General features: G+C 42.2%; 56 protein-coding genes and 1 tRNA gene (1 of these 57 running past the window's edge). 9 read left to right on the top strand and 48 right to left on the bottom strand.

Annotated features, from left to right (window positions below):
• Nucleotides 1-586 carry the 3' portion of a hypothetical protein gene (locus RB622_RS04455; protein WP_308045318.1) on the top strand. The gene continues 53 nt to the left of window position 1, outside the view, so only the last 586 of its 639 coding nucleotides appear in the window; its start codon lies beyond the left edge, outside the window; it ends in the stop codon at nt 584-586.
• Between the two features lie 80 nt (nt 587-666).
• Here RB622_RS04455 and RB622_RS04450 read toward each other — a convergent pair whose 3' ends face one another.
• The 8 genes from RB622_RS04450 to RB622_RS04415 all read right to left on the bottom strand — a co-directional run bounded on the left by RB622_RS04450 (nt 667) and on the right by RB622_RS04415 (nt 8,185).
• Nucleotides 667-1,155 (bottom strand): hypothetical protein, encoded by a 489-nt coding sequence (locus RB622_RS04450; protein WP_308045317.1) that lies wholly within the window; start codon nt 1,153-1,155, stop codon nt 667-669.
• A gap of 48 nt (nt 1,156-1,203) precedes the next feature.
• Complete coding sequence (gene ffh / locus RB622_RS04445; protein ID WP_308045316.1) at nt 1,204-2,526, bottom strand: signal recognition particle protein; 1,323 nt, start codon at nt 2,524-2,526, stop codon at nt 1,204-1,206.
• Nucleotides 2,527-2,660: 134 nt separating this feature from the next.
• Nucleotides 2,661-3,473: a mechanosensitive ion channel domain-containing protein gene (locus tag RB622_RS04440; protein ID WP_308045315.1), complete on the bottom strand. Its 813-nt coding sequence runs from the start codon at nt 3,471-3,473 to the stop codon at nt 2,661-2,663.
• A gap of 128 nt (nt 3,474-3,601) precedes the next feature.
• Nucleotides 3,602-5,938, bottom strand: a complete 2,337-nt coding sequence (locus RB622_RS04435) for a TonB-dependent receptor (protein ID WP_308045314.1) — start codon at nt 5,936-5,938, stop codon at nt 3,602-3,604.
• A 138-nt stretch (nt 5,939-6,076) separates the two neighbouring features.
• Complete coding sequence (locus RB622_RS04430; RefSeq protein WP_308045313.1) at nt 6,077-6,463, bottom strand: hypothetical protein; 387 nt, start codon at nt 6,461-6,463, stop codon at nt 6,077-6,079.
• Between the two features lie 95 nt (nt 6,464-6,558).
• Nucleotides 6,559-6,948, bottom strand: a complete 390-nt coding sequence (locus RB622_RS04425; RefSeq protein ID WP_308045312.1) for a hypothetical protein — start codon at nt 6,946-6,948, stop codon at nt 6,559-6,561.
• A gap of 107 nt (nt 6,949-7,055) precedes the next feature.
• Nucleotides 7,056-7,706, bottom strand: coding sequence for a hypothetical protein (locus tag RB622_RS04420; RefSeq protein ID WP_308045311.1), 651 nt, complete (start codon nt 7,704-7,706; stop codon nt 7,056-7,058).
• The gene (locus tag RB622_RS04415) at nt 7,703-8,185 is read right to left on the bottom strand and encodes a hypothetical protein (protein ID WP_308045310.1); all 483 of its coding nucleotides are present in this window, start codon (nt 8,183-8,185) and stop codon (nt 7,703-7,705) included. Before RB622_RS04415 ends, RB622_RS04420 begins: the two co-directional genes overlap by 4 nt.
• A gap of 304 nt (nt 8,186-8,489) precedes the next feature.
• Between RB622_RS04415 and RB622_RS04410 the strand changes: the two genes are divergently transcribed.
• Both RB622_RS04410 and RB622_RS04405 read left to right on the top strand, forming a co-directional pair.
• Nucleotides 8,490-9,170, top strand: a complete 681-nt coding sequence (locus tag RB622_RS04410; RefSeq protein WP_308045309.1) for a MotA/TolQ/ExbB proton channel family protein — start codon at nt 8,490-8,492, stop codon at nt 9,168-9,170.
• A gap of 36 nt (nt 9,171-9,206) precedes the next feature.
• A complete protein-coding gene (locus tag RB622_RS04405; protein ID WP_254413167.1) occupies nt 9,207-9,599 on the top strand; it encodes a biopolymer transporter ExbD in 393 nt (130 codons plus the stop codon).
• A gap of 147 nt (nt 9,600-9,746) precedes the next feature.
• Here the strand turns inward: RB622_RS04405 and RB622_RS04400 are convergent, their stop codons facing one another.
• The 13 genes from RB622_RS04400 to RB622_RS04340 all read right to left on the bottom strand — a co-directional run bounded on the left by RB622_RS04400 (nt 9,747) and on the right by RB622_RS04340 (nt 24,239).
• Nucleotides 9,747-10,769 (bottom strand): Gfo/Idh/MocA family oxidoreductase, encoded by a 1,023-nt coding sequence (locus RB622_RS04400; protein WP_308045307.1) that lies wholly within the window; start codon nt 10,767-10,769, stop codon nt 9,747-9,749.
• Nucleotides 10,770-10,918: 149 nt separating this feature from the next.
• On the bottom strand, nt 10,919-11,437 hold the full coding sequence (locus RB622_RS04395; protein ID WP_308045306.1) for an energy transducer TonB: 519 nt from the start codon (nt 11,435-11,437) through the stop codon (nt 10,919-10,921).
• 158 nt (nt 11,438-11,595) lie between these two features.
• Nucleotides 11,596-12,786 (bottom strand): carboxypeptidase-like regulatory domain-containing protein, encoded by a 1,191-nt coding sequence (locus tag RB622_RS04390; RefSeq protein ID WP_308045305.1) that lies wholly within the window; start codon nt 12,784-12,786, stop codon nt 11,596-11,598.
• A gap of 4 nt (nt 12,787-12,790) precedes the next feature.
• Complete coding sequence (locus tag RB622_RS04385; protein WP_308045304.1) at nt 12,791-14,725, bottom strand: TonB family protein; 1,935 nt, start codon at nt 14,723-14,725, stop codon at nt 12,791-12,793.
• Nucleotides 14,726-14,728: 3 nt separating this feature from the next.
• Nucleotides 14,729-16,294 carry a TonB family protein gene (locus tag RB622_RS04380; RefSeq protein ID WP_308045303.1) on the bottom strand — a complete coding sequence of 522 codons (1,566 nt, stop codon included), beginning with the start codon at nt 16,292-16,294 and terminating at the stop codon, nt 14,729-14,731.
• A 241-nt stretch (nt 16,295-16,535) separates the two neighbouring features.
• Nucleotides 16,536-16,907, bottom strand: coding sequence for a BlaI/MecI/CopY family transcriptional regulator (locus RB622_RS04375; RefSeq protein WP_254413172.1), 372 nt, complete (start codon nt 16,905-16,907; stop codon nt 16,536-16,538).
• Nucleotides 16,908-17,249: 342 nt separating this feature from the next.
• Nucleotides 17,250-17,870 (bottom strand): Uma2 family endonuclease, encoded by a 621-nt coding sequence (locus RB622_RS04370; RefSeq protein WP_308045302.1) that lies wholly within the window; start codon nt 17,868-17,870, stop codon nt 17,250-17,252.
• A 160-nt stretch (nt 17,871-18,030) separates the two neighbouring features.
• The gene (gene pyk, locus RB622_RS04365) at nt 18,031-19,470 is read right to left on the bottom strand and encodes a pyruvate kinase (RefSeq protein ID WP_308045301.1); all 1,440 of its coding nucleotides are present in this window, start codon (nt 19,468-19,470) and stop codon (nt 18,031-18,033) included.
• A 30-nt stretch (nt 19,471-19,500) separates the two neighbouring features.
• Nucleotides 19,501-21,996, bottom strand: coding sequence for a primosomal protein N' (priA, locus tag RB622_RS04360; RefSeq protein WP_308045300.1), 2,496 nt, complete (start codon nt 21,994-21,996; stop codon nt 19,501-19,503).
• 98 nt (nt 21,997-22,094) lie between these two features.
• On the bottom strand, nt 22,095-22,394 hold the full coding sequence (locus RB622_RS04355; RefSeq protein ID WP_308045299.1) for a type II toxin-antitoxin system RelE/ParE family toxin: 300 nt from the start codon (nt 22,392-22,394) through the stop codon (nt 22,095-22,097).
• Nucleotides 22,385-22,612, bottom strand: a complete 228-nt coding sequence (locus RB622_RS04350; RefSeq protein ID WP_308045297.1) for a hypothetical protein — start codon at nt 22,610-22,612, stop codon at nt 22,385-22,387. Before RB622_RS04350 ends, RB622_RS04355 begins: the two co-directional genes overlap by 10 nt.
• A 42-nt stretch (nt 22,613-22,654) precedes the next feature.
• Nucleotides 22,655-23,257 carry an aminotransferase class IV gene (locus tag RB622_RS04345; protein ID WP_308045296.1) on the bottom strand — a complete coding sequence of 201 codons (603 nt, stop codon included), beginning with the start codon at nt 23,255-23,257 and terminating at the stop codon, nt 22,655-22,657.
• A complete protein-coding gene (locus RB622_RS04340) occupies nt 23,235-24,239 on the bottom strand; it encodes an aminodeoxychorismate synthase component I (protein ID WP_308045295.1) in 1,005 nt (334 codons plus the stop codon). The genes RB622_RS04345 and RB622_RS04340 overlap by 23 nt, the downstream gene beginning before the upstream one ends.
• 209 nt (nt 24,240-24,448) lie before the next feature.
• Between RB622_RS04340 and RB622_RS04335 the strand changes: the two genes are divergently transcribed.
• Nucleotides 24,449-25,456 carry a YpdA family putative bacillithiol disulfide reductase gene (locus tag RB622_RS04335; protein WP_308045294.1) on the top strand — a complete coding sequence of 336 codons (1,008 nt, stop codon included), beginning with the start codon at nt 24,449-24,451 and terminating at the stop codon, nt 25,454-25,456.
• 123 nt (nt 25,457-25,579) lie between these two features.
• Here RB622_RS04335 and RB622_RS04330 read toward each other — a convergent pair whose 3' ends face one another.
• Nucleotides 25,580-26,734, bottom strand: a complete 1,155-nt coding sequence (locus RB622_RS04330) for a YCF48-related protein (RefSeq protein WP_308045293.1) — start codon at nt 26,732-26,734, stop codon at nt 25,580-25,582.
• Nucleotides 26,735-26,793: 59 nt separating this feature from the next.
• Here RB622_RS04330 and RB622_RS04325 point away from each other — a divergent pair, with 59 nt between their 5' ends.
• Complete coding sequence (locus RB622_RS04325; RefSeq protein ID WP_308045292.1) at nt 26,794-27,126, top strand: YtxH domain-containing protein; 333 nt, start codon at nt 26,794-26,796, stop codon at nt 27,124-27,126.
• 53 nt (nt 27,127-27,179) lie between these two features.
• Here RB622_RS04325 and RB622_RS04320 read toward each other — a convergent pair whose 3' ends face one another.
• The 25 genes from RB622_RS04320 to tgt all read right to left on the bottom strand — a co-directional run bounded on the left by RB622_RS04320 (nt 27,180) and on the right by tgt (nt 55,094).
• The gene (locus RB622_RS04320) at nt 27,180-27,725 is read right to left on the bottom strand and encodes a DUF4136 domain-containing protein (protein WP_308045291.1); all 546 of its coding nucleotides are present in this window, start codon (nt 27,723-27,725) and stop codon (nt 27,180-27,182) included.
• Nucleotides 27,726-27,809: 84 nt separating this feature from the next.
• On the bottom strand, nt 27,810-28,754 hold the full coding sequence (locus RB622_RS04315) for a putative sulfate exporter family transporter (protein ID WP_308045290.1): 945 nt from the start codon (nt 28,752-28,754) through the stop codon (nt 27,810-27,812).
• 86 nt (nt 28,755-28,840) lie between these two features.
• The gene (locus RB622_RS04310) at nt 28,841-29,728 is read right to left on the bottom strand and encodes a LysR family transcriptional regulator (protein ID WP_308045289.1); all 888 of its coding nucleotides are present in this window, start codon (nt 29,726-29,728) and stop codon (nt 28,841-28,843) included.
• A gap of 19 nt (nt 29,729-29,747) precedes the next feature.
• Nucleotides 29,748-31,736, bottom strand: a complete 1,989-nt coding sequence (gene dnaG, locus RB622_RS04305) for a DNA primase (protein ID WP_308045288.1) — start codon at nt 31,734-31,736, stop codon at nt 29,748-29,750.
• Nucleotides 31,737-31,776: 40 nt separating this feature from the next.
• Complete coding sequence (locus RB622_RS04300; RefSeq protein ID WP_308045287.1) at nt 31,777-32,535, bottom strand: TerC family protein; 759 nt, start codon at nt 32,533-32,535, stop codon at nt 31,777-31,779.
• A 314-nt stretch (nt 32,536-32,849) separates the two neighbouring features.
• Complete coding sequence (locus RB622_RS04295; RefSeq protein WP_308045286.1) at nt 32,850-33,623, bottom strand: O-antigen ligase family protein; 774 nt, start codon at nt 33,621-33,623, stop codon at nt 32,850-32,852.
• 470 nt (nt 33,624-34,093) lie between these two features.
• Entirely contained in the window at nt 34,094-35,218 is a 1,125-nt protein-coding gene (locus tag RB622_RS04290) for a hypothetical protein (protein WP_308045285.1), read from the bottom strand.
• Complete coding sequence (locus RB622_RS04285) at nt 35,215-36,348, bottom strand: glycosyltransferase family 4 protein (RefSeq protein ID WP_308045284.1); 1,134 nt, start codon at nt 36,346-36,348, stop codon at nt 35,215-35,217. Before RB622_RS04285 ends, RB622_RS04290 begins: the two co-directional genes overlap by 4 nt.
• 4 nt (nt 36,349-36,352) lie before the next feature.
• Nucleotides 36,353-37,408 (bottom strand): glycosyltransferase family 4 protein, encoded by a 1,056-nt coding sequence (locus RB622_RS04280; protein ID WP_308045283.1) that lies wholly within the window; start codon nt 37,406-37,408, stop codon nt 36,353-36,355.
• A 14-nt stretch (nt 37,409-37,422) separates the two neighbouring features.
• Entirely contained in the window at nt 37,423-38,346 is a 924-nt protein-coding gene (locus tag RB622_RS04275) for a hypothetical protein (RefSeq protein WP_308045282.1), read from the bottom strand.
• The gene (locus RB622_RS04270; RefSeq protein WP_308045281.1) at nt 38,343-39,644 is read right to left on the bottom strand and encodes a hypothetical protein; all 1,302 of its coding nucleotides are present in this window, start codon (nt 39,642-39,644) and stop codon (nt 38,343-38,345) included. Before RB622_RS04270 ends, RB622_RS04275 begins: the two co-directional genes overlap by 4 nt.
• Before the next feature lie 9 nt (nt 39,645-39,653).
• The gene (locus RB622_RS04265) at nt 39,654-40,604 is read right to left on the bottom strand and encodes a glycosyltransferase family 2 protein (RefSeq protein WP_308045280.1); all 951 of its coding nucleotides are present in this window, start codon (nt 40,602-40,604) and stop codon (nt 39,654-39,656) included.
• A gap of 74 nt (nt 40,605-40,678) precedes the next feature.
• The gene (locus RB622_RS04260) at nt 40,679-41,464 is read right to left on the bottom strand and encodes an ABC transporter ATP-binding protein (protein ID WP_308045279.1); all 786 of its coding nucleotides are present in this window, start codon (nt 41,462-41,464) and stop codon (nt 40,679-40,681) included.
• An 86-nt stretch (nt 41,465-41,550) separates the two neighbouring features.
• The gene (locus RB622_RS04255) at nt 41,551-42,408 is read right to left on the bottom strand and encodes an ABC transporter permease (protein WP_308045278.1); all 858 of its coding nucleotides are present in this window, start codon (nt 42,406-42,408) and stop codon (nt 41,551-41,553) included.
• A complete protein-coding gene (locus RB622_RS04250) occupies nt 42,401-43,630 on the bottom strand; it encodes a glycosyltransferase (RefSeq protein WP_308045277.1) in 1,230 nt (409 codons plus the stop codon). Before RB622_RS04250 ends, RB622_RS04255 begins: the two co-directional genes overlap by 8 nt.
• A gap of 29 nt (nt 43,631-43,659) precedes the next feature.
• A complete protein-coding gene (locus tag RB622_RS04245; protein WP_308045276.1) occupies nt 43,660-44,532 on the bottom strand; it encodes an SDR family oxidoreductase in 873 nt (290 codons plus the stop codon).
• On the bottom strand, nt 44,498-45,463 hold the full coding sequence (locus RB622_RS04240) for a Gfo/Idh/MocA family oxidoreductase (protein WP_308045275.1): 966 nt from the start codon (nt 45,461-45,463) through the stop codon (nt 44,498-44,500). Before RB622_RS04240 ends, RB622_RS04245 begins: the two co-directional genes overlap by 35 nt.
• Nucleotides 45,460-46,188 (bottom strand): acylneuraminate cytidylyltransferase family protein, encoded by a 729-nt coding sequence (locus tag RB622_RS04235; protein WP_308045274.1) that lies wholly within the window; start codon nt 46,186-46,188, stop codon nt 45,460-45,462. The genes RB622_RS04240 and RB622_RS04235 overlap by 4 nt, the downstream gene beginning before the upstream one ends.
• On the bottom strand, nt 46,185-47,066 hold the full coding sequence (locus RB622_RS04230) for an N-acetylneuraminate synthase family protein (protein WP_308045273.1): 882 nt from the start codon (nt 47,064-47,066) through the stop codon (nt 46,185-46,187). The genes RB622_RS04235 and RB622_RS04230 overlap by 4 nt, the downstream gene beginning before the upstream one ends.
• Nucleotides 47,067-47,087: 21 nt before the next feature.
• Nucleotides 47,088-49,511, bottom strand: a complete 2,424-nt coding sequence (locus RB622_RS04225) for a polysaccharide biosynthesis tyrosine autokinase (RefSeq protein ID WP_308045272.1) — start codon at nt 49,509-49,511, stop codon at nt 47,088-47,090.
• 6 nt (nt 49,512-49,517) lie between these two features.
• Complete coding sequence (locus RB622_RS04220) at nt 49,518-50,255, bottom strand: CpsB/CapC family capsule biosynthesis tyrosine phosphatase (RefSeq protein ID WP_308045271.1); 738 nt, start codon at nt 50,253-50,255, stop codon at nt 49,518-49,520.
• Nucleotides 50,255-51,013, bottom strand: coding sequence for a polysaccharide biosynthesis/export family protein (locus tag RB622_RS04215; RefSeq protein ID WP_308045270.1), 759 nt, complete (start codon nt 51,011-51,013; stop codon nt 50,255-50,257). Before RB622_RS04215 ends, RB622_RS04220 begins: the two co-directional genes overlap by 1 nt.
• 44 nt (nt 51,014-51,057) lie before the next feature.
• On the bottom strand, nt 51,058-52,164 hold the full coding sequence (gene glf, locus RB622_RS04210) for a UDP-galactopyranose mutase (RefSeq protein ID WP_308045269.1): 1,107 nt from the start codon (nt 52,162-52,164) through the stop codon (nt 51,058-51,060).
• 117 nt (nt 52,165-52,281) lie between these two features.
• Nucleotides 52,282-53,736, bottom strand: a complete 1,455-nt coding sequence (locus tag RB622_RS04205; protein WP_308045268.1) for an OmpA family protein — start codon at nt 53,734-53,736, stop codon at nt 52,282-52,284.
• 224 nt (nt 53,737-53,960) lie between these two features.
• The gene (gene tgt, locus RB622_RS04200) at nt 53,961-55,094 is read right to left on the bottom strand and encodes a tRNA guanosine(34) transglycosylase Tgt (protein ID WP_308045267.1); all 1,134 of its coding nucleotides are present in this window, start codon (nt 55,092-55,094) and stop codon (nt 53,961-53,963) included.
• A gap of 116 nt (nt 55,095-55,210) precedes the next feature.
• On the opposite strand from tgt, the gene RB622_RS04195 reads away from it, so the two are divergent.
• From RB622_RS04195 to RB622_RS04180, 4 genes are all read left to right on the top strand, one after another.
• Nucleotides 55,211-56,341, top strand: coding sequence for a glycosyltransferase (locus tag RB622_RS04195; RefSeq protein WP_308045266.1), 1,131 nt, complete (start codon nt 55,211-55,213; stop codon nt 56,339-56,341).
• Nucleotides 56,332-56,952 carry a 16S rRNA (guanine(527)-N(7))-methyltransferase RsmG gene (gene rsmG / locus RB622_RS04190; RefSeq protein ID WP_308045265.1) on the top strand — a complete coding sequence of 207 codons (621 nt, stop codon included), beginning with the start codon at nt 56,332-56,334 and terminating at the stop codon, nt 56,950-56,952. The genes RB622_RS04195 and rsmG overlap by 10 nt, the downstream gene beginning before the upstream one ends.
• A 38-nt stretch (nt 56,953-56,990) precedes the next feature.
• Entirely contained in the window at nt 56,991-57,272 is a 282-nt protein-coding gene (locus tag RB622_RS04185; protein WP_308045264.1) for a hypothetical protein, read from the top strand.
• Nucleotides 57,273-57,357: 85 nt separating this feature from the next.
• A tRNA-Asn gene (locus RB622_RS04180) sits at nt 57,358-57,431 on the top strand.
• Nucleotides 57,432-57,477: 46 nt separating this feature from the next.
• Here RB622_RS04180 and RB622_RS04175 read toward each other — a convergent pair.
• Nucleotides 57,478-57,671 (bottom strand): hypothetical protein (locus RB622_RS04175; RefSeq protein WP_308045263.1); only part of this gene is annotated, 194 nt, incomplete at its 5' end.

The raw sequence follows: 57,671 nt of genomic DNA, 5'->3' as shown, positions 1-57,671 counted from the left end.
GGCAATGGCGCAGGATTCAGAAGGCTTAAAAGGTACACCTTTCAAGTTGGTTCAATATACAGATGACAATTCGCCTTATCTGACAAAAGAATGGTTCCGGGGATTGGCCAGGGATAATGCGGGGAAGCCCTATGATGGTGTGCTGCTAAACTACGATCTGACAAAAGATGAAGTAGTTTATAAAACCGATTCCGGTGCTTACGTTCTTGGGCCGGAAATAACCGAGTTCAACATCCCCACGGGAACGGAGTTATTTACTTTTAAAAGTGGTTTTCCGGCTACTTCCGATGGTTTGACCAGCAAGAGTTTTTACCGGGTACTTTACGATGGGAACACCAAGTTGCTGAAACATTACAAAAAATCGGGCTCAACGGCTACACAGGAAAGTTTATACATTCTGAAAGGGGATAAACTTTCATCCATTCAGCTGAAAGACCGGAACAGTTTTTTGAAAATCCTTTCGGATGAAAAAAATAAGATGAATTATGTGATCAAAGAAGAAAATCTTGATTTTGACGGAGCCGATGACGTAGCCAAACTGCTCGCCGAATATGATGCTTACAAAGCAGGCCGGGGAGGAAACTAGAAAAATTACTGATACCAAAAGTAAAAAGCCTGAACGGGATTTATTTTCCATTCAGGCTTTTTACGTACTAAATTATATCGCTATTGGGCTGCGTCTTCTACCTTTTTCTTCTTTTTGGTAAAAACATAAACCACCCCAAAATGACTTTTCAATACACCGCTGTCAAACTTATCCTTTACATAGGGATTCAATTCCAACGCCAGCTGAATATTTCGGTTTTGCGGCAAAGGTTTGATCCGGACGCCAACATTGAAAGAATATCCATCGACAGTAATCAGATCAGCCTTTGAGTCGGCGATACGATACAGCGGATTCAACCGTACACCACCGCCAAAATACCATTGTGTAACTTCTCCTCTTTTGAAATTGATCATCGGAAGAATATCAACACTCAGGCTGCTGAAAAGCGAATTGGTCTGGAAGCGGCTGTCAACCCAGAAAACTTTTCTTGGGTTGGTACTTATCGTCAATAAATTGCTCCACGGATAATAACCTACGGATCCCTGCGCCATCAATCCTTCGCGGCCGCAAATTAAAAAAAACACAACGAGGATTATAAGTCGTTTCATGGATAAGTCTGATGTTGAAAATAGTATGCTTCACACAATGGAATGAAACTATCGGCGTAGTGCCTTGCTCATTTTTCCTGCGGCCTGCATCGTGTTCATTTTCTTCATCATCTTACGCATTTCATCAAATTGCTTAAGGAGGTTGTTAACCTGCAAAATTGACGTTCCACTTCCCGTAGCAATACGTTTTTTACGGCTTCCGTCAATCATATCCGGGTTTTCGCGCTCCTTCTTGGTCATCGACTGGATGATCGCCTCAATCGGTTTGAATGATTCGTTGTCAATGTTCACATCTTTCATGGCACTTCCCATACCCGGGATCATACCGATCAGATCTTTCACATTACCCATTTTTTTGATTTGCTGAAGCTGGCCCAAAAAGTCGTCAAAATCGAACTTGTTCTGACGCATTTTGGCATTAATTCTTTTCGCCTCATCTTCGTCAAACGCCTGTTGTGCACGTTCAACCAAAGAAATAACGTCACCCATTCCCAGAATCCTGCTCGCCATACGATCAGGGTAGAAGGAGTCAAGGGCTTCCATTTTTTCCCCTGTACTGATGTATTTGATCGGTTTGTCAACGATCTGGCGGATTGAAAGAGCAGCTCCACCACGGGCATCACCATCTAATTTAGTCAGTACGACGCCGTCAAAATTCAGGCGGTCGTTGAAGGTTTTTGCCGTATTCACAGCATCCTGACCCGTCATGGAATCCACAACGAATAGGATTTCAGAAGGTTTTACTGCGGATTTGATATCCTCAACCTCCTGCATCATCACCTCATCCACAGCCAAACGACCAGCTGTATCGACGATAACGATCTTTTTACCTACTTTTCTTGCATGTGCAACCGCGTTGGTAGCGATGGAAACGGCATTTTTATTTTCCGGTTCAGAATAAACTTCCACACCAACCTGTTCTCCAAGCACTTTCAGCTGGTCAATCGCAGCCGGACGGTAAACGTCGCAGGCTACCAGAAGAACCTGTCTGCCTTGTTTTTTCAATAAAGCAGAAAGTTTTCCGGAAAAAGTTGTTTTACCAGAACCTTGTAAACCGGCAATCAGAATAACGGCAGGGTCTCCCTTGATGTTGATTCCTTCGGCCTGGCCGCCCATCAGTTCAGTTAATTCTTCCTGAACGATTTTGACGAACATCTGCCCCGGTTCAACAGATATTAATATTTTACGGTCAAGTGCTTTTTCCCTGATCCGGTCTGTAATATCTTTTGCAATCTTGAAATTTACGTCGGCGTCAACCAACGCTTTACGAACCTCTTTTGTAGTAGCAGCAACGTTTATATCGGAAATGCGATCCTTCCCTTTTAAAGTACGAAAGGCATTGTTTAGCTTATCCTGTAAGTTTTCAAACATAAATGGGTATGGATGAGATCGGAACTTGAATTGAAATATTGCACAAAGGTATAAATAAAATAAGGAGTACAGGAAAGTTGATTCCCATACTCCTTATTTTTATTCAATTTTTAACGATGTATTTGATGAAAATATTATTGTTTCAGGGCAACACTTAGCTCAGCTGGCTTAGGCGCACCGATTCCGTCGAGCGCGTATTGTTTGCTGATGCCCTCATTTACGTAATAATAAGTGTCCCAGAAATTTTCACTCAGTGTCCAGACGCGTACGTCAAAGAAAATTGCATTTTCTGTTAATTTGGTAACCAGGATATCATGTTCGACGTCTTTTAAAGCGGTCGGACAAGCGTCAGTTACTTTTCGGATGGATGCGCGGATGGCGTCAACACCATTCTGGCTGCCGGCTGCAAACACCATATCCACACGGATTTTTCCCTTGCCTGAAATATTGGTAATCGGTGCGGTCGATAATGCGCCGTTTGGCAGAATAATTGTTTTATTATCGACTGTTACGAGAATTGTATTGAAAATCTGGATCGCTTCCACAACACCGGTGAACCCCTGCGCATTGATCAGGTCGCCGACACGGTAAGGTTTGAAAATAAGGATCAGTACACCACCCGCAAAATTTGCAAGACTGCCCTGCAAAGCAAAACCAACGGCCAAACTGGCAGCACCCAAAACGGCAACAAAAGAGGTGGTCTGGATACCTAAAATTCCGGCAATACTCAAAAGGAGCATGACGTTGAGCATAACACTCAGCAGGGAGTTAAGAAACGGTTGAACATCACGGTCCACGTGTCTTTTGTCCATTAATGTGCTAACCATCGAAGTGATTTTTCCGATGACTATTCTACCAATAATAAGTACGAGGATCGCCAGCAAAATTTTCCCGCCGTACTCTGATGCCGTCGCAATGATCTGTGCTTTGATAAGGTCGTAATTCATAATTTTGAGGTTAGTGAACGTATAATGAGTTGATTTTCTAAATTTAGACAAATAGTAGATTAATAAGTCACTGTTGTTCTCAAAAAATAAATATAGAGGTCAGCGTCCTTTGACAGACCTGTTGTCCGTTATCGTTTTCCATTGAAATTATATTGCACACCCATCACAAAAGTCCTCGGAGCGGCCGCGTTGTAAGTGGTCCGGTCGGTGGTATTATTGCCTCTGGTTGCGTTGGCTGCATACAAAACATCGGTCAGATTGAGAATATTGGTAAATAATTCGATGCCTTTCCACTGATAACCCACCCGGAAATTAAGGACATTATACCCGTCGGCACGGACTGTGTTGACCTGATTTTGAAAATAGTCGGCTACATGCTGCCATTCCACCGAGGTACGGAAATTCTTGAACCATGCAGGATAATAACTGAATTCGGAGTTCCAAAGCCAGCGTGGTGACGAAGGCATATCGTTTCCGTTTACATTTTTTACGGCATCAGCCTCACGGTTGCTCAAAATAAATTCTTCATAACGGTGCATGGCCGTTGTCCCGCCAAAACGGAAGAAAAATTCTTTTGTCGGTTTATAGGTAAGACCAAATTCCACACCGCGATGAAGCGTTTTTCCGGCAGATTGATAATCATAGGAATTGTCGGGCAAACGCACATTCAGTAATTCATTTCGCCCGTTCATCTGATAAAGTGCCAGATCGAGATAAACCTTGTTTTCCAGCATTGACATCCAGCCACCAATTTCTGCATTATTGAACTGAGCCGGCTGAAGGTTATAGTAAAATAGATCACCGTTTGGAAGTGGTGTCGTCCGTTTGCGGAAAATGGAAGTCAGGCCTGGAGGCGAGAATCCGCGGGAATAATTGGCATAAATACCCTTGCCTTTGCCCAGATCATAAGTTGCCCCGATTTTCGGTGTGAACTGGCTGTAAGATTTACTGCCGGAGGTATTGTCGAGGTAATTGGAATAATCAAAAGCCATACGGTCGTAGCGGATACCAGCTGAGATTCGCAATTTTGGTATCGGTTCGAAATCGTATTGCGCGTAAAGCGCTGAATTTTTGATATCCGCTTCATAGTCCGAATTCCTGATATCCGGACGTTCTTTTACGATGGTATACTTTTCAACCGATTTTTTGTCTGCCCGTAACTGTGCCGCCAGATCGATCTGATACGACCAGTAGGTGGAAGGAGAAAAATCCAGCACGGTCCCTGCAATCAGTTTGGAATTCAAAAAATTGAAACGCTGGCTATGCTGCGCGATTAATCCAATACTTTTAAAGTTGCTGGAATTGATCTCACCCCTGGCAGTCTCCTGTCCGGTTGTCCATTTGATACCATAACTCGGATTTTGTCCGTGCTCATTTTTTCTTGCAAAAGCGGTAATAAATGATTGGGAACCATTACTCCAGTCTTTTTCAAAGGTTAACCGGGTACGCAGGGAATTTGATTTTCGATACGTAAAATCCGTTGTGCTAACATATTGGCGTGAAAAAAACGCCGTGCTATCCACGCTTCCGCCGGTCTGCGAATCGTAATGGCTATAAGCAAATGTATAAATCAACCGGGTTGATGGCGTGAACTGATATTCGAGCCGGGCATTCAGTGAATTTTTATCATAGTCGGAGTTTTTCATCCAGCTATGGGTTTGTTTCGATGTAAAACCACCGACATATACACCAAATTTTCCAACCGTTCCGCCGGCGCCATATTGTAATCTTCTGTAACCCCATTGATCGGCCTGGATCCCAATTTTTGCCGTGGGTACTGAAGTAGGGCGTTGCGTGATGTAATTTATGGCACCACCCACCGCTTCCGGACCATAGATGGAGGAAACGGGACCTTTCACAACCTCAATAGAGCTGATCGCAAACTGGTTAAATTCCAGAATCGAGTTGTGATTAAAAACGCCCATAGGACGGATTGGGATACCATCTTCCATATAAAGAAAATAAGCGTTGGTGGTAAACGGCTGGCGGATGGCCATGGAATGCTGTTCATTGCCAAGGTTCACCATCATCACGCCGGGCACTTTGTTGATCAGTTCCACCATGGCCGTTGCTTTGGTTTCCTCAATCATCCGCGGCGAAAGTTTTGAAATCGCAATCGGTGATTCCGTCCGTAAACTGGCTTCCCGGTTACCCGTTACAATCAGGGATTGCAGGTTTTCAACGGCGGGTTCCAGGGCAATGCGGAGCGATTCGTTCTCCTTTGGGGTCACTTCTACGGTGTTGTAGCCAATGCTGGATATTTTAACCGGATCGTTTTTTTCGGTTTTCCGGATCGAGAAGTTTCCCGTATTGTCTGTGGTGGTTCCGCCGGCGGCAGTTAATACGGTAGCGCCAATGACAGGTTCTTTGGTTTGCGCGTCATACACTTTTCCCTGAATGGTCTGGGCAAGAGTGCTTAACGTAACGCAGGAAAATATAAAGAGAGAAAATAGTTTCAGTTTCATTCCCAGGTAATTTAATACGAATTAGTCAGGTTGGATCCGCCTGTGATGCCCTTATGGGGAAGAACATTGCCGACGGATCATGATAAAACATGCGGGAGAAACCCGTAGTTTTTAAATAGAAAATGACAAAAAACGAACTCAGTATATTTTGGGCGGTTGTAAAATACCGAAACAGGGCGTGGAATAACGGAGAAGATTGTAGTAGAAAGAAACTTTCTGTTCGTCGCCAAAAAACGATTCAGAATGAAGAAAATCAAAAGCAAATACGGGCTGGGTGAATAATTGCAGGACGGGAGAGTTCTGGACCCGTTCGGTGGTTTCCTTATCTTGTTTGTCCTGTTGCTGCTTTAATTTCTTAGCCAGATAACATTTTCCGTCGCAATTGAGCTGTGGTTTATCCCGGTTTTCGCATAGCACGCGGGCGATGTAATCCCGGTTAAAATGGAAATACGCGATCGTTCCCCACGGACTGATGGTGGGTAGCATGATTGCCAATAACAGGATGGATGTTATAAACGAACGCATGAATAAAATTGAAAATAGCATGAACAGTAATCGCCTGTCTGCTTAAAATGCAGTCAGCGCGAGCTCATCGGTATCTGAAAATAAAGGGTGCGGTGTTATGCCGGCGGATGGAAAATATCGTCTACGGAAACACGCGCGGAAGGGGGCGAGACGTAATTGAAAGAAAGAGGGGAGTGTACTCTATAAGAAATTTGCGGCGGCACCGCGACCTGGTCTTGGTAATCCAGTACGTGATCCAGTATTTGCGACATGTAGTCGCGCTCTGCCTGCCGTTTTTCCTGTTCTTCCAGGGCAGCGATTTTCTTTGCCAGATAACATTTCCCGTCGCAGTGCATTTGTGGACGGTTTCGGTTTATGCAAAGGTTTTTAACAATGTAATCACGACGGATTTCAAAGTCCAGATACAAAAGCGGTATCACCCACACTTTTACAAGCATGAGGCCGAGCAAGCCAAGCGATATCCATTGTTTCTTAGGACCTTTCACAATTGATCATGATGTTTTGAAAACATCCCTTGAATGTATTTTGATGCAAAGGTAGTTAGCAGGAATCAGAAAGTGATTTTTAAACTAAAATTTATAAGCCCCGGCTGCTATTTACACCTGAAAAACAGCTGGGTAGTGAAGCCGCCGGAAACCAGGAATTTCTGCATATACCTGGTATGACCAATGCCGGGATAATAATCCGGCGAGATGGTGCCGCGGGTACGCATGGCAATTACGCTCCTCGCCAGAAAGCGCAGGGAGAATTTTTTGTTAAGTGGCAGATCATAGGTCATATAGCCTTCCGCGCCAAAAGCGATGTTTTTCTTATCGTAAAAGGTGGCATTATAATCACCAAATGTCGCGCCCTTGAAGTGATAATTCCCCTTGAAACCGGCGATGGAAAGGATCGGCCCGATACCAATGCTCATGGGTCTGGTCCTATTTTTTTTCTCAAAACCTACTTTGAAATAAACGCCCTGAAATTTCTGATTGCTGATTTGCAGTGCAGTATCCGTCTTTGAATTTCCACTGGCAAAACCGGCGCCGATGAGCATACTTCTCCGGGTTTTTTGGGTGTTGAAACGGACATAAGGTTCAATAATCACCGTTTTTCTGATAAAATATTGATCCGGTAAGATATAAGAAGGAATCCCTTTTACTATATCAAGACCCAGGTAAACCGGCGTCGAATAGATTTTCTGGGCACTACCATTGATCCATGTCAGGTTCATGACAACAAGTATAATGAGGGCTCTCATAAAGATATGTTTACGCTGATTCCGTGACCGCCAGAACTGCTCACCAGTGTTATGTCTCGTCTTAGATAGGACTCATAACTGACATTGACTTCGCTGAAAGTGGACTTGCTGTTACGCCACGTCCCGGGACTTTTGGTGTCTGTAACAAAACCACAATGATCCTTGTAATGAAAGTCCCGCTTATAAAAAAGTGTAAGTGTATCAACGCGGTTTTGAAATTCGAAAATGTATGTGGTGCTATCTGCATTTAATGAGATTGGCAAACTAAGGTCGGGAAACGGCCGCGAGGTATTGAAATCCTCAACCTGTTTTTTGAAAATTTGCTGATCCAGTGCGCCCATTGCCTCTATCTTCTTCAAATGGAGCGAATCCTTTCCCCTGTTGAAGTTAATACCAACAGTCAGTTCTTTTTGCGGGCCACAGTCGGTACAACTGTATAAAATCAAAATCAGTAAGAATAGCGGTAAAAGGTTTTTCATTGTAGGGTCGTTAGGTATATCCTATTCGAGGACAACGAAAATGTTGAAATGGTTGTCCTGGTTTTTATTATTCCACATTTTTTTGAAATCTATGATTCCATACAGGTTGTGTTGAAATGATATTTTTAAATTTATGTGAAAGTAGCGGTAATCTAAAAGAAGGTTGGACTATTCGTAAAGAGTAATTTTTCTATCTTTGCCCTTTAAACAATAAGGTGCTATTTGCTCCGTTTATTGTCAAGGTTGTTTTTTGCCAACCTGACCTCAATTACAAAAGCTTAAACATTCACTTTTTACCATTAATATGATGCTTCTACAAGCACTTACTGACTCTACTTTGGCCGCACCTGCCGCTGCTCAAGGGCTCTCTGTTATTGACCTTCTTGCAAAAGGAGGATGGGTGATGCTCCCGCTTGGGATACTATTTTTGGCAACTTTGTTTCTGATTATTGAGCGTTGGCTGGGAATTGGATCAAATGGAAAAATTGAAAGCCAGGTTGTGGATAATGTTAAAGATTTTATTCAGCAGGGTAATTTGAAATCAGCCGAATCGCTTTGCCGCAATCAGCATAACGCAGCGGGGCGTATTTTCGAGCGCGCCATTGGCCGTATCGGTTACCCGATTAAAGATATTGAAACGAGTATTGAGAACGCCAGCCAGATCGAGATCCAGCGTCTGGAAGGTAACCTGGCTTATCTGGGGGTGATCGCAGGTATCGCGCCGATGCTTGGGTTCGTAGGTACGATTTCCGGTATTATCAAGATTTTCTACGATATTTCTATGTCCAACGACTTTAATATCAGTACGATTGCCGGTGGTATGTATGAAAAAATGATTACCTCAGGCTCTGGTTTGATCATCGGTTTGATCGCTTATGCAGGCTATCACATCCTGAATATGAAAATTGACCGTTTTGCTTTGAGACTTCAGATGGCAGCTTCAGACTTTCTGGACGTTCTTCAGAAGCCAGTTTCTTCGAAGTAATCAGTCACTTTAGTCTTACTTTTTAAATTTATTTCAATGAAAATACGTCGAAAGAGTCGGTTTGCCCCAGAGGTTTTTACGAGCTCGCTCAACGATATTATGTTTTTTCTTCTGCTGTTCTTTTTGATCATCTCCACGATGTCAAATCCGAACGTGATTAAACTGATGCTGCCCAAAGCATCAGCGACCCAGCAGATGTACAAGAAGCAAATTACGTTGTCTGTTGATGACAAAAAGGTTTATTATATTGACAAAGAACCTGTTCCTTTTGAGCAGCTGGAAATGAAACTCCAGGAGCTTTTTGCAGGGGTTGAAGAACGCACCATCGTGCTTCGGGTCGATAAGGAACTGGCCGTGCAGGATCTTGTGGACGTCCTTGAATTAGGTGCAAAACAGGATATTAAAATGGTGATGGCTACGGCGAAGTGATTTAGCCGTTTTGTGAATGCAATATAGTATGGGGCCGCAGCGCGGTGCAATATTTGTAGAAAATAGTAATCAGATATAGTGTAAAAAGTAAAGCTCTGCTATCCGTGATGATTTCAGAGCTTTACTTTTTATTGTCAAAATCACATCTTACAATGTTGCGCTTAGATATATCTTTTCAATAATTTCCTGTAAAACGGCTCCCTGCTCGGCGGTTGAAATATTGCTTTCTTTCCCGAGGATGGCGTCTATAAAGGCCGTTGTATTTTTAAGCTGCGTGTCGGTCTCGTCTAAAAAGGGGAACCTGATATCAGCCAGCTCTCCTGCCACTTCGGTATGTAGCGAGAACGGATTTAAAACGGCTCCGGCTTTGCTTCCGAATACTTCCAGATTAATGATTTCTTCTTCTTTTTGATTCAGGGCAAAAGAACAGGAAAGTGAAATACTTTTGTTGCCCGGAAATGATAAATAAGCAAAACATCCGTCTTCCACATCGAATTTCGCGGCATCCCAGCTTCCTTTTAAACCTTTGCCACCGGTTTTTCCTATGAAATCATGGATATTGGCTACGATTTTGTCGGGTGCCTGATAATCCATAATCCCCAACGCAAGGTCTAATATATGTACACCGAGGTCTATCAGTGCACCGCCTCCCTGAATCGTTTTGTTGGTGAAATTTCCCCATCCCGGTATCCCTCTCCGACGCAGGTAATTGGCTTTAATATGATAAACCTCTCCAAGCTGACCTTCTTCATAACATTTTTTCAAAAGTAAATACTCGGAGGACTGCCTGCGTTGAAAGTTGTAAGCAAGAATTTTACCTTTTTCTTTAGCCAGATCAGCCATTTCACGGGCCTCCGCGGCAGTCATCGCCGGGGGTTTTTCGCAGAATACATGGCAGCCATTTTTCAAAGCCTGCATGGTGTAATCATAATGCAGATTGTTGGGCGTGCAATTCAGGATGATATCTGGCTGGCAGGACCCATACAATGCCTCTGTACTGTCAAAAGCATGTTCAATGGCATGTTTATCAGCAAGGGCACGTGCTTTGCTAAGATCTCTGCCGCAAACGGCAATAATTTCAACCTGATCTGCTAGTTTTTTTAAAGCCGGAATGTGATTGTCATCGGCAATGTGACCACCGCCTATGATAGCGGCTTTAAGGAGTGACATGGAGTGATGGTTTAAAATTGTCTGCAAAAATATTGAAATGAAAATGATTTGCGCCGGAAGTCAATAGAAAATGCCTCGGGAAAATTTTTCCGAGGCATTGCGCGTAACATCCATCAAAATTTACACGTTCAGGATATGTTGAATTTTTTCTATTTTATGTTCCCGTCTTTGCCGGAAACGAAGTGATACAACTTTGTTTGTTTTCTGCCAATACTATAACGATAGCCACTCAAACCGTAACTCAGCAGTGCCAGCGTTGGTTTATCTTCTTCTGAGAAATCAGTTTGATTTGAGAAAAATTTCCCGACTTCTTTCATGGTGGTCACAGGATTTTTCTTTTCAAGCTGAATTGCTTTCTGCATGCTGGCTTTGTTGTATTTGTAATATCCCTGCCGTTTTCCTTTATCTGTTTCAAGCTTAAAATGAATCGATAAAGTATATTCCATCGCAACTGCTTTGCCATTTTGCCGTGCAGGCTCCCATTTGGGCATATTCAGCACAACGCGGATCGCTTCTTCATCAATTCCATAACCGATTTCTTTCACGACTTTGGGATGACGAATAGCGCCATTGCTGTTTACGGTAAATGAAACCAACGCAATGCCATCTACCGATACGCCCATTGCTTCTTCGGGATATTTGATATTACTTTGAATGAAATTCAACATTGCTTCATGGCCGCCGGGGAATTCGGGGTGCCGTTCCGGAATGGTTGCCAGTGCCTGCGACGTTTCTTTTTGTTGATTCTCCTGCTCCTTTATTTTTTCTATATCCTGATAAGCTGTAAAAGTCGGGCCGCTTAATTCGTTAACTCCTTTTTGAAGTTTTATTGCATAGCTTTTTTTCCTTTTTCGACGACAAAGGTTTGTGTATGATACCCAACATATCGAACCGTCAGTACACTTCCTACCGGTATCTCAGTCAGTTTGAAATGGCCCAATGGATCGGTTGTAGTGCCGGTCGTGGTTTCGTTCATAAAAACATTTGCACCGGCGATGCCTGATCCTGACTCGCGGGAAACGTCACCCTCAACCGTTGTTACTTCTTTGTCCTGCGTAGTCAGAACCGTTTCAGTTGCGAAAAAAGGTTTTTTATTTTCTTTATGATCAACCGTGTTTTTTGTGTTTGGCCTCTCAGTATTTTCGGTTTCTGCATATATCTTCTCCCGGGCTGCGGTGAGTGCCAGTGCTAAAATAACGACCGGAGCAATCATCAGGTATTTTCCCAGCGACCACTTCGAGTTTCGATTTTTGTAGATCATCCTGATCCGGTTTTTAAGCATGGATGAATTGAAAAAATGATTGGTAAGTGAGGCGATTGGCGCAGATAAGGAATATGAAACTAGGAACCGGGCATAATGATCCCGGTCAGGAGCCTGTTCATCTGCCAGAAATTCGTGTATTTCCTGCATCGAATGTTTGTAAAACCACAAAACCGGATTAAACCAGAACACCACTTTTAGTGTTTCAATCAATAAAATATCCAGCGAATGCCACTGCCGGATATGAACCATTTCATGCCGGATGATCGGATCGGGATGACGTTGATAGTCTGAATTGTTGATGACAAGCCATTTCAAAAAGGAAAAAGAGCCGATTTTATCGTGGGGGAGTAAAATTAGGGTGTACTCCGGAAGTGCAAAGGCTTGACCTTGTCTGATGACTTTAATCAAATCTATAAAGCTGTCCGTAAGCCGTTTGAGCATATAGATTGATCCCAACGCAGGGATTAACCATAATATTAAGGTCCAGTCGAAAATTTGCTGCTCGGATTGCACCGGAATGGTTATCGGGGGAATTGTTGCCGTCATTTCGACTGAATACAAAACGGAAGCGGGTACAATCTGCTCTGGTTCCGGAATAGGCACCAATGGCAAGACAAATGATATCAGTAACGCACCGAGAAGATAAGCGCGGTTCCAAACGAAAAAAGTATGTCGACGGAATAGCAGCCAATAACAGGCATAGAACAATATCCAGCAAATGTTTACTTTCCCAAGATATAACAGCGCATCCATAACCTTATTTCTTTTTGGAATTGATGATAATCACTCCGTTTGTACCTTTAAGACCATAAACAGACGTGGCGGAGGCTCCTTTCAAAACATTGATGGATTGAATATTTTCGGTATCCAGTATTTTATCAAGATTGGCGTTTTCTTCGATTTTACCGTCTATTACGACCAAGGGTTTATTGAAAGCCGTCAGGTTCTCCGTTCCCTTGATGGAAATCTTTGTTCCGGCGGCAGACTGCAAATTCTGCGTGGTTCCAATAGGCAGTGCTTTGTATGATGCAGCATATTGTCCTCCACTGGAAATGGTTTCTGCACCATAACCAACGGCTTTGCCCTGCCCGGATTTTAGGTCCTGCGTCTGGTTAAATCCTTGCTGGTTGGAAGGCGTAGAATAGTTGTAAAACTTTGCGGGTTTCTTTTCTGTTTCGGGCGCGATCTGAAAGTTGATTGGCAAGCTATATTGCACGGCAATAGCCTCACCTCCCTGTTTTCCGGGTTCCCAACGAGGCATTTTCAAGACAACGCGTAATGCTTCTTCATCAAGACCGGCACCTATGCCTTTGATAATATGAGGGTCGCGGACAAAACCGTTTTCATTGACGGTGAAAGAAACGAAGACTTTGCCCTGCACATGATCCTTGGCCGCTTCGGAAGGATAAATGATTGTGGAGGAGAGAAACTTACCAAGTCCTTCTATACCGCCGGGAAATTGTGGTTCCCGCTCCACCACGGTAAATTTTCCGTTTTGACTTTCCGTTTCGGGCGTATCTTTTTTACGGACATAACTCTGCACGGTAACTTCCGAGAGCATATTATCTTTTTTACGTAGCACAATCTGATCCAGCGCAACGCTGCCATTTACTTCAATCGCAAAAGGGTCAAAATTAATATGTGAAATGATGAGCGTACTTCCTATGGCGATGTCGGCAAACTTAAATCTGCCATTCTGATCTGTTGAGGTGCCTTTTGTAGTACCTTTCACAACAACCGAAGCGGCTTTGACCGGCTTTCCACTTTCGTCTCTTACGGTTCCTTCAACGGGAATATTTTTAGCCGAAAGGATTTTGTAATCTTTTCTTTCAACCGCGTCCAACAATCGTTCACGGGCGCCTGTTAACATCACGACCAGCCCAATTAGGGGAAGGATCAAAAAATATTTTCCAAGCGCCCAGTCAGAATTACGGTTTTTATAGATCATGACGATACGTTTTTTTAACATGGATGAATTAAAAAAGTGATTGGTGAGCGAGGCAACAGGCGCTGAAAGTGCATAGGAAACCAGAAAATTGGCATAATGATCACGGTTTGGTGCTTCTTCATCCGCCAGGAACTCATGAACTTCCTGTAACGAACGTTTGTAAAACCAGATCACCGGGTTGAACCAGAAAAATATTTTCAGCAATTCGGCAAGCAAAATATCCAGACTGTGCAACTGGCGAATGTGTACGGCCTCGTGGCGGAGAATCGGATCAAAATGTTTTTCATAATCCGCCCGGTTGACCACCAGCCATTTTAAAAAGGAGAACGAACCGATTTCGTTATGTGGCAGCAATACCAGCGTATGATCTTCCATGGGAATCTCGTCTCCCTGGCCGATCAATCTGAACAGATCCCGGAAACCTTCGAGTAATTTGACCAGCATCAGCGCGGCACCGATAATTTGCACCGCCCATACAAACTGTGTCCAATGCAGGGCAAGTTTTGTTGATTCAGGCGTGGAAACATAAATCGGGATTGCTGATACGGCGTATACGGCCGTTGGCAACACACGGGCGTTATCAGGAAAATGGATTAATGGCAGCGCAAAAGAAACAAGCAGTGAGCCCAAAAGGTAAAAACGGTTCCAGACGAAAAAGGTATGCTTACGAAACAGCAGCCAGTAACAGGCGTAAAATAATATCCAGTAAACATTTACTTTTCCAAGGTAAATCAGTGTCTCCATGAATCAGATCTTTTTAGTAGTTACAGAAACTACACCATTGCGCCCGGATTCACCATAGGCATCAATCGCTTTTTGATCCTTTAACACATTGACAGAAAGAATGTTTTCAGGATTTATTTTCTTTAAAATGTCCGGATCTTTTTCGATTTTTCCATCGATTACATACAAAGGATTAACGCCAGTCACCTCAATGGACATGTTATTGTTTTTAGAGGATTGTTCTAAAATTCTTCCCGTAGTCATCAGTGTTGTTTCGGAGCCGTCCTGATTTTTAAATTGTTTGTTGATCAGCGAAGTTTTTTTGTCAGTTTCTGGCTCTGATTCTTCCAGTAGAAAGTTTATTGGCAAGTTATACCTGACATTCACCGGAACGCCATCCTGTTTCCCAGGTTCCCATTTAGGAAAGGAAGACAGTACCCGCACCGCTTCCGCATCACACCCGAATCCGATTCCCTTTAATACGGTTATGTCGCCCATCTCACCAGTTTCTGTCACGACAAAAGAAAGAAAAACGCGCCCCTGAACATTGGCATCTGAAGCAGCTTGGGGATACCTGATATGCTCCGCAAGGAATTTATACATGGCTTTGGTACCGCCCGGAAAGGTGGGCTGTTCTTCAACGACCATATAAATTTTCTTGCCTTTCAGGTCAATCGGCTTTTTCTCAGGTTGTTGTTTTCCAGCCAGCTTATCTATTGTCTCGGAAAGTTCATTACTTCCCTTTTGTTCACAGCCAGCCACGAATAATGCGACCATACCAATCGTAGCAAAAGCAAAAAGATAGGAGCCGAGCATCCATTTCGAAGTGCGATTTTTATAGATCATCTGAATTCTGGTTTTAATCTGCGATGGTTTGAAAAAATGATTGGTGAGGGAAGCTATCGGTGCGTTGAGGGCATAAGACAGGAGGAAAGTGGCATAATTTTCCCGGTTCGGTGCTTCTGCATCCGCCAGGAATTCATGGATTTCCTGTAATGATTTTTTATAGATAATTAAGATGGGGTTGAACCAGAAAATAACTTTCATGAGCTCAATCAGCAGAATGTCAATGCTGTGCCGCTGCTGCATGTGGACCATTTCGTGCCGCAGGATCGCGTCAAAATGATTTTCATAGTCATTGCGGTTGACAACAATCCAATGCAGGAATGAGAAAGAGCCGATATGGTTTGAATTGATCAGAATAACGGTGCAATCTTCAAGCTCAATTTCTTCACCTTGTCTTAAGAATCTGTTTAATTCTCTGACGTTTTCATACAATTTGAACAGCATCAGGGAAGCGCCGCATGCGTAGGTCAGCCAGAGCAGATTGGTCCAGGTAAAAAGGTCATATTGCTTAACCTGATTGTCCGACACCGTAAATGTACCGGCGCTGACTTCATAAAGCACAGGGATTTTAGGCGCGGATTCGGGGTAAATCAGAAAAGGGAGGGCTAACGAGAGTATCAACGCACCGAGCAGATAAAACCGGTTCCATATAAAAAAAGTATGCTGACGAAGAAATAACCAATAACAAGTGTAGAAAAGGGTCCAATATAAACTTACTTTTCCGATATAGAGCAGGAGTTCCATGGCTAAAAGATCGTTTTTAAGGTTAGGTTTTACATTTTGCTAATCAAGTCCATTTCAATTAGTATTGAATTTGTTGATCTGTATCGGGTATTAGGGCAAAAGCAAAAAATCAGGAAAGAGGCGGGAATGCATCTCTTTTTAAAGACAAGGGCACTGTGCAAGCGTTTTGCCGGTAATCAAATCTTACAGGAAGGTTTACTATCAATTTCAATTCAGCATTTCCATGGCTAATAGCACGCTGTTATTCGTTTTTGTGATCGTTGATCAGTTTCATGATCTCATCCAGATCTTTTGTTTTCAGATCATTGTCTTTCACGAAAAATGAAACCAGATTTGGCAGCGAGTTATCAAAGTAATTAGTCATCAGCTGCTGCATTTCATAGCGTTTGTACTCTTCCTCGGTGATTAACGGGTAATACTCATGCGTCTTCCCATAAGCTGTGTAGCCCACCACTTCTTTTTTTTCCAGAATGCGTATAATCGTTGATACGGTATTGTAAGCCGGTTTCGGTTCAGGCATTTCGGCCAGAATGTCTTTGACAAAGGCTTTTTTTAATTGCCAGAGTATTCGCATGATCTCTTCTTCTGCGCGGGTTAGTGTCCGAATTTCCATAGGGATATATTGTTGTATTTATAGGAGTTTAAATGATGATGTTCAAAGTTAATACTATTTAATTAGTTTCAAAACTATTTTATTAGTTATTCTAAAATAAAAACGACAAGATGTTGTCTTGTCGAAGTTAGTTAAGCTTATAGATCACCCCGAAGGGAAGATAGTATGGTAGAAAATACGGGCAAACAGTCAGGTTTTAACCCTGAAAGGGTGACAGAACCATTTCAGAAATCGAATTTACAACGCCGTCAAAACTGTCTTACAATATAATCCGGCTAACGTATATTGATTTACCACAAACAAGTTTAAACAACTTCATCGTGATAGCGCTCAAAATACGGTTCAGGCAAATTCTGAGCCTTTTTCTTTTAAGTAGGCGCCGACGTTGCAGGTGATACCTTTTAAGATTTCGACGTCTTTGTTCCAGTCATAAACCTGCCAGTTGTTGGGTTTTGCGATCATGACTTTTTTTGAAGCGGTTAAAAACCAGATAACTTTTTCGGCTCCAAATGCTAAGAGCTTTTTAGTTTTCATCGTGATGTAATCTATTTCGGTAAATTCTTCGAGCTCAATGTCCAAATCAATTTCGATTGAAATTTTCGGGGGCACATTGGCGTAGTGTTGGGTAATCTTATCAACTGTAAAGATTTCTTGATCAAAAATCAGAATGTCTCCGGCAAGATTATTTCGTTTGTCTAAATGAAGACCAGCTTCGTTTGTTGCTACAATATATTCTTCGTCACTAACCGATTTGTAAATGATTCTCAGTAAATAATCAACGATGAAAAATTGTAATGAACTAGACCCCATAATATCTTCGATACTTTTCGTTTTGGCCAAAACATCACGGTAACCCTTACGGTATAAAGGTTTGCCGTCTATTATTTCATGGATCAAAACGTTGGGAATATCTTTTTCGGAAACCGTTGTCAAAACATTGCCCGGACCTGTTGAAGCTATCATGGTTACTGATTTTGCTGTATTCAAATATAAAAAATAGGAATCGTAATTCCGCTAACTTGCTGAGCTATATGCGATTTTTGAATAAAATAATACTGACTTGAAAACAAAAAAGCAGCAGGAAACTTTCCCTGCTGCTTCAATAAATTCAGATGAAAATAGCTTATTCCACTACGCTCAACTTCACGGTGTTAGTTTTGCGTTGTTTTGAAACCGGCATGCTCAATGTATTGATAAATACATCGCCTTTTTTCAATTCGCCTTTTTCGATAAGGAAAAGTTTGATGTCTTCGATAAGATCGTCTGTTGACACACCCTGATCTTTATCGTAATAGAACACTTTCGTTCCCCAATAGAGTGCCAATGTATTCATCAACACCTTATTAGATGTGAAGATCAATAAATTTGCTTTTGGACGGTGGTGAGACAAACGGAAAGAAGTATATCCTGAACGTGTGATCCCGATAATTGCAGTGGCATTGGTATCACGTGCCAAACGACATGCGCTCATCACGACATTGTCATTCAACTTATCCTGACCCGGTTGTTCATTTACGAATGCATGGTACTTGAAGTAAACATCATTAGTGTTCTCTTCTACCTTTTCAATCGTACGGCTCATGCTTTCAACAGCCAGCAAAGGGTATTTACCAGAAGCCGTTTCCGCACTTAACATCACGGCATCAGCACCATCAAGTACCGAATTTGCAACGTCATTAAGCTCCGCACGTGTTGCACGCGGGCTTTCGATCATACTTTCCAGCATTTGCGTTGCCACGATAACCGGCTTTCCAGCTTTGTTACATTTCTCAACGATCATTTTCTGGATCATCGGAACTTCTTCTGCCGGAAGTTCAACACCCAAATCACCACGGGCAACCATGATGGCATCAGCCGCTTCGATGATTTCATCGATGTTTGCGATAGCCTCAGGTTTTTCAATTTTCGCTACCAAACGGGCAAATTTGCCTTTGTTGGCGATATATTCCTTCACTTTCAACACTTCTGAAGCGGTACGCACGAAAGAAAGCGCAACCCACTCCACGTTATGTTCAAGACCGAAATCTAAATCTTCGTAATCTTTCTGTGTTACAGAAGGCATTGAAACACGCGTATTCGGAAGGTTTACACCTTTTTTAGATTTTAGCAAACCTCCGTAAACCACTTGTGTCACTACGTCGCTGCCATCAATTCCTGTTACAAGTACTTCAAGTTTTCCGTCATCCATCAAAATGCGGTCTCCGATCTTAACGTCATTATACATTCCGTCATAAGGAGTACTTACTTTCTCAGCAGTTCCCAGCACTTCTGTATTGGAAAGAATAAGCTTGTTTCCAGCCTCGATCAACACACCATCTTTTTCAGCTACGAGCCCGATACGGATTTTTGGTCCTTGTAAATCCTGTAAAATAGCAAGGTTCAATCCGAATTCTTCATTGATTTCACGAATGGTAGTTAGCCTGGCCAGGTGGTCTGCGTGCGTACCATGAGAAAAATTAAGACGAAATACGTTAACGCCGGCAACTGCCAGGGAATGAAGCATTTCTTTTGATTCTGATGTTGGGCCTACGGTAGCAACGATTTTGGTTTTCTTGGAAGACATAGAGTTAATTGCAGTATGATATGAATTTACTTAAACACAATCCACGTCTATCACGACATGGACGCCTTTTATGGTTTTATCGGTTAGAATATCGATGACTTTTTCTTGTATAAACGACTTTGCCGCCTTAAAATTAATCTTTTCTCGTTCAAGTTTAATGAGAATGTCGAACAAAAACTGATTTCTTACTCTTTCAACCAGCGGAGGCTCGGGTCCGAGAACCCGGCTTTTGCCTAAATTGACGATTAATTTTTCGGCTAAAACCGTGGCTGCACGTTTGGATGTGCCTTCGTCAACGTGTTTGACCGTGATTTTGATCAGCCTGGTAAACGGTGGATAATGAAATTGTTCGCGTTCCAGAATTTCGGTTTCGTACATGCCGACGTAGTCGTTCTGTATAATTCTTTCGAGGATTTTTTGCGCAGGGTTTGCGGTTTGGATTAATACTTTTCCGGGTTTATCAGCCCTGCGCCCGGCGCGCCCGCTTACCTGGGTCAACATCTGAAAGGCACGCTCTGATGCCCTGAATTCGGGGAAATGGATAATGCGGTCGGCATCGAAAATGCCCACCATACTTACATTATCGAAGTCAAGGCCTTTGCTGACCATTTGTGTCCCAACGAGAATATCGGTTCCGCCCTCTTCAAATTCCTGAATAATCTGCTGATAGGCATTTTTTGCACGGGTCGTGTCCAAATCCATCCGTTGGACCCGCGCAGTCGGCAGGAGTAAACCTAGTTCTTCCTCGATTTTTTCAGTACCATAACCAATGGTTTTTACCTTTGTTGAACCACAAGCCGGACAAGTCCTAGGAACCTCTTCTTTATGACCGCAATAATGGCAGCGAAGCTCCCGGACCTTCATGTGATAAGTCAGGCTTACGTCACAATTGGCGCATTCCGAAATCCAGCTGCATTCCTCACATTGCATGTATGGAGAATAACCGCGCCTGTTCTGGAACAAAATAGTTTGTTCCTTATTGTTTAAATTAGATTCAAGATGTTGGAGCAACACGGATGAAAATTCATTTTTCATCGTGCGCTGTTTCTTTTCTTTTTTGGTATCGACCAAAAGAAAAGTCGGTAATGCTGCATTCCCAAATCGCTGATTCATTTCAACCAGACCGTATCTTCCGCTTCTGGCGTGAAAATAACTTTCGAGTGATGGTGTGGCGGAACCCAGCAAAGTTTTTGCCTTGTGCATATAGGCCATAATCACGGCCACATCGCGGGCGTGGTAACGCGGCGCCGGGTCATGCTGCTTGTAGGAAGTTTCGTGTTCCTCATCGACAATGATCAGCCCCAGATTGTCAAAAGGCAAAAAGATCGCAGAACGGACGCCTACGACAAACTGAAATTTCCCATCCAAAATGCCTTTCCAGACTTCAACCCGTTCGTTGTCGGAAAATTTAGAGTGGTATATCCCCATTTGGTCGCCGAATACTTTTCGTAACCGGACAACAATCTGGGTGGTTAAAGCAATTTCGGGCAGGAGGAACAAAACCTGTGAACCGCTATCCAAAGCCTGTTTGATTAGCTCAATGTATACTTCAGTTTTCCCGCTGCCTGTGATGCCGTGCAGCAAGACGACTTCTTTTTCAGAAAAGGATTCGTGAATTTGCTGGAATGCGGTCTGCTGGCTTTCCGTAAGATTAATTTCAGCAACCTGTCCAAGCGGAATATCGGCAAAGCGGGAAACCACGATTTCAAACTGCTCAAAGACTCCCTTTTTGATCAGGGTTTGCAGGGCAGAATCGGAAACACCGTTATCCTGGGAAAATATCGTTTTGTCAAGCCCCTTTACATTTAATTCCGCATTGTTATAAACAGGAATGTGGCTTAGATAGCGCATCAGGATATCCTGCTGCTTGGGTGTTTTATCGAGCGAAGAAGTGAGCGCCATTAAAGAACTTTCCGAAGTAAAAGCGGCCGTTAAGCGTACCTTTTTTACAATTTTCGGTTTGTATTTTTCCTTCACTTCTTCAAAAAGAATCACGGCCCGTTTGCCGACCAGCGACTTTATTACAGCGGTAATGTTTGTCTGATTGACCATCCGCGCTACTTCTTCATAAGAAAGCGTAGCATGTTTTTTTATTTCATCCAGAATGAACCGCTCCTGATCGGTCAGTAACTCTTCGTAATCGAATTCCGGGTTATGCTGGATGCGCGACTGACTGGTGATTTTCAGTCCGGCTGGCAAAGCGACGTTGAGCACTTCACCGATATTGCATAAATAATATTCTGATATCCAGTTGAAAAGTTCTAGCTGTTTCGTGGTAACAATTGGCTCGTCATCCAGCAATTCCAGAATGTATTTGGCCTGATATTGCGTAGGCGGATTTGCATGCAGATGGGCAACGACAGCGGTAATAACCCGGTTTTTTCCAAATTGTACAATGACCCGCGCGCCAACCTTAATCATTTCCGACATGTTTCTCGGGACTCTGTATGTAAAGAGTCTGGGAACAGGAACCGGCAGGATCAGATCGGCAAATAAGGTGATTTCGTCCTCAAAAAGGGAGGTCATTGGCTGAGTAGGCAAAAATTATGTTTATTAAAAAGAGCCGCAAGTTACGATTTTATTGGCTTAATGCTCCTTTTGAACGTTATGTATCTAATGTTCGTCTACTGAATTTTCTTTTTTCTTGGATGCTGGCGTGTGTCAAAAACGGCAAGTAAAACAACCTGATTTTTATGAATTTTATATAACAGCAGGTTATGTTTTGTAATTACTGCTTCCCGAATTGAACTTCCGGAAGAAACGTAGCGGAATGTATGAGGATGCCTTGCGATTTGATTGATGATCTTCTCAGTTTTTATGATAAAATCCCTTACGACAGCATCCGTCCAGTTTTTCTGCAGATAATAAATTACGTCATGAAAATTCTCCAATGCCTTCGGCGACCAGAGAATGTCTAAAGCCATTTCTTATAGGTTTCTCTCGCTTGTGCATGTTGGATGCCTTGCCCCATGTCTATTTGTTTTACGGATTCTTTTACATCCGTAACAACTTTGTCTGGCAGGTCTCCCCATTCTTCGGAATCAAAACTTTCGAATACAGATTTTATCGCATCAATGATGTTTTTATCTTCTGTATCCAGCAGCCTTTTAGCCAGTTCTATTTTTTCAGTCTGAATATCCATAATATCAAATTTACGTTTAATAGGTGAAAGAATAAGCTAGTGTTATTGAATAAATTTAACATCAATCACCGGTGCATTTTCCCAGTTGACCATGGCGTTAAACAAACGGATATGGCTGAATTTTAGGATATCTTCTTCTGAAATCGCGGCTTCTTCAATAATTCCGGAATCCAGTAAAAAGGCTCTTTGTGTTCCGGGAAGCAGTGGGGTGTTGGGCGTAAACCATTTACCGTTTTTTTGAAAAGCAACGTTACAAAAATTGGTATCGGTTACCATACCGTTTTTGATGATCAGAATCTCGTCGGCGTCCTTTCTTTGCTCATAAAGAAAATTCAAATTGCTGCGGTCATTGTATTTATAGGCATAGTCAACAGCATCATCGTAAACCTTCCGAATTTTCGTGATGGCTCGCGACTGATAAGGTTCCCATTGAATATTATCTACATTTTCGCCGTAAGCCAGGCGGCACTTGTGTGGCTGTGCTGTAACAAAATCCGGGAGTATGATTAACTCCGAAAGTTTCCAGGCATCATCGAAACCGTAAAATTCTCTCCGGGTTTTATTGAGCCGGTTTTCGTGGTAGGAAAGATGAAGGAGTTGACGATTCTGAACGCAGATCGTTTCAAAGCACAGGGGCTGGCGCATGGGCGAAGGGTAAATAAACTTTGTCAATTAATTCCTGATATTCACTTTGCGCATCACTTTTTGCGGTTATTCCGCCCCCGCTTTTGAAAACAAGTTTTCCATCCTGATTTTCAATGTACCGGATCATGACGGCACTTTCGAAGTTTTCGCCATCAAAATAACCCATCACACCGGTGTAGTAGCCACGGTCATATCCTTCCGCATCTTTGATGATTTGTAGGGTACTTGGCTTTGGGGCACCGCTTATGGAGCCGGCAGGAAGTAATTTGAGTAAGAGCTCGCCAAATTCTCCATCAAAATGATCCGGTAAAATGCCGGCAATTTCTGAACTGACCTGCAACAATGTTTTTTGATTGGTTTTAACCGGTTCGATATACCGGTAACGTTCCACCCAAACTTGATCTGCGACGATACTGATATCGTTTCTGATCAAATCGACGATCGTTGCATGTTCGGCAGCCTCTTTGGGATCTGCGAGGATAACTTTTTCAGCATTTGGAAAAGACGCGTCAATGGTGCCTTTCATCGGGAAGGATGAAATTCGCTTTCCATTAATTTTTATAAAAATCTCCGGCGAAAAACAGACGAACTGATCTTTCAGCCAAAAACGATAAGGCGCATTGCTGAACCGGAAAATATCTTTTAGCCCCAGATTTGTTTCAATAGGCGTTGGAACGGAAAGGTTTACCAAAAAAGAATTTCCGGCACGGAGATTTTTTACCACATGCGCGAATTTATTGCGGTACACTTCAAAGGATACGGGTTCCTTGTGAAAATAAAAACCAGGCGGGATGTCGGCAGCTGCATCAGACTCCGCATTACTGAATCCGTTAAAATCAAATAATATTTCCGAAGGATTTATTTCGTCCAGGCGCCAGGCGACCGGTTTTTGAGCTAAAAAGTCAATAAGAAAGACAAACGGAATTTTCCGCTTCCCCCAGTTATTGAGGCATTCTGAGAAATTTTGACTTACGTTTACCAATGGAAATTGAAATGATTGACCACTGCTTTTTAACAGTCAGCCAAATTACAAAGTTCAGAAACCAATGTTTTAAATTAAGGGTTAAGAATAAGGAATTGAGAATACGTTAAATCGTGACGGTTTACTGAATTGGTATCTTAATTTCGTCTATTTCCTATAACCAAACGAGGCTTTTGAAGCTTAAACATCAGATTTAGTTAAAAAGAATTATGCATATACATGACGTTATCATCATCGGCGGCGGCCCTTGCGGACTAGCAATGGCGATTGAAGCGACTAAAAATGGCCTTGATCATTTAATCCTGGAAAAAGGAAATATAACAGAATCGATACGGCGCTATCCGAGAAGAATGCGTTTTTTCTCAACAGCCGAAAATATTGAAATTGGAGGTATTCCGTTTGCGATTTCGGAAGTAAAAGCGAACCGGAATGAAGCGCTTCAGTATTACCGGAAAGTGGCCGGATACTATGATCTGAACTTCAAACTTTTTGTGGATGTAACGCGTACGGAAAAACAGGAGGACGGTACTTTCTTTGTGTATACGAGTGATGGACAGGTTTTTCAGTCCCGCAATGTGGTATTGGCAACTGGGTATTTTGATGTGCCGCGCAAGTTAAATGTACCCGGAGAGGACCTGCCGCACGTTTCTCATTATTATGACGAACCATTTCAATATTCATACACGAATGTTGTTTTGGTAGGAGGCTCCAACTCTTCCGTTGAGGCGGCGCTTGAATTGTACCGGCATGATGCACATGTCACGATTGTGCACAAGGAAGCTGATTTCCGTACGAAGGTGAAATACTGGCTCGTGCCGGATGTGAAAAACCGGGTGAAGGAAGGCAAAATTCATACAAGATTTAACAGCATCACCAAGGCGATAGAACCGGGCAGAATCCAGATTGAAAATACGGAGACCGGCGAAACGGAGTGGATGCCAGCCGATTTTGTCTTTTTATTGGTGGGTTATTTGCCGGATGAACATTTTCTTTTCCGCTGTGGCGTGGCGCTTGACCCGGTAACAAAAGTACCAACTTTTGACCCGGAGACTTTTGAAACCAATATTCCAGGTTTGTATTTATGCGGTACGGTCATGGCTGGTGTTTTTACAGAAAAAATCTTCATCGAAAATGGTCGTGAACACGCCGAAGCAATCGCTGATCACTTGATGGGAAGAGAAGTAAGGAAGGTAAAGGAGTTGATTGACAGGATTTAAAAATTTCAAGTGCATTGATCAGCGAATCGGCAGTTATTGAATTGAAGGAAGATATCCAATTCAATAACTGCCGATATAGGTGAAAAAGATAGAAGCAAACTGCCTGATGTATCCTTTCAGCATCTAATCCTCCCGCACAAAAACCAGTTTCCGTTTTTTCTTTTTCATTGATACCTTCTCAATTTTTGCAATGAGGCCTTTACCGCCAACGGCGTAACCGACGTTTCCTGCAAAACTTACGGCGTGAAAAGGTTCATTTCCGATGGTTTGCCATGATTTTCCCTGCTGGGTTGAGGAGCTGCTTCCGGATGGGCCGACGGCTACCAAAGCGAAATCGTCTTTACGAAGCTGAGAATCTCCATTCCAGGTTGAGTAACGTTTATGATAAAGTGCAACAGATTCCTTTAATCCCAGTGGCTTTGTGCTTGCACCAAATTTCCAGGTAACACCTCCATCTTCGGTCAGCAATACATTTTTTGTGGAATCGCTGGTATTTTTATAGTCGCCTCCCACGGCAATGCCATTTTTTTTAGACCAGAAATGAAGACCAAAAATACCGCTTGTCGGGCCGGCTGGCATGGGTGTTTCTGAAACCTGCCAGTGCTGACCCAAATCGTCGGACCGGAAAACGCGTGCCATTTTTCCGCCGCCTGTACCAATGAACGCCTTATCCTTTCCAACGGCCAATATCGAGGTTCCGCTTGCAGCAAAACATGCTTCTCCGGGCTGTGTTTCCGGGCGGCTCTCCATGGGCAATTCCTTCCAGCTTTTTCCTCCATCTTCGGTTGTGAGGATAAACAATCTGCCATTTACCGGGTCACCAAGGCATATCCCCTGACTTTTATTCCAAAAATCGATGCCATCCAAAAATACCCCGTTTTGCGTAGTTTGATACACAAGATTCCAGCTTTCTCCGCCATCTTCGGTACGATAAATTTTTCCTTTGCCCAGCTCAGCCAGTCCGGCACTCATCGCAATGGCTGTTTCTTTGCCAAATGCATGGATATCACGGAAATCGAGCGAGTCGGCTCCGGGGATTTTAAAGGTTGACCAACTTTTTCCGCCATTTGTAGTCCGTAAAACAGTGCCATTGGAGCCCCCAATCCAGCACATGGTCGGGGTAACCGTATGCACGCCGCGCATATTGATTTTTGTTTTGACATCAAGAATATCCCACTGGCTATATGCCGGGGGGGCTGACAAGATCGATACCAAAATAAAAAACAGAAGAAATGTATGGCTTTGCAGAAAAAGGGCGTTAATTAGTTTCTTTGGCACGGTATTTTGCTAAATTTGGTTAACTATCTATTTTACATCACACAAAATAAGAATTTGGTATGAACAAGAATCAAAAATTTCTGATCGGAACGGTAGGGGCTTTGCTTACAGGCGTTGCCATTGGTTTATTAGTTGCTCCGAAAAAAGGGAAAGATACACGTAAGCTGATTAAAAGTAAAGCAAATGATATTGGTAGTACCGTTAAAACCAAAGCAAGTGATTTAGGTGGTACAGCCAAAGATACGTATGAAAAAAGTCTTGAAGAGCTGTCTACGCTTGCAGACAGGCTTAAAGAAGGCTTTTTGAAAAATGTGAATGCCGTAAAAGGCAAAGCTGAAACAGTGGCTGACAATGTAAATGAAAAGGTGAGAAGTACCGTGCACAATGGTTAATTTGTGTTCAAAAACATATGAAGCCGGTTCCAAAAAGAACCGGCTTTTTTTAATTATTGGTTGCCAATAGAACTGAAAATCTGGTCTATGAGCTCGTTCGCTCCTTTGGTGAAATCTTTCTCTTTTCCGGGTAAAACGCCCTCGCCGCCACCTTTCCAGACCATTTTGTTGGTTGCAGGATCCACCAGATCAATCAGCAAGGTGCCCATTTTATACCTTCCGACTTCAACTTCTTTACTTTTCCAGGAATAACGCCTTTGCCCCATGTACTGAGGGCGGCCGTCGTTTTGGAAGTTCGTCTCACGTGTCTGGATTTTTTCCTGAACGGAGATCGCGATATTAATTTTCAAAGCGGGATCCTGTGCCTGATTGAGGCCTTTTCCTTCCAGATTTCTCGAAATAGCCTCTTTAATAATGGCTATGTTTTTTCCAAAAGTGGCGGAAACGGTATCGCCTTTTGCTTCAATATCGTAAAAACCAAAAGTTGGATAATCCGACAATCGGAAGTTACTTTCTTTTTCAGGTTTAAGTATTTTATAACCTGACGAACAACCTGTAAATACGATTAAAAACAAGATGAAGAGAATGGAATTTTTCATTTTTTGAGAAGTATTAATAGTAACACGTTCCAAAAGTTAACAATTAAACGGTGTTTAATCAAATTCGGGAATACCGGCAGATTATTATCTCAATGCTACTATGGCAAGAAGGGATATGCCGGAAATAAAAAACCATAATGAAATTCCCTGGACAAAGGGCTTAATACCCGCGGATTTAATGCTGTCTATATTAAGCCCGGCACCGATCAGGAACATGGTAAGAAGCAATATTTTTTTTGACTCGAAAATGATATTGCTGTAAATGAATTGATAGTCAGTGAAATAACTGCTGGTGATCATCGCGATAATAAATAAGCCGATAAAATAAGGGAATTGTATTTTGGCACCATTGCGATTCAGGAACATGGTAATTAAAGACAAAGGGATAATCCACAATGCTCTTTCCAGTTTTACTGTCGTTGCGGTTTGCAGTGCTTCGTTACCGTATTTGGCTGCTGCACCCACGACTGAGCTGGTATCGTGAATCGCAATGGCACTCCATATCCCGAACTCATGTTGGGTCATTTGTAAAAAATTTCCCAGAATTGGAAACACAAATAAGGCCAGTGAATTCAATACAAATACTACACCCAATGCCGTACTGATCTGTTTTTCATTCGCTTTAACCAGGGGAGAAAGTGCTGCAATAGCACTGCCACCGCAAATAGCGGTGCCTGATGTGATTAAAAATGAGCTTTTCATCTCGACACCCAATCGCTTTCCTAACCAAAGTCCGCCCAGCAAAGTGATCACGATTGAAGCCATTGTGAAGACAAAACCTTCTTTGCCAGCTTCCATTGCGCGCGACAAATTCATGCCGAAGCCCAGCCCGACAACCGAGGTTTTCAATAACCACGGGGCAATTTTATGATTTTGCTGTGCAAAAGGGTGGCCAAGAACCTGGGTAGCAATAAATCCGAGCAATAAGGCTATTGGCGCATCTGCAAAAGGCAATAAACAGATAAGGAATAACAGTCCGAAAGCGATGTGCCGGTATGTTAAAGAGAGTGGACGATGTATACTTTCCATTGATTGCTGTGCTTAATAGATAAGCAAAAGTAGTCAGTGGAAATGATGTTAATAAATCAAAAAAGGTATGGTTTAATAACTAATAGTTATCGTTTAAGGGAGGAGAAACGAATGAAAAGCTTAGACAATGGAGAAGGCTGGCCTTGTCTGTGAACAAATGAAAAGGTGCGGGTGATATCCATTCGGTCCACATCGATGATGCAGAGGCGGTCATCAGTCAGGTCTTGTTGTACACTGTAAACAGACAAGAAGGCAAAAGTATCCGAGCAAAATAAGTAATTTTTGATACTCTCTGTGCTGCCAAGCTGCATGTGGATATTCAGTTGTTTGGAGCTTATGCCGGTTGTCTGCAGGTATTCTTCAATGATGTCAGCGGTGCCGGAACCGCTTTCCCGTGTCAGTAAGGGAAGTTTTAATAGTTCTTTGGCTGTAATCACCCGTTTTTTCAGGAGACTGTTTTTAGGACGGGATACCAGCACAATTTCGTCCTTTAAGAAAGGTGAATATTTCAGATCGCTATTGTGGGTTGTGCCTTCCACCAGGCCCAGTTCTATTTTTTTGTCCACCAGCATCTGCTCAATAACCAGTGAATTAGCCATTGTGAGCTCAATCTTTATTTCTGGAAATCGTTGCTGGAAATGCGCCAGATAGGAGGGAATTACATATTGCGCAATGGTAGTGCTGGCGCCGATATGTAATTCACCCTCGGTTTTATTTTGTAACAGATTAAGGTCAAAATCAAGTTTTTGATACTGCTCAAAAATCAAATGCGCATGTTGCAAAAGCACCTCTCCGGAACGCGTAAGCACGATCCGCTTTTTAGCCCGGTCAAAAAGAGTGGTGCTGTACTGCTGTTCCAGCTCTTTGATGTGTTTGGTTACTGCTGGCTGGCTTATACTTAATTGTTCCGCCGCCCTGTTGAAATTGAGGGTCTGGGCTACGGTGTAAAAAACTTTCAGTCGGAAATCCAGCATATACTCAAATCAAAATTACTTACCCGATCACGCTGCCAAGTTCTTTTGCAGCGGCCATACTTATTCCTTTATAGAAAATATACTCGTTCATGATCGCATTTTCGTCTTCTTCCGTCGTCGCTTTTTTCAGATCTGCCATGCATATTTTCATCTTTTCTTCAATGAAGGCCTTTTTCAGACGAAGGATATTAATGAAGCTGCTCTTATCAAGTACATCAATTTCGGACGGAACATAGATCTCGAATTTTTCAGTCCATAGGGAGCTTAACTCGTACTTACTGGTTAGCCAACTAATGGTCAGGTCACGAATTTCAGACTCGTGATGATTTTGGAAATAATCCGTGTGCAAAACAATTTGCCGGCTGAAATTTTCTCTGAATAAGGTCAATAAATGATGAAAAACCGGATCTTTAAAATCGATTCCCTGAATTTCTCCCAATACATAGGCACAAACAGAAATCGTGGGTTCCAGCTCATTGGCCCCATACAATACCAAAAGACGGATAAAGGCTTCTTCCTGATAGTAAAGTTTCGTCCGCTGGGTTTGCTCGTCTGTTTCCTCGGGTGCAGCAGGTGATTCCGATTCGAAAAAATCCGGCGGCGGCCCGTCATCTGAAAATGGAATATCTTGTGGACCTTGCGGGGTAAAATTATTCGGTCTGTTTCCCCTTTCCTGAGGTTTTGGCTGCGTATGCAGTTTTCTGAGCAATTTATTTCCTTCGGAAATAAGCATTTGCTCATCCACCTTCATCATTTCAGAAGTCCGGTGAAAAAATACCTGACGTTTGATTGCGTCGGGAATTTTGATGATACTGTTTACTACTTCACCAATAACGGCGGCCAGTCGGAAAGGATCATTCCCGGCATCCTGTAATAAGGTTTCTGTTTTGAAGGTAATAAAGTCACGCGAGGCATTTTTTAGATATTCCTTAAATGCCTCGGCACCAACGCGGCGTACGTAACTGTCCGGATCTTCACCGTCCGGAAATAACACGATACTAACATTCAGTCCCTCTTCCAAAACCAGATCCAGCCCCCGTAAGGCAGCTTTGATCCCCGCCATATCGCCATCATATAAAATGGTAATATTGGGAGTGAACCTGCCGATCAACCGTATTTGTTCAGTCGTAAGCGATGTGCCCGAGGATGCCACAACGTTTTCGATACCAGCCTGATGTAGTGACACTACATCAGTATATCCTTCAACAAGGTAGCAGGCTTCCAGTTGGCGGATCGCATTTTTGGCCTGATAAATCCCGTAAAGAATATCACTTTTATGATAAACTTCTGTCTCCGGCGAATTAAGGTATTTGGGTTGGGATTTGTCGGTTTTTAAAATCCTTGCACCAAAAGCGATTACTTTGCCTGCAACGTTATGAATTGGAAAAATTACCCGGCCGCGGAAACGGTCATAGCCCGCGGTTTGACTTCCTTCCTTGTGAATTAATAATCCGGCTTTGGATAAGATTTCAGCCGTGTAACCCTTATGGAGCGCTTCTTTCGTAAGTGCATCCCAGGTATCGGTACTGTATCCGAGCTCAAATTTTTTCTGGATATCATTCGTAAAACCCCTTTCCCGGAAATAACTGATACCGACAGACTGGCCTTCATCCGTTTCATGAAGTTGCTGTTGATAAAAGTTTTTGGCAAAGTTCAGAATGATGTATAAACTGTCACGGGTATTTTGTCGTAAAGCTTCTTCATCCGTAACCTCTTCTTCCTGAATCTCGATCTGATATTTGCTTGCAAGATATCGAAGTGCCTCTCCGTATCCGACGCCGTCAATATCCATCACAAATTTGATGGCATCACCAGCCGCCCCGCAACCAAAACATTTGAAGATCTGGCGAACAGGATTGACATTAAAAGAGGGTGATTTTTCATTGTGAAAAGGGCAACAGGCTGAATAATTTGCCCCTTTCTTTTTAAGCGACACAAAATCCCCTACCACTTCCACAATGTCAGCGGCTTGTTTGATCCTGTCAACCGTTTCGGGATTAATGCGCATTCTTTTTGTATTCTAATTATTTATTAAATATTTACCGATTTCATTCGGCACGCTCATGTAGCTTAACGGGATTTTTTGAATTTTTGTCAAGCTTCATATTTAACAATTCAACAATAAACGAAAAAGCCATCGCGAAATAAGCATATCCTTTTGGTATTTCGTAGTGAAAAGCCTCGGCCACCAACAGCGTACCAATCATCAACAAAAAAGAGAGCGCTAAAATTTTAATTGATGGGTGATTATTTACAAAATCGCCGATTTTAGCCGCAAAAGCAATCATAATGAAGGTTGATAAAATGACTGCAAGGATCATGATTGGAATTTCTTTTACCAATCCGACCGCTGTTAACACCGAATCAAATGAAAAAATAATATTCAGTAACGAGATTTGTACCAGCGCACTGCCAAAGGTTAATGAAGCCTTACCAGCGACGGTATTTTCAGCAGAAGGAATGTGTTCGGTTTCGCCTTCCAACTTGTGATGGATTTCTTTTGTAGAGCTGTATAAAAGAAATAATCCACCCAAAAGGAGAATAATATCTCTGCCGCTAAGGCCATGTCCAAAGATTGTCAAAAGGTCTTCTTTTAACCCAATAACCCATGAAATACCGAAAAGAAGTGCGATTCTAAGCAATAACGCAATGAGTAAACCATTGTTTTGAGCTCTTTTTCGTTGAGAAACAGGAAGTTTTCCTGCAACTATAGTAATGAAAATGATGTTATCAATTCCTAGTACAACTTCTAGCAGGGTAAGTGTTAACAAACTGATTAATGCGTCCGTTGTTAAAAGTGATTCCATAGATCTGAGATAATGCGTTTATTGATGCGAATGTAAGCAGGTATCGAAGTTTATTTTTTATTGGCAATAAAGTATTTTTGTATCTCGTTAAGCCTTTAATTAATAAATGGATTGTTTTCGGGGTTAAGATAAATAAAATCATAATCGAAAGCTTTTTTCTGATAACATTAATGTGTTATTTTGTGCTTTCAAATTAGATATATTGAAAGAATTAAGACTTGATATAAAAGACATTAAAAATATAGTGTGTGTATAGTGTGAAACAGGGCATGGAAATTTTTTCATGTCTTTGTTTTTTTACACAGGTCTGGAAATTATTTCTCAAGGTATTGCAGACCACGGGGCAACAGCCATATAATCATCGTATATAAGAAAAATATTTGCCCCGGAATCAGGTTGTATTCAACCCAATTGATCAGAAGTGTTGGGATAAAGAGGAGAATATAAATTTTCACCCAATTGGGATTTCCTGCTTTTTTTAAAAAGAAAATACTCCTTCCCAAAATAATAATCATTAGCGTTGTACCCATAAGCCCTGTTTCGGCCAGCAGTCCTATAAAGGTATTGTGCGCTGAAAGTCCTTCTGTTTTGGTTTTGTTACTTTTTGTAATTCGGTGTACCGCCGATAATCCTTCACCGAAAACCGGTTTCCTGTAAAATTTGTCCAGATACGTATTCCAGATTTTTTTCCGTTCGAGATAGGAGGTTTCTTTTCGGTCTTTCACCCAGCCAAACATTCTCTCAATCCGGTATTTTGAATAAGAATCCGGGAGTGTACCGATGATATTTTTACCGGTCGTAGTATTCAGGAATGAAAAAGAGGAGATCACAATTAAACTGATTAGAAGGATATGGGGAATACGTGGCGGTAGAAAGAGTAACACTGACGTCAAAATGAGTACAAAAAGTGGGCTGCGCCTGGCCGAGAAGTAAACGGCGATCAGGGAAATGGCAAAAATGCTGATATAATATAATCTTTTTAGAAGCCTGTCCGTGGTAAATTTCATTTTTATCAGGGCGACAATACCGATGATAAGTGTCGGATAAGCCCAGAATGTATTAGAGGAGAAAGGGATACTGGACATCATTATTCCTTGCTTCTGGAATAGCATACTGATGAGATCAAGTAGGATGATCACGAAATTACCGATCCATAAAACATTTAAAATCCTGAAAAGAAATGCTCCGCGTGATTCGGAAATAAGGGCTGTCGTTGAGATAAATAAGAGGACGGCGCAAAGCGAAAATAAGGACCATATGCCGTAAAGTAGATAGCTGGAGATATCGAAGCTAAGTATTGATGAGACCAGCCAACTCAGTCCGACGGCGACAACGTCAAAATGATCCCGCAATATTTTTGACGTGAGCTTTAAATTGATGGATACGCAATAGAAAAAGACCCAGACAGGGATAACAAACCTGATATGGGGTATGATTCGGAGCACCCACGAGGTTGTTTCTACACCTTGTACGGAATACCTGAAAAAAGAATAATTTCCGATTGTGAGCAAGGAAAAAAGGACAATTGGAAAAATCACATTTCTGCCGATTTTACGCGCTACGATTTCTTTTGCTGTAAACACCTGACAAGATTTTTATATTCGGTGGTGATCTGATAATGATTTTCAGTGATATCATGCATTAAAGCACTGGCTGATTTTAAATAATCAGGAGTGATCATGGTCGAAAGATCTCTGATAACCTGATCTTCATTTTTCATATCAATTTCCAATGCAATACTCCCAAGTTGCCGGGCCTTATCAGCATCGGCTGTCCCTTTTTGAAGGATAATCGGTTTTTTGAAAAACAGACTTTCATAAAAACGGTTTGTCCGTGCCCAAAGATGATTGCCGGTTTCATTTTTTGAGAACGGATAGGCACCCCAGACAATATCCACCTTGTTATAAATCATTCTCAAATGCTCGGGGACCTGGTATGGGCCATAGTAAAAGATGTTTCTCGAATTTTTGATTTTTTCCTCAAAAGGACTGGTATCAGGCATAAATATGCCCCGCAGAATAATTTCAAACTGATTCTTTTCAGCCAATGAAATCAGGCAGTTAAGAGAATTTTTACAGCGCAACACGCCAAAATAACCAATCCTGATCTTACGATTAAAACAATTCATCGGGGTATTGACAAAGGTATCTTCGGGTAACTGACCGGAATGAACCTTATTTTCGATAACCAGATAATGCTTAACACAGATTTTTCTGTGCTTCGTAAAATATTCTGAGACAAATTCCGGCGATGTAACTACGAGTTGATCGATATGAGGAATAATGATTTGCTCTATTTTTCTGATCAGTTTCCCAGCTATATTTTCTGCGAAAAAAAGCTCACGAATGTCGGGGATCTCATAAATGATCCTGATTTTTTGCCTTGAAAATGTTTTGTATATCACCGTTGTGAGTAACAGATCGAAACCATAAACGTAGACGCAGTCATTGTAGTCGGCATTTTTCCATAATTGAATGAAAAGTCGCCAATATATTCGCGATCGTTTCGCGTAATGCGCATGCGCAATTTCTCCAAGCGAGATCGGTAGCAAAGGATATTTGACGGGATAGTAATTTCTAAAAACAGCGAGACAGGTCATTATAAATCCTGATTGCGTCAAACCATGCAACCTGGTTTGCTGATGTGCGTCGGCCCAGTTGTTTGAAATAAACAGCACTTTCATAGGCTGTAAATATTAACAGTAGCCAGAAAACGATTTAAAACGGCCGTTTTGGAAAAATTTTGACAGACGAACGCGTAGCCTTTTTTCTGCTTTTCTAATCTTTCTGTCGGATTTTTTATGACATATCGAATGGTATTGGCTAATACTTCGGGTTTTTCCGGATCGACCATCCAGCCGTTATTTCCATCATTCAGAACTTCCGGAATGCCACCGACATTCGTTGAAATTACAGGTATGCCGCTGACCAGTGCTTCGAGGTTGGCAACACCAAAAGCTTCCTGACGAGATGGAACAATAAACAGATCATTCTGCCGCATAAGAGCCTTGATCAATGTTTGCGGAGCCGGGCCAATGAAATCAATATGAACGTTCGGGTATTTGTTTTGACTGAAAATTTCTCTTTTAGATTGAACGCCAGGCCCAACGATTTGTAATTCAAAATTGTATTCAGGCAATAAACCGAGCGCTGTAATCAGGTCGTTTAATCCACCGCGCACGAAATCAGATTTGACAAAAAGAACGCTGACAGGGGATTGCAAATCCAGTTTTCCAAAGTTAGGGGAACCCTCAATGGAAACTCCTTTGTATAAAAGGTGCAGTTTGGAAGGGCATGGTTTGTATGCTTTTAATACTAAATTCTGTAAAAAGCGGGAGTTGACGATAATGCCTTCCATGCAATAGCAGGCCAGTTTCTCCATAAACCGGAAGATAAAATGACGAAACCATTTCCTGCTTTTTTGAAAATTATCGATGGAGGCGCCAAGGCTGCTATCATCATTGATCATGCCTAAAACCGGTGTTTTTAATTGGATGGCAGACCAAATTCCTGTAATGGCGTTGTTGAAAATGACTACATCAAAAGGAAACAACCGCCGGATATCCCGACAAGCTCTGTAATAGGGAAACATTCTGTAAATAAACCCCCAGGGTTTAGTGAAACGGTTTAATTCTAAATGTAAGCGGAATATGAAAGCCTGATCGATATGCCGGGAGTCGATGCCAATGTCCTCGGTCAGGATGCGGATTTCTACATTAGCATCCAGCCGGTTTAATTCCAGCAGATAGCCTGCGAACTTTGCTGGTCCGTTTAGGACATTTTCAAATGTATTGGTGCAGAAAAGTATTTTCATTTTCTCAGGATTTGGACATTCGAAATAATTTCAGGAAATCAGCATGGTTTGCCTTATTGGCTGTTTTGAAATTCTTCAAACCGATAGCGGACAGGTTCATCTTCGTTACCTGAACCAGGCAATGCTGCAATTGGTCGGGTTTTTCGAAAAGCAGAGCGTCTTGATGCGGAAGCATAGCAGTCATTGCTTTGGTTTTCAGGGTAATGACGGGCCTTGAAAAAGACAAAGCGAGATCAACAGTACCCGAGTGATCAATTCTGGTAAAAGGCAGCACGACAACATCGGCTGCGTTGAAAAAATACTGGACATCTTCTCTTTTTATAAATCCCTCGTGCCAGATTATTTTTGCGTGGCCGCCTGCCAGTTTTTGCAAATCCGAAAGATATTTCCGATCCAGACATTCCCCGGCCAGAATCAGATAGCTTTCCGGTTTGGCCATGGAAATAAAAGAGAGGATCAGATTTTCCAGGCCTTTGTAAAGTGCTATCCGGCCAAAAAATAGATAAAGGAAGGCGTTATGATCGACACCCAGCGTTACTCTGCTTTGTGCCCGCGACATAGCATTGGGATAGTAATGATGAAATGGAACATCCTGGATTATGTAAATCCGGTACGGATCCAGATCGAATTTACTACTGATTTCATCCTTCGTCGCTTCTGAATACACGCGGATTCTATCACACTTTCGTAAGAAAAACCGATATACCCAATGTTCTAACGTCAGCCATTTTTTCTTATGATTTTGAATATTGTGCGCGGTATGTATGATGGGAAGCTTTCTGATGTTAATCAGATAAATGATTTCGAGACAAAAAACCAATGACTTGATACAACTGCTCAGCAGACTGTTGCCAATAATAAAACTATGAACCCAGTCGAAATAGACGATTTCGGGTTTTGAATTATTTACGGCTGCATAGATGCTGAACCATTTTCTTTTCTTTCCGGGATATACCACCAATCCATGCGTTATCAGAAATTTTATCATCTGATGCTGAAATGGATTTTTAGGGCCTGCATCTGGCAAGATCAGGATTTTTGTCAGGTTCGTGTGTGTCAAAAGTATAAATCGGATTATATTATTTTGTTGCTTATGAGATAGATAAGTCCTTCGAGTTCGTATCCGTAACGGATACGGCCAACGTAATGTTTACCAGTACTTATTTCCGGCTTTTTCTCAAAGTTTACATCATAGCCGCTTGGAAAATGTTCGGTATTAAACATGCCCGCCAGCATGGCAAAAAGTGTTTGTTCGAGCCTGTAGTCAGACAAGTACGGCTTTAAGAATGGGTGGCCTAACCATGATTCTATCAACCCAAAATCAAAATATTTTTTATCCGTCACCCACAATCCTGAATTGATGCGAGCCGGGAGCGTAATGTTGTAAATATTTTTAAGGATAGCTTTATCGGAGATGTAGGCGTCTGCGATATCCCGGTTAAAAAAGGTTGTCTTTGAGGCCGTTTTTAGTACCTGGATATATTCCAGCGGATATTTGAAAAACAGTATATCTGAATCCATATAACCGATCCGATCACTTTGCGCCCAAAGTACGATATCGGTCAGTTTTAAGATCAGGATGTTTTCCCGTCTCAACCTGAACAGATTGGGGTAATCCGAAAGTTTTTGCCCTGCGGTCTTATCGGCAATCGCTCTTTTGATAAATACGGATCCGGGCAAATATTTCTGAAATAAATTTTCAATGTGATGGTTCAAAGAACCGTCATCGTGCAAAATGAAAAAGTGTCCTTTTCTCCCGAGATGATTTAAGACCAGTGCCGAAATAATCGCCATTTCATAGTCTCGCCTGCATACCAACATATGAATGGCGGGTTGCTGTTTATCCGTAATTTCATAAACGGGCAGCAGGCGGATCGCTTGCCTCCTGATTCGTTGCCGGAAAATTTTCCGCGTTTCATTTAGGAGACGCAGCATAATTCTGTGGCGGATATTTTCAGCGGAAACCAGAGGTACCATGGGCGATGCGATGAGTTTCATCTGGTTTCAGCGTTTTTAGTGAATAGATACACCAGTTTAGGGACCAATGTTTGGAACGATTCCAACGGCATGACCTGACTTATTTTTTCATTCGTATATTTTGCATCTGCCGTTTGATCAGAAAGGTTTTGCAGTACTTTTTCCAAATCATTTTTCGTTTTGATCACATTGTACCCTGCGCCATTATTCAGATATCTGACGTTTTGATACTGATGTACAAATCGGTGTAGTAACGCATCTTTTTGAGGATCAACCAAGTCGATGAGAAAGGAAGGCGTGGTAAAATAACCTGCTTCATAACCCAATGTTGTGCCAAAATGAAAGAAAGCTTCGGCATATTGGATTTTCAGGTATTTTTCATGCGGCTTATTTTTTGATTTTGCCGTGATTTTATCAATGACGACATTATCCAAACCTGCTAGTTTATCATACACGACACTATTTTTTTGAAAGGGATAGGGTTTGACAACCAATTTCCATTCGGGCGCTATATCCTGCAAGACTGCTGCGATTTGCCCGCAATAGTCGACTTCCTGGCTCGTCAATTTGTCGTAACCCGTCGCACATCCCAGATAAATGTAGCGGAAGTCATAGGGAACAGGCGGGTTGGATTTCGATTGAAAATGATCGAAGATATAAGCAAATTGTGTTGCACCCCAAACATAGATGCTGTCGGGATTTATGTTTTGAAGTTTGATGAGATCGGTTTTGATTCCTTCGTGCCAAACCAGATAATGGGTCCGTTTTGAAAAGGTTTTCATTTTACACGGATGATCCCAGCTGTAAACATAGGTCCAAACCGGTTTATGCTGCGCAAGAATTTGTGCAAACAGCCAGTCGTGATATATCTCGGTACAACATAGGAAAACGTCAATGTCCGGATGAAGCCTGGTGCGTGCTTTTATCAATGTCAGCCCATGTAAATAATGATCATAATGAATGAAGCACGGTAGTATTTTACTGAATTTGAGTAATAAGTATTGAATCGTTTTTTGCCATTTTTTAAGTGCCGGGTTAAGTAATTTGACATGTTCCGTCATGTAATAATTGTAATGACTGGCAGGCATTTTGCCCAGCATCAGATATAAATATTGCCAGAGCAGACACAGCACTTTCTGGAATCCGTTGAACACGGTGATGGGGACAATGGTAATATCGTCATTAATAAACTGACTCACTTTTTGTACTTCCGGCCCGCGGACGTAAACCACGATTTCGTGTTCCCGACTTAAAAAATCGAGTGTGGTACGAATGTCGCTGCGGGTATCCAGATACTGAGCCAGAACTCCTATTTTCATGATTTGCTTTTACCGAAAATTGAAAAAAAGCACTTTGTATAAACATTGATAACCGGCTCTTTTCAGCGGGTTATTTTTAATGATCTGCCAAACGAACGAAAGGGCTTCCTGCGTTTGTCCGTTCCGTTTTGCACGATAGGCCAGATACCTTTCTCGGAAATTCGGATCGGTGTTTTTCTTATTTTCAAAGGATGCGTTGAGGAAATCGAGAAGTTGTTTTTCATAAGCCGGTAACAAAAGGTCTATGCCTTTCTCGCGGCGATGTTGCGATATCAAACAAATGTATTCCCAAAAGAAATAGTTGTAAACCGGCTCCCTTTCGTTGGCGTTTGACATCGACTCATGATGCTGACGGTAATAATAGAGGTATGCATCACAATTCATAAACCGATATTGTTCAGAAACCCGGAAAAGCCAGTCGATATCCTGCGCCCTTGTTACAAACTTTAGATTGCGAAAAGGTATTTTGGTCACATGCTTACGCATGAGTAAGGTGCCAAATGTTATGTCAGGGCGGGTGTAATCGGTGAATGAATTGTTTAACTGGTTGATATTCAGTTCTGATATTATTTTAAACGCTTTCCTGTTTCGATAAAATTTAATCAGATGAGAACCAGCCAGATCAGTGCCCGGATTCTGGTCCAGTGTCTGCATGAGTTTTTCAATGCGGTAGGGATCAGATAAGTCATCGGCATCCTGGATCATTACAAATACACCTTTCACAACCGCAAATAATGCGTTCATCGTGGCCGGATAACCGAGATTGGTTTTATTGCAATAAAGGGTGATCCGCTCGTCTTGTATTTCTTTAATTTTTGCAAGGGTATTGTCTGTCGAACCGTCGTCCCATATCAATAATTCGAAATGGCGATAACTTTGATTTAGTATCGAATGCATGGCCTCTTGTACATAATTTGCACAATTGAAAGCAGGCATCAAAACGGAAACTAATGACGTCACAATCATAGTTTTATGGGATTATTCTGTGAAGTGGTATGTCCATTCGGATTAGATGGGATTGCTCTTACTGGAATTTACTTTGCCAGGTTGTTAAGGTAAAAATCAACAACCTGCTCAGAACTTCCTTCCAAATTAATTTGTCCGTTTTGCAATAGAATCGTTCTGGAACACAGCGCTTTAACGGACTCCATACTGTGACTGACAAAAATGACGGTTCGGCCCTGATTATGACTTACTTCTTTCATTTTTCCGAGACATTTATTCTGAAATGCTACGTCTCCAACAGCCAGTACTTCATCGATAATTAAAATTTCAGGTTCTAGGTGGGCGGCCACAGCGAACGCAAGACGTACATACATGCCCGAAGAGTAACGTTTCACGGGGGTGTCAATAAATTTTTCTACCGCTGAAAACGCGATGATCTCATCGAGTTTGTTTCTGATTTCCTCTTTTCGCATGCCCAGAATCGCGCCATTCAAAAAAATGTTTTCACGACCGGTCAAGTCCGGATGAAAGCCCGTACCCACTTCAAGCAGGGAGGCGATGCGACCTTTTATTCTGATTCTGCCGCTTGTGGGCTTTGTTATGCGCGATAAGATTTTCAGTAACGTCGATTTTCCTGCGCCATTGCCACCGATAATCCCCAGAACTTCTCCCTGTTTTACCTCAACCGAAATATCCTGTAAAGCCTTGAAATACTTGACAGGGTTATGCCGTACAGGTTTGATTTCAAAGGCATCTCTTTTTTGAAAAGAGGATATCCACCATTCGGTAAGATCTCTTGACAGACTACCGGTTGAGGTTTTACCTGTTTTGTAAACTTTCGAAATAGCTTCAATTTGAATAACGGTCCGTGACATTTTTCTATTGATTTAAAGAAACTTACATAGAAATTCATTTGACTTTGAGCTAATCCAGGACGTCACCCCAATTACGGGTTTTCATTCTAAACTGTATCCACAAAGGTTTTTTCAACCCGATTAAAAATGAGTATGCTGATAAACAGGTGGATCAACGTAAAGAGGACGGCGTATCCAAGTGCGGAATATGAAAAGTAGCCATGGCCGGTAAAACCGTATTTGAAGGCTTCAATGATAATGGCAACAGGATTTAATAGTAGCAGCCATTGGTATTTTTCACTGACGATTTGCAGCGGGTACACAACCGGTGTGGCGTACATAAGCAATTGTATTCCGAACTGGATGAGGAAGCGCAGGTCCCGGTATTTCGTAGTTAGCGAGGAGATTAAAATTCCGTAACCAAAACCAAGGCCTGACATGACCAGCATGTAGAGCGGGAACAGTAAAATAGTACCATTGGGGTGAATGGATATATTATCTTTTTGAAATAAAAAATACAGCCAAATCAGCAGAAAAAGAGCAAACTGTATGAAAAATTTGATGAGACCGGAAATAACAAGAGATATGGGTACGGCTAGCCGGGGAAAATATACTTTTCCAAAGAGGTTTTGATTGGTGATAAATGTTTCGGAAGTTTTGATGAGTGATTCCTGGAAATAGTTCCAGATGGTAATACCGGCGAGGTAAAATAGGATTTTAGGTAAGTTTCCGGTGGAGATATTCGCAATTTTCCCGAAAACGATGATGTACATCGCCGTGGTCAGGATGGGCTGAATAAAAAACCACAATGGTCCCAGAATCGTTTGTTTGTAGGTTGCGGTTAAATCCCGGCGGACAAACAATATGATGAGGTCACGGTAATGCCAGAGTTCGCGCCAGTTGATTTCAAACAAACCGGTCGTGGAAACGATTTCCATGTCCCATTTTTCCTGTTCATCATTCATGGATCATGCTGTTTTCGGATAACCAGGTTTTTAAGATTGCGGCCTGGCGTTTCCTCGTGTGTGTGTTATCATACCATTTTTTTGCATTTACAGCGATTCTGAGCCGCTCTTCCGGATTGTGGAAAAGCCGGATTATTGTGTCAGCAATTTCCTGAAATGAGTTTTCTATCAGGCAGTTTTCCTGGTGAATCAAGCCGTCGGTTCCAGTCACACAGGCCTGGTGCGCAATCAGTACCTGGCCATGATTGATCGCAACAGCATAGCGTGTGCGGCTCCCGGTTGGCTGATCGTAGGGTAAAATATGAATATCAAGCGGACGTAAAACCGAACTAAGGTCGGCCACGTATCCCTTGCAAACGACATTGGGTTGGTTAAGCAGTCCATTTAATTCCTGATTGTTTATATCCGGATCGCCAACAATCAAACATTCGAAATCAATTTTGTTTTGAAGATGCGGAATAATGTATGTGAGTAAATTTTTAAGTCCGATACGGTTCGCCGTCGCCTGAGGAGAACCGAAATGCACTATTCTTAATAATTTATTGGCTATCAGCTTTTGAGGGAATGAGATCCGTACAATCGGGTATAAAGTGGGGACGTATAGCGTGGATGATTTTCTATGGATTTTTCGGATTTCATGTAATTCATTTTGTGCTCCGCCAATGACGTAATTTCCTTTTTTTCGAATGGCGTTTTTTTGAATAAACTGAGAGAGGAACGACCGGATATAATCTTTCGGATTTTGCCTTCTGAGCAGGATTAGTTTCCACAAAAAATCGTGGTGGCTGTAAATTATTTTGCCTTCAAAACCTTGCAAAAGACTGGTCAGCAAAAAAGGTTCAAGATGTTCAGCCCAGATCATGTCCGGTTTGATATCATTGATGATGTTTTGGATCACAGCAAGATTTCTTTTGGTGATGAAGTGAAATAGCAAAGCATAAACAGCAAGTCTTCCGGGTTTAGAAAGGGCCTTTAACACAGATTTATAAAATGACGCAGGTTTTGATACAGGCGAAAAATCAGCGTGGATCACGATGAGTCGTTTAGGATCTAAACCGGGAATTTCAATGGAAAAAGTTTCCGCGGGAGGGAGGCAAATAACATAAAGTCGCAAATTTGTGATCTCACTTAACAGTGCAAGATGACTCGTTTTAAATGACGACGCACCTGAATGATTAAAACTAAATGGAGATCCATCCGAGATAAAGAGAACTTTTTGCATCGTTGCCGACCGTTTAAATGATATAAATTTTACCAGGCAGTCCATCCGCCGTCCACAGATAACAGCGAGCCCGTCATGTAACTGGAAGCGTCGGAGGCAAGAAAAGTAAAAGGCCCGGTCAGCTCATTTCGGTCACACATCCGGCCAAGAGGGGATAATCTTGCGAAGTTTTCTAAAAATGGTATTTCATGATTGTTGAAAATGCCATGTGGGAGAATGGCATTGCATCGAATTCCTTCGCGGGCATAAAGAGTGGCGATATAGCGCGTGAAATTTGGGATAAATGATTTGGATGCGACATAATCAACCGGTTTGAAGCGTTGTTGTCCATCTTCAAAGTCATAAAGATTTTGATTTGGCGCCACCAAGGAATAGGTTGACGCGACGTTGATAATGTTTCCTGAATTTTGTTTGAGCATTTGGCGACAAGCATATTGCGTGATCAGGATCGTTCCAGTCAGATTTACCTCGATTGAATTTCGTAATAAGGCAATGGGGTAATTTTCAAAGCGGGCATTGTGGGTATTGCTGGTATGTTCTGCATCAAACTTAGCATCAACCGCGGCATTGTTGATGAGCACATCCAACCGGCCGAACTTTTGAACGACGGCATGTATGGTATTCTGACAACTTTCTTCGCAGGTAATATCCAATGTATTGAAAAGGAACTGCCTGTCGGGGAAAATATCCGAGACAATATTTTCAACTTCCCTTTGCTTGCCGGTATTGATATCGGCGAGTATCACACAGGCTCCCTGGTGGAGAAAGGAGAGCGCAATTGTTTGCCCGATCAACCCGTAGGCACCGGTGATTAAAATTACTTTTCCCGCAATGGAAAGTGAAGTATCTGTGAGGTGAGGCAGCATATTATTGGCAAATGGAAATGATAAGTTCAGATTCATTCAGATATTTTAATGAGGATTCGTGAAAATAGCCGTCATCAATGCGGGTGAAAAAATCGAGTGTTTGTGACTCATAAAGCTGATTTCTGTTGAAATCGGGAATTATTCTCCTATGAACGGAAGCATTGATGGGCGAGACAATGAGTTCTGATTTGAGATAATCAATTTCCATAGACCCCTTCTCAAATGCAAAGCGATACCATCGACGGGGAATTCGCTCATGAAAATTGACATGACAGTGCGCCGTTACGCCGTTTTCATAGGCGATCGAAATATCCGCTGCGGATTCCACATCGATTTCCAGGGAAGAAGAATAATTTTTTAGCGTGTTCCATTTCTTTACCCGGCTCCCGGAAAGCCAGTTCACCAGATCGACATCATGACTTAATGTAAGGGCAGCTCCGCCACCCAGGTCTTTTCGGCCAGCGTAGGATTCTCTGTAATCTTCCCAGGGATGCCAGTCAGGCAGATATTCTCCCCAGTAACACTGCATGCTAAGCAAGGACCCCATTTTTTTCGTTTGAATATGCGTCTCTACTATTTGAAATAATGGATGGTATCGGAGCATATAGGCAACCTGCACGCAAGTGTTATTGGCCAGTACGGCCTTTTTTAATTTTTGAATGCCGGTTAATGCATGGGATAATGGCTTTTCTATCAAAACATGAATTCCTTGTTCAATACAATATATCGCTTGCTCCATATGTTGCGTGGTGGGGGTACATACAATGGCTGCAAATGGTTTTATTTCATTGATTTGATCCGAATTTGTAAAAATATTAACGGAATTTGAACCAATATTTTGCAGCGGTAAATTCCTTTGCCGGTATACCCAGATGTTAGAAAAACATAGTTTTTGTAGTATCCGGATATGTCTGTCGCCAATGGAGCCGGCACCCATGACCATGACTGGATCGGTGTTTTTTATCATGGCTGAAACTTGATACAATCAAACTTTTTGATCATTTCCTCTGCGCGGTTGAAACTTTCGATATCGTCGATGTCCACAGCAAATTTTTGCTCAATAAGATAAGGCAGGATGCTTTTCCCGGACATTGATTTTTGTTCCCGGATCACTTGGGCTCTAATCACATCCAATGTACCGGTTTGCCAATAAATCTGCGGTAAATTTTGCCGGGGCTGATTGTAGGTTTCTGAGGTCAGATCCGGATTGAGCAGTGGTTTCATCGGTTTATTGTGATCATCAATCATCCACATTTTAAATGGGTTATTGAAAGCGGGCGTTACAACGCGCAGACTGTCAGCATCAGAATTTTGCAGTTTTTGAATGCAGTTTTCCAAATCATTTTTAAAACGAACAGGAGAGGTCGGACGAAGTTGTACGACCAGGTCGGGAGCATAATGCTCGTGTTTTTCCAGCCATTGCAGCGTATGGTTGAATACATCCAGATCTGTGCTCAGGTCCTGTGCATATTCAGCCGGGCGAATAAAAGGAATTTTTGCTCCATAACTTTTTGCAATCCTGGCAATCTGTTCAGAGTCCGTTGAAACAATGACGCGGGAAATGACAGGGCAGTCTAAGGCGGCCTTGATGCTATACGCAATCAAAGGATGGCCTGCGAGCAATCTTATGTTTTTATGAGGAAGGCCCCTGCTGCCTCCCCGGGCGGGGATAATAGCCAAAACGTCTTTCAAGGTGTGTGTTGTTTTAGTTTGTTCAGTTGCGCTTCCTCAATGTCAAGAATGTCCTTTTGTTTGAAATTTAAGGCCTGGTGAATATGATGCAGGTCCCTGACGAGTTTTTGAAAACCCGGAACTTCCAGTGATGCGGCATGATCGGTCCCTTTCCAGGTGCGGTCTTTGGTGAAGTGGCGTTCAATCCATTTTGCTCCCAATGTATAAGCGGCGATGTCGACAGCAATACCCAAATGGTGACCGGAGAACCCGATTTCCTTTACCTTGTTTTGAAAATGATCATATAATTTTCTGATTTCGAGTAAACAGACGTCCTGGAAACCGACGGGATAACCGGAAGTACAGCTGTACAAAATGAGCCGGTGTTGTGCTTGATTTTCGGCTGCAAAAAAACCAATAATGGCCTTGATTTCCTTCCAGGTAGTCATACCGATGGAAAGATGCACAGCACCTTGATAGGTATCGCGGAGCAGTCTCAGCATGTCAAAGTTACAGTTGCTGGCTGCCGGTACTTTAATGAAATCAGGGTTGAGGGTTATTATTTCCAGCGCAGAAGTGACGTCCCAAACGGAGCACGCATAGCCAATTCCGATTGATTCTGCATGTTGCTTCAATATTTGATGTTGCCCGATATTCAATTCAAGCGTTTCCCGATGACTACCGTACGTGCTGCCATACGCGTGATGGGGAACCGGATGAGGCGTGTTGTATTGCTTCGTGGTCAGTAATTCTTTGGGATTTCTTTTCTGGAATTTGACATAGTCGGCTTTGCAATCCCTTGCCAGACTTATCAACTCTCTGGCCGTCTCCATACATCCCATATGGTTACAGCCAATCTCTGCGACGATTTTTGGCGGTTGATATTGTTCGTAATTCATAGTGCGTGTGTGTCATGGTATTCATAATTTATGGTTTACGCTGAGCTTGTTTTTAATTCTTTGTAACATGCCTTTTTTCTCTGAATCGGTGTTTAGATAGGTATAATCATAATGCCTGTATGCGTTGCCAATGTAAGAAGCGTCGGTAATCCGATCGTACAAGGCATCCGGGTAAAAGTCATTGACAACAACCTGTATTTTATTGATTTGGTAATCTTGTGCCAGTTGTGCTGCGAGTTTGTGAGCATCCTGGTTGGAATACATCCAGCGTAAAATGAACAAAACAATATGGCTGTTTGTCAACAAAGGAATATTATCTGAAACCAGTCCAACGGGCGCAGTATCCAGAATTACATAGTCGTAGTTTGAACGGCAATAAGATAACAATTCCTGAAATGGATTCCCTTGCAAAAGCTCGGCCGGATTCAATGGGGGAGGGCCGGCTGCTATGTAATCCAGATTGGGTATCGTAGAAGATTTGATAGGTCTGGCAGATTCGGGCTTCTGGAGATACCTACTTAATCCATCCTGGTTTATATCGTCAAAGAAATGATGCAATTTGGATCTGCGTAAATCGCAGCTGATGACAATAACTTTTTTCCCGATTTTGGTAAGGGATAGCGCGAGATTAACGGAAACAAAAGTTTTACCCTCTCCTGATGTTTCAGAGGTAATCAAAATTTGTTTCCCTTTTTCGGGATGAAGATTTTCGTCGGTTTTTAAAAAACTGATTTTGGTGCGCAGCGCACTTATTGATTCTGTGAAAATGGTATGGTCAGCCAAAAATTTGCTTAAATCCTGAACATTATCCCGCCGGATCTTCGGATCAAAACGATGGATAAGGCCTGAAAAACCAATAATGTCTGATTTTTCAATGAGATCAATGCTGACGAATCTGGTGTTGAAGTAACGGCTCAGGAATATGGAGGAAAGGCCGGTTAGGATACCCAGGAAAATGGATAGGGTAATGCTTTGGATCGGTTTTGGTAAAACTTTATCCACCTCCATGCGTGTAATAACCTTGAAGGAAGGCAGCATGCCAGCCCTGACAATGGAAGATTCGATCTCTTTATTCAACAACAAGGAATAGATATTTTTGTTTACCTCGAAGTTGCTTTGAAGATAAATGAGGTTCTTTTCCAGTGCTGGGATCTGATTTAACCGCTCTTTCAGCGTCTGGATATCGGAATCCAGTATTTTTGTAACGGCAGTATTTTTTTGTTTTTGCAATGAAATGTTATCAAAAATCTGCTGACGATATCTGCTAAGCTCTTCGTCCAGATTTTTGACTGCGGATGCATTAACACTGTACTTTACGAGCAATTCCTTTCTTCTGGAAATAAGACTATTGAATTGTTCCAATAGACCGACCAAAACAACATCGGTGGTTCCATCCAACCCGACTGAAAGATAGTTTACTGGTTCGAATGTAGTGCCCAGGTTATTTTCCAGCATGGTGATGTATGCCTTCTGAATCTGGGATTCATTTTTCCGCTGCTCGGCTTCACGCGTTTTTCCGGATATTTCAGTGGCCGATGCATCAATGTCCAACACGGTATTTTTCTGCTTAAAAATTTCCAGTGCACGGGCTGCCTCTTTCAAAGTGGCGGCATATACTTTTACCTGCGCTTCAATAAACCGGAGCGTCAGCTCAGAAGAACGCTGTTTTTGGTTTAGATCATACGCCTGATATGATTCCAGCAGTTTTTCCAGGAAATCTTTGGCAAATGGTTTGTTATGGTGTTTGAATGAAAGCGTCAGTACCGGCATTTCTTCTTCAACTTCCTTCACCTCAATGTGTTTTATAAATTCTTTGGCGAGTATTGAAGGGTTGTTGTAGACAAATTTAAATTCGTATTCACCTGTGATATTTATTTCTTCAATTAAAAATGATAATCCTGGGATTGTAAAAGTGGAACCTTTGTGCAGGGCCGTTGCTTTTTTTGAATTTGCGGACTGATAAGTAATTTGATGTACTTTATCTATCAAAAATGTTCCGTCTTCAAAACGGGCAGGATCAAAAGTGAGGACTTTAAGGTGCAGCGGTTTGACCGGATACAGGTCTATCTGTCGAAAATCTTTAAGCCGGTAAAAAGTAAAGGGATTATTGAGTTTTACCAGTGCGTTTTCTACAACCTCCTGCGACCGCACGTTGTATTTTTCGGTGAGATAATCGGTACTGCTATTATTGATGAGGAAAGCAGGCTTTTCGCTGGAAATTTCATCTAGCTCCGACTGTCGTTCCGAATATTTAAGGTTTGTGGTGGCAATGTATTCCGGTGTGATGAGTTTTAAATACAGGAAACATAAAACGCCGAAAAATAACAGTGATCCGGCCACCCAATACCAGCGGCTTCGAATCACTTTGAAAACCCTTTGGAAGTCGAGGGAATCTGAGTGATTAAGAAAATCTTCAAAAAAAGCACTGTCATTCCCTTTGCTCATGCTGCGTTAGTCAGAAAGTAAAGTATGGTTCAGTAGTTTTAAATCCCTAAGACTTTTGAAATAAGGATTCTCAACGGCCTGTTTTATATACTTATACTGACTAACCCGGTGAAGGTCACTTCCTAACGCGCCTATCCAGCCTTGCTGAATCAGCCTTTCCGCCATAATTTGCTCCGTTGGCCCATATGCGCCACCAATGGAGAGTAAATTTATTTGAAAAATAACACCCAGCTCATAAATTTCGTTGTACCGCTCAGGGTTATTATGCCATGCTTTGTAGCGTTCCGGATGCGCTATGACGGGCTGATAACCTTTCAAAATCATTTCCCTGATAATATCTCCGAAATAAACCAGATCGTGCCGCAGCGATGTTTCAACCAGTACATAATTACCGGCCAGCGGGAGAATTTCACGTTTGTCCAGCAGTGTCAGGAAATAGTCGTCAGCGAAATATTCTGCGGCGTATGCAATGACCAGGTCCGGGTATTGTTCACGGGTAATTTCGGTGAGACGGAGCCAGGCATTGTGGATGGATTCCTGCGTATTTACAAAAAAATCCATCCGGATATGTGGTGTTGCGATGATCTTTCTAATTCCTGCACGGTAATGTGCGTCAACGAGAGCCAAGCTGTCATTCAGATTTTGTGCACCGTCGTCGATACCTGGCAATACGTGTATATGCAGGTCGCAGCCAAGCGATTTCAGGATTTCATTATTGTCGGGATCTGTAACAGCCGGAATCATTATCTGGTAATATTAATCACGAGTAAAGCAAGGTTGAGTGCAATCAGTACGGGTTGAAGAAGTATCAGTTTACGGGCTAATTTCACAGAACGCATGCCTTCTTTTGAAGGTGGGATGTAAATAATGTCGTTATCATAAACAGCAAGATTCATAATCCTGGGGTCGCCCAATTGCTGGAAATCGTATGCAATAATTTTCTGTTCCTGGCCGTCTCCGCGGATAATCTGAATCTTGTCTCCTGCCTCATTGAATTTTATTCCACCGGCTTTGGCCAGTACTTCACCAAGCGATTGCGTCTCTTTATCCAACGCAATAACCCCCTGGATGTTACAGGCGCCGAGGACTTTCACCCGTAAATTGGTGATTGTTATTTCAAAAATGGGATCATGTACAATATCCTTGTAACGAAGCGCCAGTGAATCGGCAAGTCCCGCCCGGGTTAACCCCGCTGCATGAATCTTGCCGATTTCGGGCATATTAATCGTACCGTCTTCATGTACGTTTGTTTGATAACCGCCTGTATCAGTATCCGAAGCCCCGGATGTTTTGGCTGGATCGGGAAATAAAGCTGAAAACCAGTTCAGGTTATTAACCAGTAATTTATCCCCTGACTTGATCAGATAAGCACTTTTGGTTTGCTGTACCGGATTGTCGGTGAAATTTTCTGATCTGATTTCTGGTAAATTTCTTTGAGATTTACAACCAGATAGGAATACCAGCCACAGCAAAGCTGCGCTGGTAGCGGTCTGAAATTTCATAGTTAAAAGCACCCGAAGGCGTTATAGTGTGTGTTATTTATACTTTATTCACCGAAATGAACACGTACTTTTTTCAATGCCGAACCGATAACCTGGTGCATATCGTAGTAACGATATTCGGCCAGGCGACCGCCAAATATGACGTTTGTTTCATTCGCGGCCAAATCCTTGTACTGGCTGAATACGGCCGTATTCTTATCGTCATTCACGGGATAATAGGGTTCTGCCCCAGTTGTCCATTCTGACGGATATTCATGCGTGATAACCGTTTTAGGCTGTGTGCCGAATTCAAAATGCTTGTGCTCAATAATACGGGTAAAAGGCGTTTCGGCGTCCGTGTAATTGATTACGGCATTACCCTGGTAGTTTTCCTGATCCAGCAGCTGGTTGTCAAATCTCAGACTGCGGTATTCGAGCGAACCGTGGCTGAAATTAAAGTATTCGTCAATCTGACCTGTGTAAACAATGGTTTCTGCCAGTGCACTTAATTCTTCACGGTTTTGGAAAAAGTCAGTATCCAGTCTTACTTCTATGCCTTCCAGCAGACCTTCGGTTAACTTGTTATAGCCGCCAATCGGAATGCCCTGATACTTGTCGTTGAAATAATTGTTGTCGTATGTAAACCGTACCGGAAGTCTTTTGATAATGAAATCAGGCAGTTCGGTCGCTTTTCTGCCCCACTGTTTTTCAGTATAACCCTTGATCAGTTTTTCATAAATATCAACGCCAACCAAAGAAATGGCCTGCTCTTCCAGGTTTTTCGGGTTTGTAATGCCTGCTTCTTTTACCTGCTCCTGGATTTTTGCTTTCGCTTCTGCCGGTGTGCGTACCTTCCAAAGCTGGTAAAAGGTATTCATGTTAAAAGGGAGGTTATAAAGCTCGCCGTTGTAGTTTGCAACCGGTGAATTGGTGTAGCGGTTGAACTCCACAAAGGAATTTACGTAATCCCAGATATCTCTATCGTTTGTATGGAAAATGTGCGCGCCGTATTTATGGACATTAATACCTTCTACATTTTCACAGTATGTATTGCCTCCTGTATGTGTGCGCCGGTCTATCACCAGACATTTTTTACCTCTTTTTGTAGCTTCATGTGCAAAAACAGAACCCCACAGTCCTGCACCTACTATTAAATAATCGTATTGAGCCATGTTTAATTTTGTGTGAATATATTTAATGGTGTGATTTCAAGGGCAAAGCTAATGAATTGAAATGAGAAAGGCTCCCATCGGGAGCCTTTCTCATTTCAATCGAATTTATATTCTTACTTATGGAAGAAGTTTCAATTCTACACGACGGTTTTTCAACAGACCATCACGTGTTGCGCTGTCAGCGATTGGTTTGAATGAACCGAAGTAGTCTACGATTACTTTGCTAGGATCTTTCAAGCCAGCTTCGTTGATCAGGAAGTTTTTAACTGCATCCACACGACGGCGAGAAAGTGCCATGTTGTAACGATCCGTTGAACGACGATCCGTGTGGCCAGCCAATTGCAGACGGCATCCGTTTTTGTTCATCAACAGTGCTACGTTTTTCAACATATCCTGGAATTCAGGTTTAAGCGTATTTTTGTCTGTATCGAACTGGACGTTTGCAAAGATTTCGCTGCAAGCTGCGCCTGTTGCAAGTGCATTTTTAACGTAAGTATCAAAGTCAAGTACACGACCGCTACCGTCAACAATGCTTCCAGCTGGAGAATTTGGTTCTTTATCGAAGAAGTCAGAAACACCGTCACCGTCAGTATCAAGAAGCAATCTTGGATCGATATCTTTTGGACGGTTTGCTTTTGCAACAGAGTCCATTTCTTCAAGTGTAAGGATCTTAACAGGCTTCAGCAATACTTTTGGGTCTGTGTAACGAAGGTGGTAGAATCCATCTTCTGGTTTGTAAGCCCATTTCCCGTCTTCTTTCTTAACTTTAAGTGGTTTCTTACCAAGTTTGTAAGTCAAAACAACAGAACCGTATCCGTAGCTATCCAATTCAGAATTTCCTTTGCGGGAAGTTTTTGCATCTTTGATAGCCGTAAGGTTTGCATTTCTGTCATAGTCACCACCCCAGGTAGCATCAAGATAATCAGAATTTGTATAGTTCATACGGAAGTCAAGTCCCAGGTCAAGGCGTGAAGTTAATTCATAACTCACATTAAGACCTGTTGGAATGATCCAGTCATTTTTCTTGCCAGTTTCACGAACTTTTGCTTCAGTTGGAGACAAGTCATAAGCTTTTGAGTCATAGAAAATTTGACCAAACCCAGCGTAAGCGTCAACTTTCCAGCGCTTCATTTTATTTGGGCCCATCAAAAGACCTTTAAGGTTAACCGTTCCGGACAAAGAAACGTCCTGATAGTTCGCCTTGAAGAAACGGCTGTAACTACGACGTTTCATCCCTTTTAATGTACCGATGGATCCGTCCAAACGAGCACCAAACAAATAAGAAAGTTGTTTGTTTATTGTAATGCCTCCTTGAAAAGTTCCTGATTCTTTGCGGCTGTCGTCGCTATTTTTGTTAACAGGCCAGAAATCGTATTCTCTCAAATCACCGAAAAACATTGATGGTCCTCCGTGGATCGCAATTGACCACGTATTCAGTTTGTAAGGTCCGTCGTAGGTAGCTTTTGGATTGTAATCCGGAGAATTCGGTTGCTCTAAGGGTTGTGCTATTGAAGGCAAAGCCATCAATGACCCCAAGGCAAGCGAACAAATCAACTGGGATACTTTTTTCATACTATTCAAGTTAGCGTTATTAAGATTAACTAGGATTGATCGTTAATAATCAATTTATAATAAAAACAATATATTTTTCGTGGCCAGATATTCTATTATCAAATGCCTAGTGGGCACAAAATTAGATTAACAATGTCATTTTATCAACTTCTATTTTTGAAATACCCTATAAAAACTGCAAATACAACAAATTCTTCCCGAAAGAAATGTTCTTTTTCTAACTTTCAAAGACGTTGCATCAATTTTTTTTCGATTTCTTTTTTCCAGGATGTAAAAGTGCCTTCGATTATTTTCTCTCTTGCCGTATTTACAAGCCACAAATAGAAAGTCAGATTGTGCACACTTGCAATTTGCGCGCCCAACATTTCCTCTGATTTGACCAGATGACGAAGGTACGCTTTAGAATAGAATGTACTAACATAACCTCCGAGATTTTTGTCTATTGGAGATAAATCATCTTTCCACCTTTCATTTTTTATGTTTATTATGCCTTCGGTAGTAAAAATCATGCCATTGCGTGCATTGCGGGTAGGCATCACGCAATCGAACATGTCCACACCCAAAGCAATACATTCCAGTATATTGGCAGGTGTCCCGACGCCCATCAGATAACGCGGTTTATCTTTTGGCAAAATGTCGCAAACGACTTCTGTGAGTTCGTACATTATTTCGGCTGGCTCGCCTACGGATAATCCGCCAATGGCATTTCCTTCCCGTTCATAAGATGCAATCACCTCGGCCGATTGTTTTCTAAGGTCTTTATACACACTTCCTTGTACGATCGGGAAGAGTGTCTGGCTGTGTCCGTATAGGGGCTGCGTCTCGTCAAACCGCGTGCAGCAGCGTCCCAGCCAGCGATGTGTCATTTCCATGGAATTTCTTGCATAGGTAAAGTCGCAAGGGTAGGGAGTACACTCATCAAATGCCATGATGATATCGGCGCCTATGGTGCGTTGGATGTCCATAACGCCCTCCGGTGTGAATGTGTGTATCCCTCCATCAATGTGTGACTTAAATACCACACCTTGTTCGTTAATTTTCCGCCCCGTGCCTGCAAGCGAATAAACCTGATATCCGCCGCTGTCGGTAAGGATTGGTTTGTCCCAGCCATTAAACTTATGAAGCCCGCCTGCTTTCTGGAGGATATCCAGTCCCGGGCGCAGATACAGGTGATATGTATTACCTAATATAATTTGTGCCTTAATATCTTCTTTCAGCTCCCGCTGGTGAACCGCCTTGACTGTTCCGGCCGTACCTACCGGCATAAAAATCGGCGTTTGAATTGTTCCATGGTCGGTTTCCACAACGCCAGCGCGTGCTTTTGATTGCGGATCCTGAGTTTGTAACGTAAACTTCATTAATGGTATTAATAAATTTGAGTCTGCAAAAATAGGTGGAAGGCAACTAACATTCCTGACAATGACTGTATATTTGTGGGATTAGATATAGAAATAAATTACAACCCCCCAATATCGTGACGGATTCTCTACTTTATGTGCTTGGCGCATTTGTTCTGATTCAGCTGTTTTATTACCTTTTTATTTTTACACGCCTGGCATTTTACGGGAAGAGTACAAATTACGGAAATGAAGCCCCTGGTGTGACTGTATTGGTTTGTGCCTGGAATGAAAAGGAAAACCTTACAGAATTATTGCCGCTTCTGGATGCGCAGGAGTATCCGGAATTTGAAGTAATTCTACTGGATGACCGCTCCGATGATGGCAGTGAGGATTTTATGCGTGAAAATATTCACAGTTGGAAAAATATCCGTTACATCCGAATCAATGATGAGTTTGCGCACGTAACGCCCAAAAAATATGCTTTAACCGTGGGGATGAAGCAGGCAAAGTTTCCGGTGGCACTGATGACCGACGCCGATTGCCGTCCGAATTCACTCCACTGGATCACCGCGATGACCTCTCAGATTAATGAAGATAAAAACATTGTGATCGGATTTTCGCCGTACGAAAAAGAGTCGGGGCTTCTCAACTGGTTTATTCGCTGTGAGACGTTTTATGCCGCTGTTCAATATCTGTCCTTTTCGTTGTGGGGGTTGACTTACATGGGGGTGGGAAGGAATATCATGTATAAAACACAGGTGTTTTTTGCCAATAAAGGTTTTTACAGGCATCGCCACATCATGGGCGGAGATGATGATATCTTTTTAAATGAAGTGTCGACCAGCTCCAATACGGCCATAGCCATCGAACCTGAATCTTTTGTTTATTCCAAACCGAAAACGACCTGGTCAGGCTGGTTGCGGCAAAAAAGAAGGCATTTAGCAGTGAGCCAGTTTTACCGGAAGCGGAATAAGGTCATGCTGGGAATCCTTTCCGCGTCGCACGTAGCGGTCTGGCTTTTGGGTTTGCTTACGTTGGCTTATGCCCTGGTTAGTAAAGATATTCTTTTGCTTCAGGAGCTCGGGATCGTCGTTGGGGTACGCTGGTTCATTCAGTGGGTACTCTTTTTTATCATCAACAGGAAGCTGGATAATACCGTTGAGTGGTTTAGTTTTCTGTTCATGGATTTTGCATTTTTTATTTATTATGTCTTCTTCGGCTTTTTTGTGATGACAAGAAGAAAACCACGAACTTCATGGAATTAATATTAAAATACTTTCCGGATCTTACGGATACGCAGCGTGAGAAATTTGCACGTCTGGAAGAATTGTATCAGGACTGGAATTCAAAAGTGAACGTAATTTCCCGCCAGGATATCGATACTTTATATGAAAGACACGTCTTACATTCTTTGGGTATTGCCAAAGTGATGCAGTTTAAATCGGGTACTTCGGTGCTGGATGTGGGAACTGGCGGCGGATTTCCCGGTATTCCCCTTGCCATTATGTTTCCCGATACGCAGTTCCATCTGGTGGACAGCATTGGGAAGAAAATCAGGGTCGTGCAGGAAATAGCGGCGGCGCTGGATCTGAAAAATGTGAAAGCCGAGCAGATCAGGGCCGAAAAGCTGGATGATACCTATGAGTTTGTCGTAAGCCGGGCTGTTACACGTATCACACCTTTTGTGGGCTGGGTGCGCAAGAATATCAGCCGCAATTCATTTCATACGCTTAGGAACGGTATTTTATATCTAAAAGGCGGTGATCTTACCGAAGAACTTGCCGAGCTTAAAATGAAAACACGGAGCTATGATCTGTCGGATTATTTTGAGGAAGAATTTTTTGAAACAAAAAAGGTAGTATACGTACCTTTGTGACCATTTTTACGAGCGTAAACTTTTTTAAAGATAATAACATGAATGAGCGTTTTAAGGCCAGCGGGCTAATGAATCCCCTTTTTCCGGACGAAGTAACATTTGGAGAAAAAGGCGTTACTTTTAAAGTGAAGAAACTTTTCAGAAGTACGGACAACTTTGTTTTCTATTCAGATATTTCAGGTGTGGAAATTGAAAATAGTATCTTTTTTTCCACCATTCGTGTGATTCCCCGCATGCGTCCTGAAATAATTATCAATAATTTTTCGAAAGGAGATGCCAAGAGAGTCAAGGAGTTAATCCTTCAGCAGGTTCAAAGTTAAAAAATATTTTTGCCTGAGACTTGCGTCATATTTATCGAATCCCTATATTTGCACCATAATTCAGATACACAATCGGATTTGAAATTCCTGAATAGCTCAGCCGGTTAGAGCATCTGACTGTTAATCAGAGGGTCGTTGGTTCGAGCCCAACTTCGGGAGCCCTGAATTAGAAGCACTTACGAGATAAAACTTGTAAGTGCTTTTTTTATTTGCAAACAATTTCACAAACATCTGTTATCTTATTATTTGATAAGTTAATTAATAAAGGATCAGTAAACAATGGAACAAGCCAAATTCTTGGGGGGAATTGAATCGGGACTTCATGCGTAGAGTTTGGATAGTCTGAAAAGGAAGAATGAAATATCCCTGACACCCCGTGAGGTGGAACGGAACGCTTTT

This window comes from Dyadobacter sp. LHD-138 (genome assembly GCF_030929615.1).
Taxonomy (GTDB): domain Bacteria; phylum Bacteroidota; class Bacteroidia; order Cytophagales; family Spirosomataceae; genus Dyadobacter.
Note: the sequence above shows the minus strand (reverse complement) of the source record. Positions and strands in the feature narration are given on the sequence as shown.

What these genes read in the sequence shown, in the direction of transcription:
- RB622_RS04450 (WP_308045317.1), bottom strand. Translation starts at nt 1,155, where the DNA reads ATGAAACGACTTATAATCCTCGTTGTGTTTTTTTTAATTTGCGGCCGC.
- ffh (WP_308045316.1), bottom strand. Translation starts at nt 2,526, where the DNA reads ATGTTTGAAAACTTACAGGATAAGCTAAACAATGCCTTTCGTACTTTA.
- RB622_RS04440 (WP_308045315.1), bottom strand. Translation starts at nt 3,473, where the DNA reads ATGAATTACGACCTTATCAAAGCACAGATCATTGCGACGGCATCAGAG.
- RB622_RS04435 (WP_308045314.1), bottom strand. Translation starts at nt 5,938, where the DNA reads ATGAAACTGAAACTATTTTCTCTCTTTATATTTTCCTGCGTTACGTTA.
- RB622_RS04430 (WP_308045313.1), bottom strand. Translation starts at nt 6,463, where the DNA reads ATGCGTTCGTTTATAACATCCATCCTGTTATTGGCAATCATGCTACCC.
- RB622_RS04420 (WP_308045311.1), bottom strand. Translation starts at nt 7,706, where the DNA reads ATGAGAGCCCTCATTATACTTGTTGTCATGAACCTGACATGGATCAAT.
- RB622_RS04415 (WP_308045310.1), bottom strand. Translation starts at nt 8,185, where the DNA reads ATGAAAAACCTTTTACCGCTATTCTTACTGATTTTGATTTTATACAGT.
- RB622_RS04410 (WP_308045309.1), top strand. Translation starts at nt 8,490, where the DNA reads ATGATGCTTCTACAAGCACTTACTGACTCTACTTTGGCCGCACCTGCC.
- RB622_RS04405 (WP_254413167.1), top strand. Translation starts at nt 9,207, where the DNA reads ATGAAAATACGTCGAAAGAGTCGGTTTGCCCCAGAGGTTTTTACGAGC.
- RB622_RS04400 (WP_308045307.1), bottom strand. Translation starts at nt 10,769, where the DNA reads ATGTCACTCCTTAAAGCCGCTATCATAGGCGGTGGTCACATTGCCGAT.
- RB622_RS04395 (WP_308045306.1), bottom strand. Translation starts at nt 11,437, where the DNA reads ATGTTGAATTTCATTCAAAGTAATATCAAATATCCCGAAGAAGCAATG.
- RB622_RS04390 (WP_308045305.1), bottom strand. Translation starts at nt 12,786, where the DNA reads ATGGATGCGCTGTTATATCTTGGGAAAGTAAACATTTGCTGGATATTG.
- RB622_RS04385 (WP_308045304.1), bottom strand. Translation starts at nt 14,725, where the DNA reads ATGGAGACACTGATTTACCTTGGAAAAGTAAATGTTTACTGGATATTA.
- RB622_RS04380 (WP_308045303.1), bottom strand. Translation starts at nt 16,294, where the DNA reads ATGGAACTCCTGCTCTATATCGGAAAAGTAAGTTTATATTGGACCCTT.
- RB622_RS04375 (WP_254413172.1), bottom strand. Translation starts at nt 16,907, where the DNA reads ATGGAAATTCGGACACTAACCCGCGCAGAAGAAGAGATCATGCGAATA.
- RB622_RS04370 (WP_308045302.1), bottom strand. Translation starts at nt 17,870, where the DNA reads ATGATAGCTTCAACAGGTCCGGGCAATGTTTTGACAACGGTTTCCGAA.
- pyk (WP_308045301.1), bottom strand. Translation starts at nt 19,470, where the DNA reads ATGTCTTCCAAGAAAACCAAAATCGTTGCTACCGTAGGCCCAACATCA.
- priA (WP_308045300.1), bottom strand. Translation starts at nt 21,996, where the DNA reads ATGACCTCCCTTTTTGAGGACGAAATCACCTTATTTGCCGATCTGATC.
- RB622_RS04355 (WP_308045299.1), bottom strand. Translation starts at nt 22,394, where the DNA reads ATGGCTTTAGACATTCTCTGGTCGCCGAAGGCATTGGAGAATTTTCAT.
- RB622_RS04350 (WP_308045297.1), bottom strand. Translation starts at nt 22,612, where the DNA reads ATGGATATTCAGACTGAAAAAATAGAACTGGCTAAAAGGCTGCTGGAT.
- RB622_RS04345 (WP_308045296.1), bottom strand. Translation starts at nt 23,257, where the DNA reads ATGCGCCAGCCCCTGTGCTTTGAAACGATCTGCGTTCAGAATCGTCAA.
- RB622_RS04335 (WP_308045294.1), top strand. Translation starts at nt 24,449, where the DNA reads ATGCATATACATGACGTTATCATCATCGGCGGCGGCCCTTGCGGACTA.
- RB622_RS04325 (WP_308045292.1), top strand. Translation starts at nt 26,794, where the DNA reads ATGAACAAGAATCAAAAATTTCTGATCGGAACGGTAGGGGCTTTGCTT.
- RB622_RS04320 (WP_308045291.1), bottom strand. Translation starts at nt 27,725, where the DNA reads ATGAAAAATTCCATTCTCTTCATCTTGTTTTTAATCGTATTTACAGGT.
- RB622_RS04315 (WP_308045290.1), bottom strand. Translation starts at nt 28,754, where the DNA reads ATGGAAAGTATACATCGTCCACTCTCTTTAACATACCGGCACATCGCT.
- RB622_RS04310 (WP_308045289.1), bottom strand. Translation starts at nt 29,728, where the DNA reads ATGCTGGATTTCCGACTGAAAGTTTTTTACACCGTAGCCCAGACCCTC.
- dnaG (WP_308045288.1), bottom strand. Translation starts at nt 31,736, where the DNA reads ATGCGCATTAATCCCGAAACGGTTGACAGGATCAAACAAGCCGCTGAC.
- RB622_RS04300 (WP_308045287.1), bottom strand. Translation starts at nt 32,535, where the DNA reads ATGGAATCACTTTTAACAACGGACGCATTAATCAGTTTGTTAACACTT.
- RB622_RS04295 (WP_308045286.1), bottom strand. Translation starts at nt 33,623, where the DNA reads ATGATGTCCAGTATCCCTTTCTCCTCTAATACATTCTGGGCTTATCCG.
- RB622_RS04290 (WP_308045285.1), bottom strand. Translation starts at nt 35,218, where the DNA reads ATGAAAGTGCTGTTTATTTCAAACAACTGGGCCGACGCACATCAGCAA.
- RB622_RS04285 (WP_308045284.1), bottom strand. Translation starts at nt 36,348, where the DNA reads ATGAAAATACTTTTCTGCACCAATACATTTGAAAATGTCCTAAACGGA.
- RB622_RS04275 (WP_308045282.1), bottom strand. Translation starts at nt 38,346, where the DNA reads ATGAAACTCATCGCATCGCCCATGGTACCTCTGGTTTCCGCTGAAAAT.
- RB622_RS04270 (WP_308045281.1), bottom strand. Translation starts at nt 39,644, where the DNA reads ATGAAAATAGGAGTTCTGGCTCAGTATCTGGATACCCGCAGCGACATT.
- RB622_RS04260 (WP_308045279.1), bottom strand. Translation starts at nt 41,464, where the DNA reads ATGTCACGGACCGTTATTCAAATTGAAGCTATTTCGAAAGTTTACAAA.
- RB622_RS04255 (WP_308045278.1), bottom strand. Translation starts at nt 42,408, where the DNA reads ATGAATGATGAACAGGAAAAATGGGACATGGAAATCGTTTCCACGACC.
- RB622_RS04250 (WP_308045277.1), bottom strand. Translation starts at nt 43,630, where the DNA reads ATGCAAAAAGTTCTCTTTATCTCGGATGGATCTCCATTTAGTTTTAAT.
- RB622_RS04245 (WP_308045276.1), bottom strand. Translation starts at nt 44,532, where the DNA reads ATGAATCTGAACTTATCATTTCCATTTGCCAATAATATGCTGCCTCAC.
- RB622_RS04240 (WP_308045275.1), bottom strand. Translation starts at nt 45,463, where the DNA reads ATGATAAAAAACACCGATCCAGTCATGGTCATGGGTGCCGGCTCCATT.
- RB622_RS04230 (WP_308045273.1), bottom strand. Translation starts at nt 47,066, where the DNA reads ATGAATTACGAACAATATCAACCGCCAAAAATCGTCGCAGAGATTGGC.
- RB622_RS04225 (WP_308045272.1), bottom strand. Translation starts at nt 49,511, where the DNA reads ATGAGCAAAGGGAATGACAGTGCTTTTTTTGAAGATTTTCTTAATCAC.
- RB622_RS04220 (WP_308045271.1), bottom strand. Translation starts at nt 50,255, where the DNA reads ATGATTCCGGCTGTTACAGATCCCGACAATAATGAAATCCTGAAATCG.
- RB622_RS04215 (WP_308045270.1), bottom strand. Translation starts at nt 51,013, where the DNA reads ATGAAATTTCAGACCGCTACCAGCGCAGCTTTGCTGTGGCTGGTATTC.
- glf (WP_308045269.1), bottom strand. Translation starts at nt 52,164, where the DNA reads ATGGCTCAATACGATTATTTAATAGTAGGTGCAGGACTGTGGGGTTCT.
- RB622_RS04205 (WP_308045268.1), bottom strand. Translation starts at nt 53,736, where the DNA reads ATGAAAAAAGTATCCCAGTTGATTTGTTCGCTTGCCTTGGGGTCATTG.
- tgt (WP_308045267.1), bottom strand. Translation starts at nt 55,094, where the DNA reads ATGAAGTTTACGTTACAAACTCAGGATCCGCAATCAAAAGCACGCGCT.
- rsmG (WP_308045265.1), top strand. Translation starts at nt 56,332, where the DNA reads ATGGAATTAATATTAAAATACTTTCCGGATCTTACGGATACGCAGCGT.
- RB622_RS04185 (WP_308045264.1), top strand. Translation starts at nt 56,991, where the DNA reads ATGAATGAGCGTTTTAAGGCCAGCGGGCTAATGAATCCCCTTTTTCCG.